The organism is Paenibacillus provencensis (assembly GCF_042678545.1).
Classification (GTDB): domain Bacteria; phylum Bacillota; class Bacilli; order Paenibacillales; family Paenibacillaceae; genus Paenibacillus; species Paenibacillus provencensis.
In genome coordinates, this window is sequence record NZ_JBHTKX010000002.1 from 346030 (window position 1) to 403700 (window position 57671).

Annotated in this window: 52 protein-coding genes, 1 pseudogene and 1 riboswitch (2 of these 54 only partly in view); of the genes and pseudogenes, 35 read left to right on the forward strand and 18 right to left on the reverse strand. The window is 48.2% G+C overall.

The annotated features are described in order from the left end of the window. The 8 genes from ACFQ3J_RS17775 to ACFQ3J_RS17810 form a co-directional block, all read left to right on the forward strand. Positions 1–938 carry the 3' portion of a hemolysin family protein gene (locus ACFQ3J_RS17775; protein WP_091160899.1) on the forward strand. The gene continues 394 nt to the left of window position 1, outside the view, so 938 of the gene's 1332 nt are visible here — the last part of the coding sequence; its start codon lies beyond the left edge, outside the window; the stop codon is at positions 936–938. Between the two features lie 193 nt (positions 939–1131). Then, a complete protein-coding gene (locus ACFQ3J_RS17780; RefSeq protein ID WP_091160898.1) occupies positions 1132–1776 on the forward strand; it encodes a ThuA domain-containing protein in 645 nt (214 codons plus the stop codon). A gap of 53 nt (positions 1777–1829) precedes the next feature. Beyond that, the gene (locus tag ACFQ3J_RS17785) at positions 1830–2231 is read left to right on the forward strand and encodes a phasin family protein (RefSeq protein ID WP_091160896.1); all 402 of its coding nucleotides are present in this window, start codon (positions 1830–1832) and stop codon (positions 2229–2231) included. Beyond that, positions 2231–3895, forward strand: a complete 1665-nt coding sequence (locus ACFQ3J_RS17790; protein ID WP_251582911.1) for an ABC1 kinase family protein — start codon at positions 2231–2233, stop codon at positions 3893–3895. The genes ACFQ3J_RS17785 and ACFQ3J_RS17790 overlap by 1 nt, the downstream gene beginning before the upstream one ends. 20 nt (positions 3896–3915) lie before the next feature. Continuing rightward, entirely contained in the window at positions 3916–5286 is a 1371-nt protein-coding gene (locus tag ACFQ3J_RS17795) for an aldehyde dehydrogenase (RefSeq protein ID WP_251582909.1), read from the forward strand. A gap of 32 nt (positions 5287–5318) precedes the next feature. Next, the gene (locus ACFQ3J_RS17800) at positions 5319–6905 is read left to right on the forward strand and encodes a DEAD/DEAH box helicase (protein WP_091160956.1); all 1587 of its coding nucleotides are present in this window, start codon (positions 5319–5321) and stop codon (positions 6903–6905) included. A 321-nt stretch (positions 6906–7226) separates the two neighbouring features. Continuing rightward, positions 7227–8081, forward strand: a complete 855-nt coding sequence (locus tag ACFQ3J_RS17805) for an ABC transporter ATP-binding protein (RefSeq protein ID WP_251582907.1) — start codon at positions 7227–7229, stop codon at positions 8079–8081. Positions 8082–8235: 154 nt separating this feature from the next. Further along, positions 8236–8712 (forward strand): glutathione peroxidase, encoded by a 477-nt coding sequence (locus tag ACFQ3J_RS17810; RefSeq protein ID WP_251582905.1) that lies wholly within the window; start codon positions 8236–8238, stop codon positions 8710–8712. A gap of 155 nt (positions 8713–8867) precedes the next feature. Here the strand turns inward: ACFQ3J_RS17810 and ACFQ3J_RS17815 are convergent, their stop codons facing one another. From ACFQ3J_RS17815 to ACFQ3J_RS17830, 4 genes are all read right to left on the reverse strand, one after another. After that, entirely contained in the window at positions 8868–9260 is a 393-nt protein-coding gene (locus ACFQ3J_RS17815; RefSeq protein ID WP_251582904.1) for a VOC family protein, read from the reverse strand. A gap of 53 nt (positions 9261–9313) precedes the next feature. Next, positions 9314–9781, reverse strand: coding sequence for an SRPBCC family protein (locus tag ACFQ3J_RS17820; RefSeq protein ID WP_251583180.1), 468 nt, complete (start codon positions 9779–9781; stop codon positions 9314–9316). 35 nt (positions 9782–9816) lie between these two features. Next, positions 9817–10161, reverse strand: coding sequence for an ArsR/SmtB family transcription factor (locus tag ACFQ3J_RS17825; protein ID WP_251582903.1), 345 nt, complete (start codon positions 10159–10161; stop codon positions 9817–9819). Between the two features lie 193 nt (positions 10162–10354). Then, entirely contained in the window at positions 10355–11590 is a 1236-nt protein-coding gene (locus ACFQ3J_RS17830) for an MFS transporter (protein ID WP_091160884.1), read from the reverse strand. Between the two features lie 441 nt (positions 11591–12031). Between ACFQ3J_RS17830 and ACFQ3J_RS17835 the strand changes: the two genes are divergently transcribed. From ACFQ3J_RS17835 to ACFQ3J_RS17875, 9 genes and pseudogenes are all read left to right on the forward strand, one after another. Beyond that, positions 12032–13408 (forward strand): FAD-dependent oxidoreductase, encoded by a 1377-nt coding sequence (locus tag ACFQ3J_RS17835; RefSeq protein WP_251582902.1) that lies wholly within the window; start codon positions 12032–12034, stop codon positions 13406–13408. 246 nt (positions 13409–13654) lie between these two features. Next, a pseudogene (locus ACFQ3J_RS17840) lies at positions 13655–14284 on the forward strand (formate/nitrite transporter family protein); the annotation flags it as partial. Between the two features lie 377 nt (positions 14285–14661). Beyond that, positions 14662–16731: a molybdopterin-containing oxidoreductase family protein gene (locus ACFQ3J_RS17845; protein ID WP_091160880.1), complete on the forward strand. Its 2070-nt coding sequence runs from the start codon at positions 14662–14664 to the stop codon at positions 16729–16731. Positions 16732–16767: 36 nt separating this feature from the next. Further along, on the forward strand, positions 16768–18003 hold the full coding sequence (locus tag ACFQ3J_RS17850; protein ID WP_091160879.1) for an MFS transporter: 1236 nt from the start codon (positions 16768–16770) through the stop codon (positions 18001–18003). A 373-nt stretch (positions 18004–18376) separates the two neighbouring features. Continuing rightward, the gene (locus tag ACFQ3J_RS17855; protein WP_091160952.1) at positions 18377–19927 is read left to right on the forward strand and encodes a carbohydrate-binding protein; all 1551 of its coding nucleotides are present in this window, start codon (positions 18377–18379) and stop codon (positions 19925–19927) included. Then, positions 19927–22032: a glycosyl hydrolase family 18 protein gene (locus ACFQ3J_RS17860; RefSeq protein ID WP_091160877.1), complete on the forward strand. Its 2106-nt coding sequence runs from the start codon at positions 19927–19929 to the stop codon at positions 22030–22032. The genes ACFQ3J_RS17855 and ACFQ3J_RS17860 overlap by 1 nt, the downstream gene beginning before the upstream one ends. A 199-nt stretch (positions 22033–22231) precedes the next feature. Further along, positions 22232–22729, forward strand: coding sequence for a GNAT family N-acetyltransferase (locus ACFQ3J_RS17865; protein ID WP_244533600.1), 498 nt, complete (start codon positions 22232–22234; stop codon positions 22727–22729). 172 nt (positions 22730–22901) lie between these two features. Further along, positions 22902–23444: an RNA polymerase sigma factor gene (locus tag ACFQ3J_RS17870; RefSeq protein ID WP_379293549.1), complete on the forward strand. Its 543-nt coding sequence runs from the start codon at positions 22902–22904 to the stop codon at positions 23442–23444. Continuing rightward, positions 23431–25077 (forward strand): DUF4179 domain-containing protein, encoded by a 1647-nt coding sequence (locus tag ACFQ3J_RS17875; protein WP_091160874.1) that lies wholly within the window; start codon positions 23431–23433, stop codon positions 25075–25077. Before ACFQ3J_RS17870 ends, ACFQ3J_RS17875 begins: the two co-directional genes overlap by 14 nt. A gap of 121 nt (positions 25078–25198) precedes the next feature. On the opposite strand, the gene ACFQ3J_RS17880 is transcribed toward ACFQ3J_RS17875, so the two are convergent. From ACFQ3J_RS17880 to ACFQ3J_RS17890, 3 genes are all read right to left on the reverse strand, one after another. After that, positions 25199–25414, reverse strand: coding sequence for a hypothetical protein (locus ACFQ3J_RS17880; RefSeq protein WP_091160872.1), 216 nt, complete (start codon positions 25412–25414; stop codon positions 25199–25201). A 164-nt stretch (positions 25415–25578) separates the two neighbouring features. Further along, positions 25579–26127: a GNAT family N-acetyltransferase gene (locus ACFQ3J_RS17885; protein WP_091160871.1), complete on the reverse strand. Its 549-nt coding sequence runs from the start codon at positions 26125–26127 to the stop codon at positions 25579–25581. Between the two features lie 76 nt (positions 26128–26203). After that, positions 26204–26458, reverse strand: a complete 255-nt coding sequence (locus ACFQ3J_RS17890; protein WP_091160870.1) for a DUF2164 domain-containing protein — start codon at positions 26456–26458, stop codon at positions 26204–26206. 116 nt (positions 26459–26574) lie between these two features. Between ACFQ3J_RS17890 and ACFQ3J_RS17895 the strand changes: the two genes are divergently transcribed. Together ACFQ3J_RS17895 and ACFQ3J_RS17900 are read left to right on the forward strand one after the other, a co-directional pair. Then, complete coding sequence (locus tag ACFQ3J_RS17895; protein WP_091160868.1) at positions 26575–26868, forward strand: hypothetical protein; 294 nt, start codon at positions 26575–26577, stop codon at positions 26866–26868. A 131-nt stretch (positions 26869–26999) separates the two neighbouring features. Beyond that, positions 27000–28703, forward strand: coding sequence for a glutamine--tRNA ligase/YqeY domain fusion protein (locus ACFQ3J_RS17900; RefSeq protein ID WP_091160866.1), 1704 nt, complete (start codon positions 27000–27002; stop codon positions 28701–28703). Positions 28704–28931: 228 nt separating this feature from the next. On the opposite strand, the gene ACFQ3J_RS17905 is transcribed toward ACFQ3J_RS17900, so the two are convergent. Then, positions 28932–30125, reverse strand: coding sequence for an MFS transporter (locus ACFQ3J_RS17905; protein WP_244533599.1), 1194 nt, complete (start codon positions 30123–30125; stop codon positions 28932–28934). Between the two features lie 128 nt (positions 30126–30253). Between ACFQ3J_RS17905 and mobA the strand changes: the two genes are divergently transcribed. Further along, positions 30254–30913, forward strand: a complete 660-nt coding sequence (gene mobA, locus ACFQ3J_RS17910; RefSeq protein WP_139237025.1) for a molybdenum cofactor guanylyltransferase — start codon at positions 30254–30256, stop codon at positions 30911–30913. 304 nt (positions 30914–31217) lie between these two features. Here the strand turns inward: mobA and ACFQ3J_RS17915 are convergent, their stop codons facing one another. After that, on the reverse strand, positions 31218–32051 hold the full coding sequence (locus ACFQ3J_RS17915; RefSeq protein ID WP_091160861.1) for an aldo/keto reductase: 834 nt from the start codon (positions 32049–32051) through the stop codon (positions 31218–31220). A 200-nt stretch (positions 32052–32251) separates the two neighbouring features. After that, positions 32252–33712, reverse strand: a complete 1461-nt coding sequence (locus ACFQ3J_RS17920) for an aminotransferase-like domain-containing protein (RefSeq protein WP_091160859.1) — start codon at positions 33710–33712, stop codon at positions 32252–32254. Positions 33713–33862: 150 nt separating this feature from the next. Between ACFQ3J_RS17920 and ACFQ3J_RS17925 the strand changes: the two genes are divergently transcribed. Continuing rightward, complete coding sequence (locus ACFQ3J_RS17925; protein WP_091160949.1) at positions 33863–34468, forward strand: LysE/ArgO family amino acid transporter; 606 nt, start codon at positions 33863–33865, stop codon at positions 34466–34468. A gap of 126 nt (positions 34469–34594) precedes the next feature. On the opposite strand, the gene moaA is transcribed toward ACFQ3J_RS17925, so the two are convergent. Then, positions 34595–35596 (reverse strand): GTP 3',8-cyclase MoaA, encoded by a 1002-nt coding sequence (gene moaA, locus ACFQ3J_RS17930; protein ID WP_091160857.1) that lies wholly within the window; start codon positions 35594–35596, stop codon positions 34595–34597. 128 nt (positions 35597–35724) lie between these two features. Between moaA and ACFQ3J_RS17935 the strand changes: the two genes are divergently transcribed. Further along, positions 35725–36354: a DJ-1/PfpI family protein gene (locus ACFQ3J_RS17935; protein WP_091160855.1), complete on the forward strand. Its 630-nt coding sequence runs from the start codon at positions 35725–35727 to the stop codon at positions 36352–36354. 322 nt (positions 36355–36676) lie between these two features. Here ACFQ3J_RS17935 and ACFQ3J_RS17940 read toward each other — a convergent pair whose 3' ends face one another. The 7 genes from ACFQ3J_RS17940 to ACFQ3J_RS17970 form a co-directional block, all read right to left on the reverse strand. Further along, positions 36677–36829 carry a hypothetical protein gene (locus tag ACFQ3J_RS17940; RefSeq protein WP_170862561.1) on the reverse strand — a complete coding sequence of 51 codons (153 nt, stop codon included), beginning with the start codon at positions 36827–36829 and terminating at the stop codon, positions 36677–36679. A gap of 133 nt (positions 36830–36962) precedes the next feature. Continuing rightward, positions 36963–40205: an efflux RND transporter permease subunit gene (locus tag ACFQ3J_RS17945; RefSeq protein ID WP_091160852.1), complete on the reverse strand. Its 3243-nt coding sequence runs from the start codon at positions 40203–40205 to the stop codon at positions 36963–36965. A gap of 49 nt (positions 40206–40254) precedes the next feature. After that, positions 40255–41172: a TetR/AcrR family transcriptional regulator gene (locus ACFQ3J_RS17950; RefSeq protein WP_170862560.1), complete on the reverse strand. Its 918-nt coding sequence runs from the start codon at positions 41170–41172 to the stop codon at positions 40255–40257. A gap of 190 nt (positions 41173–41362) precedes the next feature. Beyond that, positions 41363–41677, reverse strand: a complete 315-nt coding sequence (locus tag ACFQ3J_RS17955; protein ID WP_091160848.1) for a DMT family transporter — start codon at positions 41675–41677, stop codon at positions 41363–41365. After that, the gene (locus tag ACFQ3J_RS17960; protein WP_091160847.1) at positions 41678–42028 is read right to left on the reverse strand and encodes a DMT family transporter; all 351 of its coding nucleotides are present in this window, start codon (positions 42026–42028) and stop codon (positions 41678–41680) included. Then, positions 42025–42618, reverse strand: a complete 594-nt coding sequence (locus ACFQ3J_RS17965) for a TetR/AcrR family transcriptional regulator (RefSeq protein WP_091160845.1) — start codon at positions 42616–42618, stop codon at positions 42025–42027. The genes ACFQ3J_RS17960 and ACFQ3J_RS17965 overlap by 4 nt, the downstream gene beginning before the upstream one ends. A gap of 214 nt (positions 42619–42832) precedes the next feature. After that, entirely contained in the window at positions 42833–44335 is a 1503-nt protein-coding gene (locus ACFQ3J_RS17970; protein WP_244533598.1) for a phospholipase D family protein, read from the reverse strand. 573 nt (positions 44336–44908) lie between these two features. Here ACFQ3J_RS17970 and ACFQ3J_RS17975 point away from each other — a divergent pair. The 13 genes from ACFQ3J_RS17975 to glyA form a co-directional block, all read left to right on the forward strand. Beyond that, positions 44909–45139 (forward strand): hypothetical protein, encoded by a 231-nt coding sequence (locus ACFQ3J_RS17975; protein ID WP_091160844.1) that lies wholly within the window; start codon positions 44909–44911, stop codon positions 45137–45139. 369 nt (positions 45140–45508) lie between these two features. Beyond that, on the forward strand, positions 45509–46600 hold the full coding sequence (gene fni, locus ACFQ3J_RS17980) for a type 2 isopentenyl-diphosphate Delta-isomerase (RefSeq protein WP_091160946.1): 1092 nt from the start codon (positions 45509–45511) through the stop codon (positions 46598–46600). Next, positions 46597–47073 carry a GNAT family N-acetyltransferase gene (locus ACFQ3J_RS17985; RefSeq protein WP_244533596.1) on the forward strand — a complete coding sequence of 159 codons (477 nt, stop codon included), beginning with the start codon at positions 46597–46599 and terminating at the stop codon, positions 47071–47073. Before fni ends, ACFQ3J_RS17985 begins: the two co-directional genes overlap by 4 nt. Before the next feature lie 234 nt (positions 47074–47307). After that, positions 47308–48408 (forward strand): redox-regulated ATPase YchF, encoded by a 1101-nt coding sequence (gene ychF, locus ACFQ3J_RS17990; RefSeq protein WP_251582900.1) that lies wholly within the window; start codon positions 47308–47310, stop codon positions 48406–48408. A 352-nt stretch (positions 48409–48760) separates the two neighbouring features. Next, complete coding sequence (gene prfA / locus ACFQ3J_RS17995) at positions 48761–49828, forward strand: peptide chain release factor 1 (RefSeq protein ID WP_091160840.1); 1068 nt, start codon at positions 48761–48763, stop codon at positions 49826–49828. 7 nt (positions 49829–49835) lie between these two features. Further along, positions 49836–50723 (forward strand): peptide chain release factor N(5)-glutamine methyltransferase, encoded by an 888-nt coding sequence (gene prmC / locus ACFQ3J_RS18000; RefSeq protein ID WP_251583179.1) that lies wholly within the window; start codon positions 49836–49838, stop codon positions 50721–50723. A gap of 191 nt (positions 50724–50914) precedes the next feature. After that, positions 50915–52117 carry an FtsW/RodA/SpoVE family cell cycle protein gene (locus ACFQ3J_RS18005; RefSeq protein ID WP_091160837.1) on the forward strand — a complete coding sequence of 401 codons (1203 nt, stop codon included), beginning with the start codon at positions 50915–50917 and terminating at the stop codon, positions 52115–52117. A gap of 247 nt (positions 52118–52364) precedes the next feature. Then, entirely contained in the window at positions 52365–53033 is a 669-nt protein-coding gene (spoIIR, locus tag ACFQ3J_RS18010; protein WP_091160835.1) for a stage II sporulation protein R, read from the forward strand. Between the two features lie 135 nt (positions 53034–53168). Next, entirely contained in the window at positions 53169–54293 is a 1125-nt protein-coding gene (locus ACFQ3J_RS18015) for an L-threonylcarbamoyladenylate synthase (protein WP_091160834.1), read from the forward strand. 79 nt (positions 54294–54372) lie between these two features. Continuing rightward, positions 54373–54933: a manganese efflux pump MntP gene (locus tag ACFQ3J_RS18020; RefSeq protein WP_251582899.1), complete on the forward strand. Its 561-nt coding sequence runs from the start codon at positions 54373–54375 to the stop codon at positions 54931–54933. A gap of 116 nt (positions 54934–55049) precedes the next feature. Then, positions 55050–55622, forward strand: coding sequence for a low molecular weight protein arginine phosphatase (locus ACFQ3J_RS18025; RefSeq protein WP_091160831.1), 573 nt, complete (start codon positions 55050–55052; stop codon positions 55620–55622). A 71-nt stretch (positions 55623–55693) separates the two neighbouring features. Further along, positions 55694–55776: riboswitch (ZMP/ZTP riboswitch) on the forward strand. Between the two features lie 191 nt (positions 55777–55967). After that, positions 55968–56564, forward strand: coding sequence for a TIGR01440 family protein (locus ACFQ3J_RS18030; protein WP_251582897.1), 597 nt, complete (start codon positions 55968–55970; stop codon positions 56562–56564). Between the two features lie 40 nt (positions 56565–56604). Continuing rightward, on the forward strand, positions 56605–57671 hold the 5' portion of the coding sequence (gene glyA / locus ACFQ3J_RS18035) for a serine hydroxymethyltransferase (protein WP_251582895.1). It continues 181 nt past the right edge of the window; only the first 1067 of its 1248 coding nucleotides appear in the window; its start codon is at positions 56605–56607; its stop codon lies beyond the right edge, outside the window.

The following is a 57671-nucleotide window of genomic DNA, read 5'->3' on the forward strand; positions in this document are numbered from 1 at the left end:
CGGAGTCGATCGCGCTTGCCGTCGTTGGACCACTTAGTATGCTGTCGAAGATCGTGGCTCCATTCGTCAAGCTGCTCACTGCATCAACGAACGTAACCGTACGCTTGTTCGGAATTGATCCGAATTCGGAGGAGGAGGAAGCTTCTGAGGAAGAAATTCGGATGCTGGTGGATACCGGTCTTGAACGAGGCACAATTCAGCAAAGTGAGAAAATGATCATTCACAATATTTTTGATTTTGATAATAAAACGGTATCCGATATGATGACACACCGTACAGACATGGTTTCCATTTCCGTTGATACGCCTTTTGATGATGTGCTGGATATGGTTCAATCTGAGCAGTATACACGCTTCCCGGTATTTGAGGAACGCATTGATAATGTAATCGGGATCTTGCATGTGAAGGACCTGATTATGCAGTTCAAGAAGGATAATACGAATCCAAGACAGCTTAAGGATATCATTCGGCCGGCTTACTTTGTGTCAGAAACCAAAAAGGGTGATGATCTGCTTGAAGAGCTTCAGCAGAATCATGTGCATATGGCCATCGTGGTTGACGAATACGGAGGTACTGCCGGTATCATTACCATTGAAGACCTCATCGAAGAGATTGTGGGCTTGATATACGATGAATATGATGAGGATGAATCTATTTATGAAGCCATAGATGAGGTGACCTACTCGTTTAACGGAACAGCCCGTCTGGATGAAGTGGCTGATATCGTTAGAGCCAGCTTGCCTGAGGATGAGTACGAGACCCTTAGCGGCTTCATGATTGGAACGCTCGGAAGAATTCCAACCAAGCAGGAGCATCCAGAGTTCGATTATCGCGGATTCCGTTATAAGGTCGAGGAAGTGGGCAAGCAGCGAATCCGCAAAATTCTCGTCAAGAAGCTTCCCGATGGTGATGTGGAGAATGAACTCATAGAAGCTTGATGAATTCATAGATATTAAAGGAATAAGGGATTCATTCGCGAAATTAGATACGAACCGGCTAAGGTATAAGCCCAGCTTGGTTCGTATTTTTCATGTGAATCAGCCGAATACAAATGGTGGATTTAGCTTATCGATTGAGGCTATACTAGGCTCTATGGGCTCACGGCTAAGAAAGAGCAAGGAGGAATGAAGAATGGAACGAAAGAAAGCATTGCTGTTAGGAGATTACACACACCCGATGTATCATCCATTGCAAGGCGTGGACGCAGAAATTAGTCATATTTTGCAGGAAGTGATGACGGTTCAGTGCAGTGAGAATCGGAACTTATTGCTCGCCGAGCACTTATCGGGCTACGACCTGCTAATTTCATATCTGGATGATTGGAAGGGAGCCATTGCACCACAACAGACGGCGGGTCTGCTCAGCTATGTAAGCGGAGGAGGGGCACTGCTTGTGCTGCACAACGGAATCTCCATGCACAATCGGTATGAGGCGGCTCAGCTGCTCGGGGGAAGATTTACAGGACACCCGGCACCACGGAAGCTTGAATTTAAAGTGGCCGCAGAGGGTCACTCCATCGTTGAGGGGGTAAATAGTTTTACAATGGAGGAAGAACCGTATCGATTCGAATTTGATCCATTCTCGGAGAAGACGGTCTTACTTGAATATACAGATGGTGAAGGAACATGGCCTTGTGCCTGGGCCCATGTTTATGGGATGGGCAGAGTCGTATACCTCATGCCAGGGCATGACGTGCCTTCCTTCTCCGCCCAGCCCTTCCGCAAGCTGATTGTTCAGTCCGCGATGTGGGCAACACGTACAAAGATAAGAGTATAGGATGGCAAAAGCAGATATAATAAGAGAGGAAAATAAAGGAGGTCATCGTAATCATGAGCGACTTGTTCAAGAAGGCAGTATCCCTTGGCGTAGGATTTACCCTTTACAGTAAGGAGAAAATTGAAGGTGCTGTAAATGAGCTTGTTAAACGCGGAGAACTTGCTCCGTCCCAATCCAAGGCAGTCATTGATAAGCTGATGGAACGTGGAGCCGAGGAATCGGCCGGGATCAGGAAGGCTATATCGGATCAAGTGGAGAAGGTGCTTGTAGATCTTGGTGTGCCGACAAGAGCGGATGTAGCGAGACTTGAGAAGCGTATCGCTGAGCTTGAAGCTCAGGTTGCACAGCAGAAGCCGGCCGCAGATCCGGATTTGCCGAATAAGCCCCTGCCGGAAACGCCGATGCTTGAAGAAACAACGCCTGACATGCAGCCTCCTACCAAAGAGATCGAATAATGGCTGTTCGCGTGCAAAATGCAGGACGGTACAGAGATATTGCCATGGCGCTGATGCGTCATGGCTTCGGCTATATGGTGGAGGAAATGGGCTTCTTTCAAGCGTTGTCACTGCCTAGACGATGGATTATGCGGGAGGGCATTCCTGAATCGAAATCGCTGGGCGAACGAATACGCCATGTACTGGAGGATCTGGGTCCTACCTTTGTGAAGCTGGGCCAGCTAGCAAGCACTCGCTCTGATCTGCTTCCTCCGGGTATTGTACAGGAGCTGACCAAATTACAGGACCAGGTCCCTCCCTTCTCCTCCGAGATGGCGAAGGGGATTCTGGAGCAGGAGCTGTCTGTACCCCTGGAGCAGGTGCTCAGCCATTTTGATGACGCGCCTCTAGCCGCAGCCAGCATAGGACAAGTCCACGTTGGCAAGCTGGTGACAGGAGAGAAGGTAGCGATCAAGATACAGAGACCGGGCATTTCGCCGATTATAAGGCGAGATCTTGATATACTGAGGGACTTTGTTGCGCTTGCCGAGCGCAGGTGGGAGTGGGTGATCAGGTATCAGCTTCGGGAGATGGTCGAAGAATTCGCGGATTCTCTGCTCGCCGAGCTCGATTACAGCAATGAAGGAAGGAATACAGAAAAAGTAGGACAACAATTTACCGATAATCCGCATATACATATCCCCAAAATATATTGGGACTACACCAGTGCCAAGGTGCTGACGATGGAATATATGGACGGAATTATGCTGAATCAGCGCGAGGTGCTGCTTAGCCGGGGATATGAGCTGAAAGGAATAGCCCAGAAACTGGTTGACTCCATGCTGAACCAAATTTTTATTGAAGGCTTCTTTCATGCCGATCCGCATCCCGGAAATCTCATGATTATGAAGGATGAGACGCTGGCGTATCTCGATTTTGGCATGGTAGGGCGCCTCCATGGCGATATGAAGGAGCACCTGGCATCGCTGATCATAGCCTTGATGCGCAAGAACACAGACAGCATGGTACGAGCCATAGATAAGCTCGGCATGATTCCGGAAGGAATCAATATGAGTGTGCTGCACGGTGATCTGGATCGGCTGCGTGATGAATACTATGACATTCCCTTCTCCAGAATCAGCATAGGCAAGGCACTGAGTGATCTTTTTGGTGTGGCGCAGCGTCATCAAATTACACTTCCTCCGGATATTATCCTGCTGGGCAAGGCGCTGGTCACATTGGAAGGGGTTATCGAGCATCTGGACCCGAACATCAGCATTATTGATATGGCGGAGCCTTTCGGACGCAAGCTGGTGCGTGAGAAGCTCAATACTAGGCGCCTGCGTGGGAAACTGTCCAGCGGTGTGAGCCATCTTGTTGAGTCCATTATTGAATTGCCGGGGCAAGCCCGGCTTCTGACCTCGATAATAAACAAAGGAAAATTAAAATTAGAGGTGAGCGTTCCAGAGGTCGATCAGGTGATGAAGAAGCTTGACCAGATCAGCAATCGGCTGTCCTTCAGTATTGTACTGCTTGCGTTCAGTATTTTGATGGTCGGGCTTATCGTCGGGGCTGCCTTAAGTGATCAGAAGTGGAATATTCCGATTGTGGAGATTGGGCTCGTGGTCGCGGGTCTTATGGTGGTATGGTTCATCATCCATATTATCCGTTCAGGAAGATTTTAAAGTAAGGGTGGGTATCACGAATGAACGGGATTAATGAAATTGTACAGAGACAAAAAGATTATTATAGCAGCGGAGCCACTCGCAGACTGGAATTCAGACTGGAGCAGCTGAGACTGCTTAGAGAAGGCATTGTACGGCGCAAATCCGAGATTCTGGAGGCTGTTAGAATCGATCTCAACAAGAGTGAACAAGAAGCGATCATGACCGAATATGGCATATTGCTGGAGGAGATTGATTTTATCAAGAAAAGGCTTAAGGGCTGGATGAAACGAAAGAGAGTAAAAACAAGCCTGAAGACGCACATTGGAAGCAAGGGATATATTGTGGCCGAGCCTTATGGCACAACTCTGATTATCGCCCCGTGGAATTACCCGTTCCAACTGGCATTGTCTCCGCTGCTTGGGGCTATAGCTGCCGGTAATACAGCGGTAATCAAGCCATCAGAGCTGACACCGCACGTTTCCGCTGTCCTTAATTCCTTGATTGGGGAGCTCTATGATCCGGCATACATTACAGTTGTTGAAGGCGCAGTGGAGACCAGTCAAGAGCTGCTGCGCCAGCCTTTTGACAAGATCTTCTTCACCGGCAGTGTAGCGGTGGGCAAGGTCGTCATGAAGGCTGCAGCTGAGCAGCTGACTCCACTCACGCTGGAGCTGGGCGGCAAGAGCCCCTGCATCATTCATCAGGACGCCCATGTGAAGCTCGCGGCCAAGCGGGTTGCCTTCGGCAAGGTAACGAATGCCGGTCAGACCTGTATTGCTCCAGACTATCTGCTTGTGCATGAAAGTGTCAGGGATGCCTTTGTAGAAGAGTATGCGAAGGCGATCAAGTCTTTTTACGGCAAGGACCCGGTGGAGCATACGGATTACGGAAGAATCGTATCTCCCAAGCATTTTGAGCGGCTGAAAGGATTTCTACAGACAGGCTCTATTGTGCTGGGCGGGGAAGTGAACGAAGAATCACTGAAGATTGCACCTACTATCCTGGAAGGGATCAGCTGGGAGGACCCGGTCATGCAGGAGGAGATCTTTGGACCGATTCTTCCCATGATGACATATCAGCACCTGGATGAGGTGGTGCATAGGGTCAATGCGCGTCCTAAACCGCTCGCCTTGTATCTATTTACGGAGAATAAAATGGTGCAGGAACGCATTATCGAACAAATTTCTTTTGGCGGAGGGTGTATTAATGATACACTGATGCATGTTGCCACACCGCATCTTCCTTTTGGCGGAGTCGGAGAGAGCGGGATGGGCAGCTATCATGGGGAATCGAGCTTTGCCGCTTTTTCCCACATGAAGAGTGTGCTTAAGCAGACGAATAAATTCGATATAAAGATGAAATATCCGTCAAAAAACAATTTGAAAATCATACGCAAAGTGATGAAGTAAAGCTTTGAGCGAATGGATATCATGAGGTGACTATTTTGAGTTTTGAACAATTAGGAATTTTGCCGGAATGGAGCGAGGTTCTGCGTCAGCAGGGAATTGCGAAGCCAACGCCGGTACAGGAGAAGTCGATTCCACTGGCCCTTGCGGGCTCGGATGTGATTGCAGAAGCACAGACAGGAACAGGCAAGACCTTTGCATTTATGCTGCCTATTCTGCAGCGTATCCATGCGGAGGATCGCGCCCCGCAGGCGCTCATCGTTGCACCGACCCGAGAGCTGGCACTGCAGATTACGACCGAAGCGAAGAAGCTGACGGAAGCGAACGAAGCGATTCGAGTGCTTGCCGTGTATGGCGGCCAGGACGTAGAGAAGCAGCTGCACAAGCTGAAGGGTGGAGCCCAAATTATTATCGGTACGCCAGGCAGGCTGATTGATCATCTGGGCAGAGGAACCCTTGTACTGGACAAAGTCAAGATTCTCGTTCTGGATGAGGCAGATCAAATGCTCCATATGGGATTCTTGAACGAGGTGGAGACGTTGATCAAGGCATTGCCTTACAAGCGTCAGACGATGCTCTTCTCTGCGACCATGCCGACAGGCATTCGCAGACTTGGCCGCACCTACATGAAGGAGCCAATTGACGTTAAAGTCAAATCCGATTCGGTTATTCCCATTAAGCAGATTCGTCAGCTGGTCGTAGAATGTACAGATCGTACGAAGCAGGAGGCGCTCATTGGAGCGATTGAGCAGTATCGCCCATATCTGGGCATTATTTTCTGCCGTACCAAGCGTCGTGCTTCTGCGCTGAATTCAGCGCTTCAGGACTTGGGATATGCGAGTGATGAGCTTCATGGCGATCTCTCTCAAGCGAAGCGCGAGACGGTGATGAAGGCGTTCAGAAACGCCAAGCTGCAATTGCTCGTTGCTACAGATGTAGCAGCCAGAGGACTGGATGTGGAGGGTGTAACCCATGTGTTTAACTATGACATTCCACATGACCCGGAGAGCTACATTCACCGGATTGGCCGAACAGGACGAGCGGGCGGCAAAGGTCTTGCTCTTACCTTTGCAGCACCGAAGGACAAGCCGGAGCTGGCACGCATTGAGCAGGGAACTGATCAGCGTCTGGACCGTGTGGGTTGGCAGAGCGGTTATGCCGGCGAGCCGGGCTCGCTCCAGAAGTTCAGCGGCGGAGGTACCACCATTGATACGCGGAAGGTTCGTTCGGATGCGAAGCGTGAGGGTGGCCGCTCCGGCGGGCAGGGCAGCGCTCGCAGATCAAGGGACGATGGCGGTGAACGTGGTCGCAAAGATGCAGGCGGGCATTCAGGCGAACGCCAAGATAAATCCCGGGGGTCACGCAGAGATAGCGGAGCCGGCGGCCGTGAAGGACAGAAGCGTGCGGATAAGGATCGTCCATGGCGCGCAGATAGCAAGCCTAGCTCTAGCAGAGGCACTGGCGGTTCTACTGGACGAAATGGAAGAGATGGACGAGGCGGACAGCCTTCATCCGGCCGCTCCGGCAAGCAGGCAGGTGGCCGCTCGGGGCAGCCATCAGCCAGAGGCGGCTCTGCTGCAGGACGTGACAGCCGCAGGGACGGCGGACGTAGAGGCAGGTAATGCCCTATTTAGATGAGATAACGGTGTAATATGACTGACACACCTTCTAATTCCAGGCTTAAGATGAACTCTTTAGCTCACATTAGAAGGTGTTTTTTGTGTGGGTTCCTATTGCAGCACTTGACAAATGATAATGATTATCAGTATCTTTAAATAGAGTTTTAATTTACATCGATTGAATCAATTACATATCTCAAGGTATTATGAAATTGATTCGTTATCATTAATAATTCATCTTATCTTCATAAGAACTTCATTTCATTTACATACATCCAGGATTTAAGCTTCTGATGACCAACCATTCTAAGGAGATGATCGCTCATGTTTCGTTTAGAAACGACCGGACTGTCCATAGCCTACGAGGATAGACTTATAGTTGAGGATTTGAATATCCAGATTCCGCAGGGGAGAATAACAGCCCTTGTGGGAGCCAATGGATCGGGGAAATCTACGATTCTCAAAACGATGGCACGTTTAATGCAGCCGAAGGCGGGTCATGTATTATTGGACGGCAAATCCATCCATAAGCAATCGACGCGTGAAGTGGCGAAGCAGCTGGCTATTCTGCCACAGAATCCAACGGCCCCGGAAGGTCTGACGGTAACTGAGCTTGTATCCTATGGTCGTTTTCCTTATCAGAAGGGCTTTGGTTCACTCAAGGAGGAAGACAAGAAGATGATAGAGTGGGCGATTGATGCGACAGGATTAAATGAGTTCCATGACCGTCCCATTGATCAGTTGTCCGGTGGTCAGCGGCAGCGTGCATGGATTGCGATGGCACTCGCTCAGGATACAGATATCCTGTTCCTGGATGAGCCGACAACATTCCTGGACATGGCGCATCAGCTTGAGGTGCTTCAGCTGCTGGAGGAGCTTAATATCAGCTCGCAGCGGACCATAGTCATGGTTGTGCATGATCTTAATCATGCTACACGTTATGCGCATCATATGATTGCGATCAAACAGGGTAAGGCAGCGGCGATTGGATCTCCGCAAGAGGTCATGACGACAGAAGTGATGCGTGAAGTGTTTGGGATCGAGGCGGATATTATTACAGATCCTCGTACAGGTGTTCCGCTCTGTCTGCCGTATGCACTTGCAGGTAAAGACAATGCGGGTCTTGTGGGGGCAACCAACTCGATTCATACACAGATTCGTCAAGTGGCGGGTGTGTAATCAAGGCACAGTTCATTCGCATGGGATAAATATTTAATAAGGCTTTCTTGCCAATGCAGGGAGCTTTTTTTATTTATTGGAATTGTTTTGATATGATTAGAGCTGTAAGACGCACAGGTAATTTGTATTGAGAATAAGAAGGAGGAGTTAGGATATGTCAGTATATGATTACACGGCAGTCACGACCGCCAATCAGGAGGTCCCTCTTGATATGTACACCGGGAAAGTGCTGATAATCGCGAATACAGCGAGCAAATGCGGGCTAACGCCACAATATGGTGAGCTTCAGCAGCTCTATGATCATTACAAGGATCAAGGTCTTGTTGTACTTGCATTTCCTTGTAATCAGTTTGGCGGACAGGAGCCGGGAACCAGTGGGGAAGCTGAGGAGTTCTGTCAGATCAATTATGGTGTGAACTTTCCGGTCTTTGCAAAAGTAGAGGTGAATGGAGAGAACGCACATCCATTGTTCCAATACCTCAAAGAGCAGAAGCCTGGTCCTAACGAGACCAGTGATATCCAGTGGAACTTCACGAAGTTTGTCATTGACCGGGATGGACAGGTGGCTGAGCGCTTCGAGCCGAAGCAATCTCCGGAGGAGATGACCCAGCTGATCGAGAAGCTGCTCTAAGATGGTTTAATACGAAGGTGAAAAAGAGGCAATCCCACTGTTAATAGGCTCCTGGGAAACCAGATTCAGTGGGACAGCCTCTTTTTAGTATGATTCGTTTGTATTATTCCCAGTTGAACTGCTCATGCTTACAAGTTCCTGCTCAATATGCGCTTTTAAAGCAAGGTGAGCTGCCAGGATACGCCGAACTGATCGACAAGCCAGCCGAATTTGCGGCTGAACCCGTAGTTACCTAGGGGCATGAGATCAGCACCACCTTCACGAAGCTTAGCATGCAGAACATCGATTTCCTCTTCTGTATCACAAGTGATGTATATAGAGAAAGCAGGGGTAAATGTGAATTCATGCTTGATATTGCTGTCGATACACATGAATTGTTGTCCTTTGAGCGAGAATGAAGCATGCATTACCGTTCCTTCTTGTCCAGGCTCATTGGGACCGTATCGGGTTAAGCTCTCAATTCTAGAATCTTCAATAATCGACGTATAATAATTCATTGCCTTCTCAGCCGTACAATCTTGGAACATTAGCAAGGGCGTTACCTTCATTCTGCAATCCTCCAGTAATCGTTATTTAGGGAATCCACGCGGGTAACCGTATCTTATCCTTTGTAAGAGATAAATCCTTCTTCAAGCAGCTGTTTCAGGCCCATGAACATAAGGTTCCAGCCCTGCTCTGTGCCGTCATGGTATTCGCCAAGTGCCGCAGCAAGATCAGATTCATTCCACTGCTCTTCATGAGGCACCACAATATTTTGAGTAAAACGCATCTCACAGCTCTGGCCCATCGGCTCGATCTCTACAGTGATCGTATCAACCGTGTCGCTGAACTGCGGCATTTCGAAGGTGAAGGCAATCTTGGTCGGGGGTTCAATCTCCAGGTATTCTCCAATAGCCCGGTAGTCTTGCCCACCTCTGTGATCCACGATCTCCCAGCTTCCTCCCACTCGAGGGTCATTCGTACACACCTTGTTCGTTCCTTCCAAAGTAAAAAACCATTTTCTCATCATTTCGGGATTCAGCCATGCATCAAATACGCGTTCGGCAGGAACCTCGAATTGACGGGTCATTTGAAGTGTCGTTATTGAAGATTCTTTTTTCAAAATTAATGCTCCTCCTTCTTTGCCTTCATCAGCTCTGTTTCCAGAAGATCGAACCGTTTATTCCAGAATTGTTCGTACACCCTGAGCCAAGAGGTCGCCTTGGATAAGGCCTGTCCATCCAGATGACAGATGTGGGTTCTCCCTTGAACCTTCCTATTAAGCAAGTGTGCCTGTTCGAGGACCTTTATATGCTTGGAGATAGCGGCTAGCGACATATCAAAGGGCTCAGCAAGCTCGCTTACGGTTCGTTCTTTGTCAGCCATCATCCTTATCATCTTTCTGCGTGTTGGATCAGCCAAAGCATGGAAGATCTGATCCAGTTCGTTTGTATGTTCATTGTTAACCATGTAGTTAAATATACACAACCGTTTGATAATATTCAACCTTTTGGTTTAATATCTTGCAGATCAACAGATTCATAATAAAAAAGCCCGACAACCATGAATCGATAATGATGATTCACTGGCGATGACGGGCTGTCTAAATAGAGATATGGGTTTCCATATATCGTGTTGAATTGAAACGGCTGATTTGTAAATGCTAATACCGATCCACCTGTTTAAATACGGGTGAAGAAGATTTGGATAGGGCATAATTATTGCTTCTCCTGCTGCGTATGATCATCCAGGCAGCGATGAGAAGCACAAGTCCGTTGAGGACGAAGATCCAGCGGATCGGCATCAGGCTTCCGAGCAGACCGCCGATAATGGGACCTGCCATTGTCGCGAGCTGTGACGCGGATTGGTTAAGGCTGAAGGCCCTTCCTCTAAATGCGGAATCCGTCGTTTCAACGATAAGGGCATTAATGGTTGGATACACAGCGGCAAAAAATAATCCGTAGCCAAAGCGAAGCAGGCCGAAGCCGATATAATCGCTTACAAGAATCTGAAGCATATTACCGATACCGCCGCCGACAAGCCCAATTATGAGTATTTTGGAGTAGCCGATTCGCTGTCCAATCTTGGCCCACCTTGGAGCCATGATGATGGTGGCGATACCGACGGAAGAGAAAATAATTCCGGAAGTAAGGGAGGCTTCGTCTACAGATACACCCATCTCCATGACGTATACGGTGAGAAGCGGCTCCAGAATCATGACAGAAAAAGTCGTCACTGCCATAATGGCGAGCAGCGCCATAAATGGTTTATTGGCGGATGCCTGCTTAATATCATCCCGTACTCTTGAACGGGTGGCAGAACGATTGAAATTATGCTCTTTGACAAAAAACGTAGCGATGAGTGCAGAGACCAACACGATCAGGGCAGAGAATAAAAAAGCGTTGCGGTTACCATAGTAATGGCTGACAACACCGCCTATTAAGGGTCCGATGATGCTGCCTGTAGCTCCGGCTGTCGACATGACCCCGAGAGCATACCCGGTTTTGGCTTCTGGCGTGTTCGTGGCCACGAGCGCAATGGAAGCCGGCACGAAGCCAGCGAGCAGACCCTGAAAGATGCGGACTGCAATGAAGACATAAGGATCGTGCACGAAGTAGCTGATCAAATAAAGGAAGGCGAGTGCAAATCCTGATCGGATCAGCATCGGCTTTCGTCCGTATTTATCAGCAAGAGAGCCCCAGTAAGGGGATATCAGTGCACTGGCGAGAAAGGTAATTCCAAAAGCAACACCTGCCCACAGTTCGATATAGTCTTCTCCGACATTCAGCTCGGTATTCATAAAAATGGGCAAAAAAGGGATGGAGATGGAATAAGCTGTGCTGCAAAAAAATACGCCGACCCATAGCACAAACAAATTCCGTTTCCAAGAGAACTTCATAGCATACAACTCCTTTCATAAGAAAATAAACCGTATTTCGCGGCCGATCCGCTAACAGGTCTCATTCTACTCCTAAAATTTGTAATAGCCAATGGACGCAGAGTGAATGTAGATATGTTCAAGAAAGGAATCACTCTAAACGATCCCTTTGTAATCAAGGTTTTTTGGCTCATTTGTTTTCTTTATCATCGTTATAAACAAAATTTTTTGTGAAAATTTAAACTTAGGCTTGAATTGTGAAATTAGTCACATTATAATAAAGACATAAGACATAGTGAAATTAATCACAAAACAATATGCAGAAATGCTTCAGGGCAGGAATTCTACAGTTAGCACTTTAGCTTGACGAAATGAGAGCCCTGCATTTTTAGCAATATAGTAGTGAATCATTTCACAGCATAGCCATTCCGCTTTTTTCTATCCTTAAGGAGGTATTTTAGAATGAAAGTAGCCGTTATTGGATGTACACACGCTGGGACAGCAGCCATTATTAATACAGCAAAGCTTTATCCGGATGCCGAAATTACAGTTTATGAACGCAATGACAATGTTTCCTTCTTATCCTGTGGAATTGCACTATACGTTGGCGGGGTCGTTAAGGATCCTCATGGATTGTTCTATTCTTCACCTGCACAGCTGCAGGGGCTGGGCGTCAAGATGCATATGCTCCATGAAGTAACCGAAGTGGATACCAAGGCAAAATCGCTCAAAGTGCGCAGCTTAAACACAGGTGAGGAGCTCGTGGACACTTATGATAAGCTGATTGTGACCACAGGATCGTGGCCGATTATTCCGAATCTTGATGGGATCGATCTGAACAACGTGCTTCTGTGCAAGAACTATGAGCACTCCAACACGATTATCGCCAAATCCCAAGACGCACGTCATGTGACCGTTGTAGGAGCAGGCTATATCGGTATCGAGCTGGTAGAAGCTTTTCAGATGAATGGTAAAGAGGTAACGCTGATTGATGCTGAGGACCGTATCCTAAGCAAATACCTCGATGCTGACTTTACCGACCGTATCCAGTCTGACCTCACAGACAAAGGCATTCAGCTTGTGCTTGGTGAGAAGGTGAGTCGCTTTGAAGGGGAAGAGGGAAGTGTCCGCAAAGTCGTTACTGATAAAGGCACTTATGAAACAGATCTGGTCATTCTGTGCATTGGCTTCCGTCCTAACACCGAGCTCTTGAAGGGGCAGGTTGACATGATGCCGAACGGAGCGATTCTGGTGGACCGTTACATGCGCACGAGCAATCCCGATGTCTTTGCAGCTGGAGACAGCAGCGCAATCTATTACAATCCAACTCGACAAGTGTCCTATATTCCCCTTGCGACCAATGCTGTACGGATGGGTACTCTTGTTGCCCGCAACCTAAAGGCTCCTGTGACACGTTATATGGGAACCCAAGGTACATCAGGTATTAAGATTTATGAGCAAAACATTGCGGGAACAGGGCTGACGGAAGCGGGCGCAGCGGCAGCAGGTCTTAAGGTTGAGAGCGTCACTCTGGAGGACAGCTATCGTCCAGAGTTCATGCCTACGGCGGAGAAGGTTCTGATTAAAGTGATATTCGAGCAGGAATCCCGCCGGATCGTCGGCGCACAGCTGATGAGTGAAGCTGAGCTCACGCAATCCATTAACACCTTGTCCGTATGCATCCAGAATGAGATGACTGTAGATGAGCTGGCGTTTATCGACTTCTTCTTCCAGCCGCACTACAACAAGCCGTGGAACTTCCTGAACAGTGTAGGACAGAAAGCGCTGAAGCCGGTTGATGCTAAGGCTCAAGAGGAGAAGGAAGAGGTCCTTGTTTAGAAAAGGGAATATTCTCTTGCTCTTTAAAAAAGGGTAAGCTGATCATGACGGACCGTCAGAGCATAATGCTCTGGCGGTTTTTTTTCATACACGTCAAATATTTGTGACTTTATTGTAAGTCTCCTGATCGTCACATCTGTAAGTAAAGAATAGTCTTCCAGCACAAGCACATCTGCATTGTGAATTTATTAACAATCGATAATATGAAAAAGCATTACAATGGAGGTAGTATTACCAATCTGATTCGGGGCGCTTGTTTTCCCTATTGGCCTGGTGCTGGTATTGATCGCCGGAGGAGAGCTTCTGACAGGCAATATGATGGCTGTATCTCTGGCACGATTGCGAGGGAGAATCTCTACGCTTCTTCTTATCCGAAATATGGTGCTCGTCACGTTGACTAATTTTGCGGGAGCTCTTTTTGTTGTTTACTTTTTCGGACATGTGCTGGGACTCACAGGTGAAGGCATCTATCTGGATCAAGTGGTGGATATGGCGGGACATAAGCTGGAGGACAGCTTCCTGCAGGCCTTTATTTCGGCAATAGGCTGTAACTGGCTTGTCGCCCTAGCGGTATGGCTGTCTTATGCGGCAGATACGATGAGTGGAAAATTGCTGGGGATATGGATTCCGACAGCAGCGTTTGTCGCGATTGGGTTTCAGCACGTTGTCGCCAACATGTTTCTCATACCCGCTGCGATATTTGAAGGACATTATTCTTGGAGCATGTACCTGGCTAATTATATTCCGGTTTGGCTGGGCACAGGTGGAGCCGTGTTTGTAGCAGGTGCCTACTATTTGGCGTACCTCCATGAACAGCCGCAAGGTAGGAGTCTTGCTGAGGGAGCCAAAGATCATACTAAAATTCGCCATGTCTAGGTTCGGGGGAACGAAACCTTTACATGACGAATTTTCGGGAGTGGTCTATGATACGGCACTTGGAGGAGGGGTCTTCCTAACTCCTAACTGCCTTGATTTTTATTACCCTTGCCTATAGATGATGAAACAAGCGTAAAAAAATATTTCGATTGAAATGTAACGACTTAGAATGAATTCAGCAGGATACGGTGTAAGTGCGCGAGAGGTCGTATTTATACTTGTAAGCAGCTCATGTTTAGCGGTTACCGCCAGTGACGGGAGCTGCTTTTATTTTTTGTCACACTTTGACGATTCTGGAATCCGGAATTATGATAAAGGAACTGGTTTGAGCGAACTTGAAACATAAGAAGTGGCATGGGAAAGGAGAGTAAGACGTGATGAATGAACAGAATGGAATATTTCCTGCCGTCTGTCCGCTGGATTGTCCGGACACCTGCGGTCTGCTCTTGCATAAGAAGGAAGGCAAAATCGTGAAGGTAACAGGCAACCCGGATCATCCGATTACGAAGGGCGCCATTTGTAACAAGGTCCGAAACATGACAGAACGCATCTATGATGAGAAGCGTCTGCGGTATCCTCTGCGGAGAACGGGTCTCAAGGGCGAGGGCAAATTTGAGCGGATTACCTGGGAGGAAGCGATCAGCGAGATTACAGGACGTTTGAAGGCTATATCGCTGGAGTACGGAGCAGAGGCTATTTTGCCTTACAGCTTCTATGGAAATATGGGAATTCTCGGCGTGGACGGGATGGATCGGCGCTTCTTTAATGCGCTTGGTGCAAGTCGGCTGGAACAGACCATATGTAATGCAGCTGGCACCACTGGATGGAAATATACAATGGGTGCGAACCGAGGGACGGTGCCGGAAGAAACAGAGTATGCTGATGTTATTATCGTGTGGGGCGGAAATATTATCAGCACGAACATGCATCAAGTAGTACTTGCAGAGAAAGCGCGTAAAGCAGGCGCCAAGGTCATTGTGATTGATGTCCACCGCAACCGCACGGCACAGTGGGCGGATTGGTTCATCCCGCTGTATCCCGGGACCGATGCTGCACTTGCGCTCGGGATGATGAACGTGCTGTTCGGGAAGGGGCTCGTGGACGAGGCATTCTTGCAGCAATACACGGTAGGTCACGAAGAGCTTCGCGAGCATGTCAAGGCCTATACACCAGAGCGGGTATCTGTTATTACCGGTGTTCCGGTTGAGGATATTGTGAAGCTGGCAGAGACATATGGTCAGGCCAAAGCGGGCTATATCCATATTGGCAACGGTCTTCAGCATCATGATAATGGGGGGATGAATGTACGGGCTGTTGCATGTCTCCCTGCACTAACAGGAGCTTGGGCGAAGCTTGGGGGCGGAGCGTCGAGATCGAACAGTGGGTATGCCAGCTTAAACAGCGACCTACTAGAGCGCCCTGATCTCAGAGAGAACCCGGATGCACGAAGCATTAATATGAACCAGATCGGTGCAGCCCTTCACGATGAAGAGCGGCCGATTAAAGGGATGTTTGTATACTGCTCCAATCCGCTCGTGGTCGCTCCGGATACGAAGCGGGTAGAGCAGGGCTTTGCACGGGAGGATCTGTTTACAGTGGTTCATGATCTCTTCATGACAGACACGGCCAAATATGCGGATATTGTGCTTCCGGCCACCTCTAATTTCGAGAACACCGATTTGTACAGCTCGCCGTGGCACCAATATGTGCATATCCAGGAGCCGGTCATTGCGCCGCTTGGCGAAGCCAAGAGCAATGTGGAGCTGTTCTCGCTGCTTGGACGAGCTATGGGGTTTGATGAAGCAGCCTTCAGTGAAACGGAGCTGTCTATGATCGAGGGAGCGCTGGGTTACCCGGACAATCCGTACTTGAATGGGGTAACGGTGACTAAGCTTATGGAGCAGCGCTTCGTGAAGCTGGACATGTCAGAGTATGAACATTTTCTTGAACACCTGCCTACTCCCTCCGGCAAAATTGAGCTGTATTCCGAGGTGATGCTCGAGGCCGGTTTGTCACCCATGCCTGTCTATGCGCCGCTTCATGAGGGATATGACGGCGAGCATCCGGCAGGAAGGGAAGACAAGTATCCACTTATGTTTCTTTCGCCGCCGAATCATAACTTCTTGAATTCGACGTTTGCCAATGTAGAAAAGCATCAGAAGATGGAGAAGCATCCGATGCTGCATATCCATCCGCGAGATGCAGAGGAGAGAGGCATTGAGGAGGGAGATCAGGTCGTTGTATATAATGACCGGGGAACCTATCAGTTAACAGCCAAGGTAGGTGAAACCATGCTTCCCGGGACGGTCATCAGCCAAGGTCTCTGGTGGGAAGGAGCGGGAGGCAGGCAGCGTGCTAATATGCTAACGCCGGACCGATTGTCGGACATGGGCAGAGGGGCTACCTTCTTCTCAACAACGGTTCAAGTCATCAAGCAAGATAAGTAATCATTCGAAGTTAATGACAACGCGGGAGAACAGAACATGAAATGGCTTGAACAATATCCGAAGGAAGTAAAAATATTTTTGATCGCTAGCCTCGTAAATGCTACCGGCAGTTCACTAATGTGGCCGCTCACCACGATGTATGTATTTGATGAGCTGGGCCGGAGCATGTCACACGCTGGCTTTGTTATATTGATTCAATCGCTGGGCGGCATCTTCGGCCAGCTTCTCGGCGGAGGCTTATATCATAGAGTAGGTGTGAAGAAGCTGATCGTCGGCTCGCTGCTGCTGAATGCCATCGGGCTGTTCACTCTGCCATGGATCAGTGAGGTATGGTGGCTGTTTGTGGTCATGATGGGCTTGATCGGGCTGTTCAATTCCTTGTCCCTGCCTGCCATTCAAGCCTTTGTCGGCTTTCGCTTTGCTGATCGCAGAGGCGAGCTGTTCAACGTCATCTATGTCGCTCAAAATATCGGTGTTGCGCTTGGAACAGCACTCAGCGGATTCCTCGCCGATATATCCTATCATTTAAGCTTTATTATGAACGGTGTCACTTCAGCTATATTTGGCGGCTACTTCTTTATGTATTTGAGCAGGGTTGACCGGGAGCAGGGAACGACATTTGTCCCGACACAGCAGAAGCAGTTGAAGCCGCAGGAGGATAGAACCTGGTATCTGCTTCGCAACGTTCGGTTGTACCTTTTTATCAGTGTGGGTTCCCTATTCATCCTACTCGGTAACTCCATATGGAACACGGGGGTATCGCCCTTCATTATTGAAGAGGGGATGGAGAAGAAGGCGTACAGCCTGCTATGGACGCTTAACGGTATCCTTATTTTTGTGGCTCAACCGGTTACCTCACTTATCAAAAGATGGTTTGCGCAGACTTCGTCTGCCCAGCTGATCGTAAGCGCCGTATTCTACACGGCAGGCTTTGCTGTTATTGCGCTGTTTCAGCATTATCCCGGCATGATTCTGGCGATGATTCTCATTACGCTTGGTGAGATGCTGATCTCGCCTGCTACACCAGCGTTTATCTCTGAGCATGGAGGAAAGGCAGCTCCATTTTACTTAGGTGTATCAGGGGGCATTGCTGCCATTGGACGGGTTGCGGGTCCTTACGCAATGGGAGTCATGTATGATGCAGGAGGACTATCTCCCGTTGCCTGGTTCGCTGCGATTACAGCAGGAATCAGCATTGTCGCTTTTGTCATTCATGCCAAAGTGAATGCTTCAAGTAGACATGCTCTCCAAGAGGAATCAGCAGTTCTATAAAACTCTTGAGCTATATATCATTTGTATCCATCGAATCAGACTGTTTCTGACGAGTCCACCGGACTTCACGAAACAGTCTTTTTTATGCGGGGAATCACACATTTTTCACCCTCTATAGCAATAATTTATCCCTTATCTTCCCTATTGTTTGCTGTTTAAATACTAGGTGAGGATTTGTAAATTCCCTGTAAACTCTGGATGAAGGACCGTCTTAGAATGGAGCGTCCAAGGGAAGGGTCCGATTAATTAATGAAAGGAGTGACGATGTAAGGCCGCATGAGCACGAATAGAGCCCCTATCTTTGCTCGAAAGATTAATAGAATTAGTACAGGAGGGATTTTGCTTGAATCAGGCTGTTCAATTCCGCCGTGTGATGACAATCGCTATGGTCATTCTTCTCATTCTTCCGTGGCTTGCACCAAGAGCTGACGCTGCTGCAGAGTGGCAGGCAGGGATCGCATACAAGAAAGGAGATATTGTCACATATCAGAACAAGAATTATGAATGTATTCAGGCTCATACAGCCCTAACCGGGTGGGAGCCGCCGAATGTGCCGGCGCTGTGGAAGTATATCGGCGATGGATCGGGAGAGAACCCGACCCCGGCTCCGGATACGACACCGCCTTCAGTTCCAACCGGACTCGCTTCAACACTCGTTACGGAGACATCCGTTCAGCTGATCTGGAACGCTTCGACAGACAATGTGGGCGTAACCGGGTATGAAGTGTACCGAAATGGCAGTCTGACCGCCAGTACGACATCGGCCTCAGCCGCAATCAGTGGATTAACCGCCGGTACGACGTATAATTTCACTGTGAAATCCAAAGATGCGGCAGGCAATCTGTCCGCTGCAAGCAGTCCTCTCAGTGTAACCACCTCTACAGGATCTACAAATCCGGGTCCTGCGCCAACCGGCAGCAAATGGCTGATCGGATACTGGCATAACTTCGATAACGGATCTACTAACATTCGACTTCGCGACGTTTCACCAGCCTATGACATCATCAATGTTTCTTTTGCTGAACCTGTCTCCCATGGCAGCGGAACGCTCGCTTTTACACCGTACAACTCCACCATAGAACAATTCAAATCCGATGTTGCTTATCTCCAAAGTCAAGGCAAGAAAGTCCTTCTCTCCATGGGAGGCGCAAACGGGACCATCGAGCTCACCGACGCGACCAAGCGTCAGCAGTTTGAAGAATCACTCAAATCGATTATTTCCACTTATGGCTTTGACGGTCTTGATATTGATCTCGAAGGAAGCTCGTTATCTCTTAATGCCGGAGATACAGACTTCCGCAATCCAACAACCCCTAAGATCGTGAATCTAATCAACGGAGTCAAGGCAGTTAAAGCCCATTTTGGCACTGAGTTTATTCTGACCGCTGCACCTGAAACAGCTTACGTACAAGGCGGATATTTGAGTTATGGCGGTCCATGGGGCGCATACCTTCCAGTAATACATGCCTTGCGTAATGATCTGACCCTCCTGCATGTACAGCATTACAACAGCGGCTCGATGGTGGGCCTGGATGGACGCTCCTACTCTCAAGGAACAGCCGATTTCCACGTCGCCATGGCTGAAATGCTGCTGCAAGGATTTAATGTAGGCGGAAGCGGGGGGCCCTTCTTCAGTCCGCTGCGTCCAGATCAGATTGCCATTGGTGTCCCTGCTTCTCAGCAAGCGGCAGGAGGGGGCTATACTGCACCAGCCGAGCTGCAAAAAGCAATGAATTATTTGGTTAAGGGTGTATCCTACGGCGGTTCATACACGCTCCGTCAACCTGCAGGGTATGCAGGAATTAAAGGCATTATGACCTGGTCTATTAACTGGGATGCCTATACGAACAACCAGTTCTCCAATGCACATCGTCCGTTCTTAAACGGACTTAGCACGCAAACAACGAAGGAGGTCGTATACTAATGCCGAAGTTTCGTAACCGTAACGCATTTGCCAGAGCCGCCAAGCTATTTCTTGGCCTGTCTATGATCTTATCTATTATTGTTCCTTCTCTTGCGTTAACTACAGATAAAGCGGAAGCTGCTGATAATTATAAGATTGTCGGATATTATCCTTCCTGGGCAGCCTATGGCAGAACTTATAACGTATCGGATATTGATCCAACCAAAGTAACACATATCAATTATGCATTTGCTGATATTTGCTGGAACGGTATTCATGGTAACCCGGACCCGACGGGTCCGAATCCGACAACCTGGAGCTGTCAGGATGAGAACAGTCAGACGATCAATGTTCCGAACGGAACGATTGTGCTGGGCGATCCTTGGATTGATACAGGCAAACGGTTTCCAGGTGATGTCTGGGATCAGCCTTATGCAGGCAATATCAATCAGCTGAACAAGCTGAAGCAGATTAATCCGAATCTGAAGACGATTATCTCTGTCGGCGGCTGGACGTGGTCTAACCGTTTCTCCGATGTCGCGGCAACTGCGGCCACAAGAGAGACTTTTGCCAATTCGGCAGTAGATTTCCTGCGCAAGTATAACTTTGACGGTGTGGATCTGGACTGGGAGTACCCGGTATCAGGAGGTCTGGACGGCAACAGCAAGCGCCCTCAGGACAAACAGAACTACACCCTGCTGCTTAGCAAGATCCGCGAGAAGCTGAATGCAGCGGAAGCCGTGGATGGCAAAGACTATTTGCTAACGATCGCAAGTGGAGCTTCTCCGACTTATGCTGCCAATACGGAGCTGGCAAATATCGCATCGATTGTGGACTGGATCAACATCATGACTTACGACTTTAATGGCGGGTGGCAAAAAATTTCTGCACATAATGCACCTCTGTACAATGACCCGGCAGCAGCTTCCGCAGGCGTACCAGACGCTAGCACGTTTAACGTGGCAGCAGGAGCGCAGGGACATTTGGATGCAGGTGTGCCTGCAAGCAAGCTTGTACTTGGTGTACCTTTCTATGGCCGCGGCTGGGATGGATGTACTCAGTCGAATAATGGGCAGTATCAGGCATGCTCAGGCGGTTCATCTGTAGGAACATGGGAGGCAGGCTCCTTTGATTTCTACGATCTGGAAGCAAACTACATTAACAAGAATGGATATACACGTTATTGGAACGATACAGCGAAGGTTCCTTATCTGTACAATGCAACCAATAAGCGATTCATCAGCTATGATGATGTGGAGTCCATCGGACACAAGACAGCTTATATCAAGAGCAAAGGGCTTGGTGGAGCGATGTTCTGGGAGCTGAGCGGTGATCGTAACAAGACACTTCAGAACAAGCTGAAAGCCGATCTGTCTACCGGAGGCACAACACCACCTCCTGTGGATACGACTGCGCCAAGCGCTCCATCGAATGCTCGTTCTACCGCGGTAACGGCAAGCTCTGTAACGCTTGCATGGAATGCTTCGACAGATAATGTAGGTGTTACTGGATATAACGTTTATAACGGTGCTAGCCTGGCAGCAACGGTGACAGGTACCACTGCTAGTGTGAGCGGTCTTGCGGCGAACACTTCTTACACCTTTACAGTGAAAGCGAAGGACGCTGCCGGCAACTTATCTGCAGCCAGCAATGCGGTAACTGCGAAGACTTCCGGCACGACACCGCCTCCCGATACGACAGCTCCAACAGTACCAGCTAATCTGTCATCCACAGCCCAAACGACCTCCAGTATCTCACTGAGCTGGACGGCTTCAACAGACAATGTAGGTGTAACAGGATATGAGGTATACAACGGAGGGGCTTTGGCAGCGTCAGTGACCGGAACTACAGCGACAATCAGCGGCCTTGCGGCAAACACCACGTATACTTTTACAGTGAAGGCGAAGGACGCTGCCGGTAATCTATCTGCGGCAAGCAGTGCGCTTAGTGTGAAGACGAAGGCGGAAACAGGAAATCCAGGCGCAACGCCTTGGCAAGCGAATGTAGCTTATACGACGGGACAGCTGGTGACCTATAATGGCAGCACGTATAAATGCCTGCAAGCCCATACTTCCTTGCCGGGCTGGGAGCCTGCGAACGTACCGGCCTTGTGGCAGCTCCAGTAGCGGCGTAATCATAACCATTAGAGATACTCCCGGATCTTTCTTCGGGGGTATCTCTTTTTCATGCGTGTTAATATAAGGCGTTATCTGTCATTTCATCTGTAAATCTGTCAAAAGCCTGTGATAGAATAAGAAAAAACGCTTATGCTAGTGGCGTGGTTCATTCGAGCTGAAAGAGCGTGAATAGAAGGGTTGGATTCATGTGATCATTATCCAGGAGGCAATAGAGGTCCGGCTTTCGCATCTAAGAGATGCAAGACAGCTTATGGATCTGGATGCGCTTGTATGGGACGAGCATACCGCACCTGGACCGGTTCATTGGGAATCCAGGGAGCAGTATTTGCATGCTTGCCCGCCAGGGAGCCAGATTATTGCGGTTATGGACACTCGTGTTGTCGGCTATGTTGGATTCAGATCACCGACTGGACTGAGGAGCAACTCGCATGTATTGGAGATTCATATCGCCGTCCATCCCGCTTACCAGATGCGGGGAATTGGGAGCATGCTCATGGATTCGGTGAAAGAGCTAGCGAAAGAACAACAAGTGAAGAAGCTCCGTTTAAGAGTGCTGTCCCATAATAAGAGAGCACTTGCTTTCTATCAGAAATGCGGCTTCATTGAAGAAGGCCGGCTGATGAATGAATTCTGTATCGGCGGCAAATACATAGATGATATATTTATGCGCTATTTGTTGAACTAATGGATGGACTGTATTCTTTAATTGGCGTAAAACATTAGGCAACCGTCTGATTCTTTTTGTAAGAAGCAGGCGGTTTTTTGCTGCGGTGAGAAGAAACAGGAGTTTAGGAATAGTTGAAAAATGAACCGATTTTTGCCCTCGATTGTCTATAAAGCATCAGGTGAAGAGAGGAGTGCAGTCATTGACCGAACGAGAGCTGTTTGATTCGTACCATAAAGATGTGTACAGAACATGCTACTACATGCTTCAGCATGCACAGGATGCCGAAGATGCATGCCACGATATTTTTATAATGGTATTTCGTCAGCAATGGAGCAGCGTAGAGCATATCAAGGCATGGCTCATGCGGATCACGATGAATCATTGTCTAAATGTACTGAAGAAAAAGAAGACGAAAAGAGACAAGCAGAAGCTGGTGCAAATCCAGCATGACCAGTCAGCCGGACTAACCAAGACCCCGGATGACATCGTAATAGAGCGGGCGGAGGCAGAGGAATATGCCACGCTGCTTCACCAGCTTCCAGACAAGCTAAGGGCTGTCGTTACGCTTCGCTACAGCAGTGATATGTCTACAGCGGAGATTGCGGAGACGCTCCATATTCCTGCAGGTACAGTCAAGTCCCGGCTTCACAAGGCGCTGAAGCTGCTCCGAAGGGACATGGAAACGAATGATAGGCTTCATATGAAAGGAGAGAAGACACTTGGAATCCATTGAGAAAAAGCTGAAAGATGAAGTGCAGCGTACCCCCGTTTCTTATCCTGATTTTGATCAAATGTTTGAGAGTATTCAGCGTGGAGAGCTTCGTGATAAGGATACAACGCTGGAAGGCACTAGAAGCAGGAGGAAGCGTAAAGCAGCCATAGCGGTGAGCATTGCTGTAGCTCTGACGGCTGCGCCTGTCTACGCTGCAATCAACTATGATTGGACGGATGTTCTCTCTACACGAACGGGTATACAGACAGCGCTGGAACAGGGACTCGGTCAAAGTATAGAGCAGTCGGTGACTAAGAACGGAATAACCTTGACGGTCCATACCGCTTTTACAGATGAGAACCGCACCGTTCTCCTATACAGTCTCAACCCGGGTCAGGGGAACAGCCAGCATATTTACTATGAATCCATGCAACTGGTAGATAGTAAGGGAACGCCAATTGAGGGGAATTACGTACAGCGCTGGAACGAAGAGCTGGGTATGTATCAAGGGTATTTTGAAACAGATTGGGTCATGAGCACGCAGAATACCGAGATGGATTTTGAGCTGAAAAATATCCGCTGGACAGAGGACACATCGTATCCCATCGCTTTTGATCCCAAGCAGCAGAGTAATCAAACCTTCTGGGTACAAAAGGACGGCATTGACACCCTCAGCATCAATGCGTTCGAGCAATCCGAGGATAAGCTGCTAGTGAAATCCTCTGTATCTCTAATCGACCCATCTGACAAAGACTGGTCCTGGTATCGCTTGGAAGCAAGGAAGGGGAGCGGAGAGGTCATTGCAGAAGCAGAGCCATCTGTATTCGGAACGCCGGGTCTAAAGCAGGAATACACGACACAGCAAATTTATAACACGACCGAAGTAAATGAAGAGGGCACTGAGTTTAGACTTGTCTATGACCGAGAGGTCAATAGATCGGATGGAGAATGGACTCTTCATTTCTCTTTGTCCAAGAAACAAATGGAGAGCGGCACAGTGAAGAAGCAGCTGGATATTCCCATTGAAGAGATACCGGGAGGCAGTAAAATTACGGAGATGATTGTCACTCCGACCCAAATTCGTATTGTGCTGCAGCATGAAGAGGAGTACACGAGGGTGCCTTACCTGAATTATCATCTCGATATAGGTGGGAAGCGAATCACGGGCTTTGATGCTTATCAGGAGGACAAATACAAATCGGAGCTTCGGTTTGAATTATCACCTGATATCGAGCTCTCCTCTATTGGAGCAAGTCCGATAACTCTAATCGCGGCACATCGAGCTGACGAGCTTAAGGGAAGCGAGGAGCCGGTGCTGTTAACTGGAATTTCAGAGGAGAAGCAGAGCTTTACACAAGATTATGAAGGTTATCCGGTCACCTGGACTTACTATACGAAGGATAATAATCTATATATCGAATCAGAAAGCAGTGACCTCAAGTTTGGCGGCATTAACCAGACCTATTACGGTCAAGGAAAGGACAAAGTGTATGGGGTCCCTTCCATCCAAGACTTTGCTGGTAATGGGAAGAACAAAAGTATCGATGTATACGAGAATTATACAGGAGCGAGTGAGCTCGAGATTTATGCATTTATGTACCGAACTGAACAGCCTGAAGCTGAGCTCCGCGTCACGCTCACTGACGGAATGTAAATATATTACTTCATAGCTATTTCAGGACGCAACAATAGGGGAAGCAATTCTAATTCAACATGAAGCGAGGCTGTCCACAAGCAGGACAGCCTCATTGTTTATGTCTTATTTTAAGTGTTGCTTATCCCGATATCTTGTTTCGTGCATTGTCTGTAGCAGCCTGCTGAGGTCCGAACTCCACCTTGGCGGAGATCCTTTTGTTTGATGCCTGTGTTTTCTCCGTGTCTGAGTTTAGCTGCGCTTGATTGCTGTATGGACTTGCATTCAGCGCCATTCCCATCGTTAAAGTCATCGCAAGTGAGCTGGACATCACCCATTGCGACATGGTCTTATTCATGTGTTCATACCTTCCCTTCCTAATGTGGGGACATCTATACCTTAACCAAACGGGATGAAGTCAGGATGAAGGGAAGCTTAAGTTCACATTAAAAATATAAGACCTGTGCGGATGTCTGCACAGGCCTTATCATGTTCATTATGTAGTATAGATAGTATAGCTAGCTAACGGAGCAGCTTCCATTCACTTTGCAGCATGCCATAAACGGCATGGTTTACATAACCATGAGGCAGTCTTTCCGCCTCCCGGACAATACCCTCCAGGACAAATCCGAGTCTTTCCGGAATTCCACGGCTCTTGTGATTACCGGTAGCGCAGCGGATCTCCACCCGGTTCAAATCAAGCTTAATGAGCGCATAATCAACAAGTGCGCGGCAGGCCGAGCTCATCAGGCCCTGACCTTCATGATTCTTGCCAAGCCAGTAGCCTATGCTCACAGATCTGTTATTCCAGTCGATCTCATGAAAGCCGATGACGCCGGCAAGCTCGTCTTTGACCCAGATGCCGGCGGTAAATCCACCGTTGTCCGACCCTTGCTTGAGCGCATTTTTGATAAAATTAACGGAATGCTGTTCTTCTACAATCTGATCTACCCATGGCAGCCATTCACGCAGCCGCTCTCTGGATCGATCTGTAAGATTGAATAATGCGCCGGCGTGCTCGAGTGACAGCGGTCTTAATTCAATATCTTCATCGACCTTGTATGCAAACATCATCAAACCTTCTTTCATCCATAGAGTAAAATAGATAGATCATAAATGCAGCGTTAAAATGTTTATAAGATTAGATTCATCTTGATAACGGGATTTTTTTCTCCAGTGCATATATATCGTCTTCCATGGATACCATCCGCTGATTGACGAGTGTGCGGCAGTCGCTGAGCGCCTGATTATATATATAGGGAGAGAGTGATGTCAGGAAGAAATCAAGCATGCTGTCTGCTGCCAGATCACCGATGGTTTCTCCCCGCTCGGCTTCAAAATGCTGCTGGATTAGACGAATCATCTGCTCTTTCTGCTCTTTGGGCAATTTGGTAGCTTTCATCTGATATACTCCTTTTACACCTCATTTTCCTTCATGCTACCTTATATTAGGCGAACCGTCAAAATGACATTTACCGATAATTAAGATGAATATAATTCTGAGAGGAAGTGCCGGATATGCCTATGCGAGCCTCTACGAAAGTACTGCTCTGGCTGTCGATGATTAGTATGCTGGTCACTTTGGTTATGCTGTGGATGACAAGAGGAAATATATTAGTAGTCATATTCATTCCTATGATTGTGGCAGCTCTTTACGCTCCGAACGGCATGCTCAGCAGTATGCTGTCCTGGGTGATTCTTGTATCAGGGTATCTGCTGCTGTTGGCAGTTCTCATACTGGACATGTACCTTATTCGTTGTATCGCCCGTGTGGTGCAAGGGATAATGAGAGGGGGGAATTCCCGCCTATAAAGAAGTGCTGAGTATGTGAGAATCATTGCGGAGCGCTGGAGTTACAGGTATATTTAATAGATCAGGATTATGCATCATTCGATTACTAAGATATAGTCGATTGAATTTACGACAGAGAAAGGTTGATAATTGTGGAGAAGCCTTTAACACCCTCCAATTTTATAAAAAACGTGATCTCCGAGGATCTTCGTGCAGGCAAAGTGAAGGAAGTGGTCACTCGGTTCCCGCCGGAGCCGAATGGATATCTACATATCGGACATGCCAAAGCGATCTGGATTAATTTTGCGCTTGCCGAAGAATTTGGTGGCAGCACTAACCTGCGCTTCGATGATACGAATCCGGCGAAGGAAGACGAAGAGTATGTGAAATCCATTCAGGAAGATGTGAAATGGCTCGGCTATGAATGGAAGGAAAAACGGTTTGCATCGGATTATTTCGAACAAATGTATAATGCCGCCGTTATCTTGATTAAGGAAGGCCTTGCTTACGTCGATGATCTGAGTGCTGACCAAATTCGCGAGCTGCGCGGAACATTGACCGAGCCAGGCAAGAACAGTCCATACCGTGATCGCAGCATCGAAGAAAATCTGGAGCTGTTCACACGGATGCGTAATGGCGAATTCAAGGATGGCGAGCGCGTGCTGCGTGCCAAGATTGACATGGCTTCCCCAAACATTAACCTACGGGACCCTGTAATATACCGAATTGCTCATGTGACTCATCACAATACCGGAGACAAGTGGTGCATTTATCCGATGTATGCTTTTGCTCATCCGCTGGAAGATGCGATCGAGAATGTGACCCACTCCCTCTGTTCCTTGGAGTTCGAGGATCAGCGTCCATTCTACGATTGGGTTATTGAGCACTGCGAAATGAATGCAGAGCCTCATCAATATGAGTTCGGCCGTCTCAATCTGGCCCAAACCGTAACGAGTAAACGTAAATTAAAGCTGCTCGTGGACGAAGGGCATGTCGATGGCTGGGATGATCCGCGGATGCCGACGATCTCCGGACTTCGCCGCAGAGGCTATACACCGGAAGCACTTCGGGAGTTCGTGTATGAAACAGGGATCTCCAAGAGCCAGGGTCTCGTCGATCTGCAAATGCTGGAGCACTTTATCCGTGAGGACTTGAAGCTGAAGGCGCCTCGTACGATGGCTGTGCTTGATCCAATCAAGGTGGTCATTACGAATTATCCAGAAGGCCAGTCCGAAATGCTGGAGGCAGAGAATAACCAAGAGAATGAGGAGATGGGCACTCGCCAAATTCCGTTCTCCCGCGAAATCTACATTGAGCGCGAGGACTTTATGGAGGACCCGCCGAGTAAATATTTCCGCTTGTTCCCTGGCAACGAGGTTCGTTTGAAGCATGCCTACTTCATTAAATGTAATGATGTTATCAAGGACGAAGAGGGCAACATTGTCGAGATCCACTGCACTTATGACCCTGAAACGAAGAGCGGCTCCGGCTTTACCGGCCGTAAGGTGAAGGGTACGATCCACTGGGTGGAAGCAAGCCAAGCAATTCCTGCGGAATTCCGTTTGTTCGAGCCGCTGATCAACAAGGAAGAGCCCGAAAGCGATACCGAGCTTGAGGAGGAAAAAGAAGCTGCAATGGCAGCACCTAAGTCATTCCTTGATGAGCTGAACCCGAATTCACTGACCATCATTCATGGCTATGTCGAGCCGAATATGGTGAATGCCAAGCCGCAGGACAAGTTCCAGTTCTTCCGTCATGGCTACTTTAATGTAGATTCCAAATATTCGGAGCCAGGCAAGCCTGTATTTAACCGGGTTGTGTCGCTGAAGAGCTCCTTCCATTTGCCGAAGGCGTAAAATGGAAGGAGTGAAGTAAATGATTTGCAACAGCAAATGAAAGCTTCAACCGCAGATTGTCCCTAAGGTCACTGTTGCTTTTTGAATTTATGGATTGGACTAAACATGAAGCGGGATAAATTCAAAAGCAAAGGAAACGCCGTTCTCTAACGTACAGAGAACGGCGTTTTTTTGTTAGTGAAGTTGGTTCACCCTAAGCTATGGCATGAGGGTGCTGTAAACAATTATTTAGTTTCCGACCTTATAGTTGGAAGGCAGAGGAGGCTGGTATCCGTATTTTTTCACGATATAAAACATGATGCCAAACCCAATGATTCCGATGACGGACAGGATGACTCCGTATTGATACATAACGGATGCGCCGAAATTCTGGAACATGAATCCCCCGAAGATTCCTGCAATAACGCCGGATACTCCTCCCCAGGAGAGTGTATAGAGCGCTTGCCCGGATGAGCGGTAGGGTCTCGGGATGAAGAGCATCGTTAGCTGGGTGCCTACGTAGAAATATCCCCCGAACGTTACAGAGTGAAGCAGCTGAATTAATGCGATCTGCAGCGGATCTGTGGCCAGCGCCATCAGCTCCCAGCGCACCGCGAAGAGGATGCTGACCACGGTCAGACAGCCCAGCATAACGGTCATCTTCCGCTTGAGAAGCCGATCAAATAAGAGGAACACCGCCACTTCCAATATGGACGACATAAATACGGCAAGTCCAACCATCTGCTTGCTTCCTCCAAGCTCAGTAATGTACAGCGAGACGAAAGCACTGTTCATTGCATTAGGAACGGAGACCAGAACGCCGAGAATAATAAAAGTCATGAAATAAGGATTAAGCGCCACTTGACCGAATCCACGCATACTGACCACCGGGCCGTCGGAGGTTCTCTGCAGCTGAGGCAGAAAAGCAGCAAAGAGGATGGCCGTCAGCAGCAGCACACTGAATACGATGGATATGCCGCGATCACCGAGCCGATCCATCACAGGACCAGCGGCAACCGCGGTCAACGCCCAGCCAAGAGAGCCCCATAGGCGGAACGAGCCAAATTTATGGTTAGTCCCATCGATGTATACCAGGATCATGCTGTTAGTTTGTGCGAATAAGGGACTCTGGAAAAAGTAGAAAAAGATCATCGCTGCGAAAATAAGGCTATACGTCGGAGCAAGGAATACAGCTTGTACGAATAACAAAGTCCCTGTTAACATGAGAAGAACCGTCTTGCGGATATTTTGCGAGCGGTCGCTCATGAAGCCCCAAAAGGGGTTGGCGAAGAGTGACACGAAAGGGCCGATCGCCAGGAGTGTTCCGATCTGAAGCTTGGTTAACCCAATATTCTGGAGATAAATTGAGAAAAAGCTGGTGAACACGGCGACAGCACCGTACACGAAGAAGTTATACAGCTTCAGCTGCGATAATGTATGCAAAGGGATGCCATTCCTTTCATTTCAGGTGGACCTAGACATTTTTATTACACTTTAGCATGTACTTGTAAGGGGATACAATCATTTTGTTGATCAATTGCAATTATTTTCATGAGAAGCAGGTGAGAAGGATGAGGGTTTCAGGAATTATTTTGGCAGGCGGGCTCTCCAGCAGAATGGGGACTGACAAGGCACTGCTTCCACTGGGAGAAGGAAATGTCATTCAGGTGATCGTCTCTGAATTATCTAAAGCCGTTGATGTTGTGAGTATTGCTGTCGGCAAAGGATATAGGGAAGAATTTGCAGAGCTTGGTCATGTGCAGGCGGTTGATCTATACCCGGAATGCGGCCCGCTTGCAGGATTGCATGCAGGCCTGACAGCAAACCGGGGCGCCCGCCCCTCTGGGGCCGGAGGCTGGAGCTTGTCTGTTCCATGTGATACTCCGCTTGTCCGCTCAGAGCTGTTCAAGGCATTAATCAAATATGCAGAGCAGCAGGAGAACTCCTGCTGTCAGGCCATCGTCCCTGTAATTGAAGGGCAGACCCATCCCTTGATTGCAATGTACCAGGATAGCGTCATTCCTATACTTGAGCAGCAGCTTGAGGCGGGTAAGAGAAGGGTCATGGATATTCTCTCTCAGATCAGCGTTAGATACATTACAGAGCATGAGCTGTCAGTAAACGCTGGACTTCCATGGACGGCGCCTAGGGTATCTGAGATGTTTGTAAATATGAATCAGAAGGAGGATTATGAGCGAATCAAGAAGCGCTATGGTCTGAAGGGAATTTAGTAGACAATTCAGCCTTAATTTGCTCTAGAATCTGCTCCTTTTGATCTTCTGCGACAAGGTCGAAATTTAGTGCATACAGATCTCGCAGGACAGCCGCGTGTCCCCGTTACTCAGCTTCTGCTTCACCGTCTGGCATATCAATGATTAAAGCTGTCTTGAACGGGATGCGCATAAATGATCAGATGCTTTATGGTTCGACCTCCTCCTATTATTTTTGAAATAATTAAGGTATAGCGAGAAGAGAAGGGAGATTCGTGATGGAATCCCCCTTCTCTTATTGTTCATATTAGAATCTTCTTACGCTTTAGAAATTGAAGTTGTCTGGATCGGAACCAAAACGTTCATTTTTGTTAAGTCCGTTAATCGTGTCCATATCCATGACAGACAGCTCGAAATCGAAAATATCCGCATTCTCTTCGATCCTGCTTGGAGTAACGGATTTAGGAATCGTGATGGCGTCATTTTGAATATGCCAGCGCAGAATGACCTGAGCTACCGATTTATTATATTTATCAGCGATGACTTTGATCGTAGTGTTATCCAGCAGCTTACCGTTGCCAAGCGGAGACCATCCCTCAAACAGAATGCCCTGTGCTTTGCAGAATGCACGCAGCGGCTCTTGGGAGAGCTGTGGATGAAATTCAACCTGATTGACCGCTGGAACAACAGTGGCATCCGCGAGCAGGTCCTCCAGATGGTGGATATGGAAGTTGCAGACGCCGATGGCACGCACTTTGCCATCCGCATAGAGCTTCTCCAGCGCCTTCCATGTATCTTTATATTTGCCAGCTACCGGCCAGTGAATGAGGTAAAGATCAAGGTAATCAAGTCCGAGCTTCGCGAGGCTCTCATCGAACGCACGCAGCGTGGATTCGTAGCCTTGGTCGCTGTTCCATACTTTAGTTGTAATAAACAACTCTTCACGAGGAACGCCTGAATCCTTGATGGCTTGGCCAACGCTTTCCTCGTTCTTGTAAGCTGCAGCGGTATCAATGGCACGGTAACCGTGTGTAATCGCATGCTTAACCGCATTATAGGCTTCATCGCCTTCCTTTACCTTCCATACACCCAATCCAAACTGCGGCATGTTAACTCCATTATTAAGTGTGACGGTATCTTGTAGATGTGCAATAGTCATTGTTAATCCCTCCGCTTTGTATTTTTGCTTGGAATTCAGCCAGATTGCTCAGCTTATGAGACGAGCACCATAATTCATATTACACTGAGTCAATTTCATAAAACCAGTTAATGGAATTGATTCACCTTATTTTAAGATTTTTAACGAGGAATAGCAAGCAGCTACATTTTCGAAAGCCATCAGAATCGCATGATCATTCATCAGGATACAGCAAGCTCTCGCATAATTCGGGCCAGCGTTACGATTCCTGTTTGAATTTCGGAGAGCGATGCAAAAGCGTAGGACAAGCGGATATAATCCTGCTCCATTCGGTCATATATATTTCCGGGATTGATAAGAATCCTCTCAGCGAGCGCTCTTCGGAACAGTTTGTCTGAACGGATACCACTGCTGAGTCTAATCCACATATAAAATCCCCCTTGGGGGACATTCCATTCTGCCAAGCCTGCAAAATGCAGCTGCAATAGCTCTAGAACATAGTCTCGCCTGTGCCTAAGCCCCATTCGAATTCGATGTAAATGGACATCATGATATCCTTCTCTAAGCCACAGTTCGGCAGCATCCTGTGCGAGGCTGCTTGCACCATAGTCGGTTTGCATTTTTAGATCAGCCAAACGTTTAATAACCGGCAAGGGGCCCGTAACCCATCCGATTCGCAGACCTGGGCTCACGGTCTTAGACAATGTTCCCATATGAAGGACATAACCGCCAGGATCGAGTGCTTTGAGCGAATGGGGAGGCGCTGTATCAAACCATAGCTCGCTATAGGCGCTATCCTCCAATATAGGGAGCCCTGTATTCTGAACTATATTCATTAATTGGCTGCGTCTAGCCGCGCTCATCACCGTTCCTGTCGGGTTTTGAAAGGAAGGTATCGTATAGAGCAGGGAAGGGTGATATTGCTGCACATAATGCTGTACACGATCTGCTCTCAAGCCTTCATGGTCCATCGGCATGCCAATCATGCGTACACCTGCAGACTGAAAAGGATGGATCGAGTACAGATAGGAGGGCTTCTCAACCAGTATTGAAGCACTCCTTGGCAGAAGCCCGATCGCAATGAGCTGCATCGCTTGAATGGAGCCGGACACGACGAGAATGGAGTCAGGGGAAGCCGAGATGCCTTGTGCCGCCAAATGGGAGGATATCGCCTCACGGAGCCCTGGGGAGCCTAGCGGCTCAAGATATCCCAAATGATGAGCCGGTCGTCTGGCCAGCTCTGCGTAGATTTTACTGAATTCGGCGTGCGGAAGAAGTTCGGATGACAATTCCCCTGTGCCGAGTCGATTTATACGGGTACTAAATTCAGTATCATTGATCTCCTGTACTTCAGGAAGGTTAGGATAATGTGTGCCGCTCTCTGCGTAATCCTCCCAATCTGGAATCGTCACAGGCATCCCATTCCAGCCTGCCCGTGATACGAACGTCCCTCCGCCGTAATTTCCTTCGATGAAACCGCTGGCCCGAAGCTCATCCAGTGCAGCGATAATGGTGCTCCGGTTGACCTTGAAGGATACGGCCAGTGCCCTTTGAGAGGGCAGCCGAATGCCCTTTGTCCACTCACCCTGCATGATCTTTTCTTTGATATATTGTTCAATCTGCTGATACAGCGGGATGGGTAGCTCGGGGTCGGGCTGCCAATGGATATCCTGTAATCTCATAAGGGAGCAGGCTCCTTTCGTCATATATGATGTGTAACTATATCATTTGGCTGGGTATAGCATCAACCAAATGGCTGGGTACAATTCAGCAGTGGTGCTGTAGGATGAATGAGAATCAGACAAGAGAAGGGCAGGAGAACAATTGAAATGATGCAGGAAGTCATTATCCATGCGGTGTTATTGGCATTTGGGCTCATATTACCGCTGGGAGCTCAGAATTTATTCATCTTTAACCAGGGAGCAACCCAGCCGAAATGGATCTACGCATTGCCTTCGGTCATCACTGCAGCGCTGTGTGATACCATCCTTATTATTCTTTCGGTTGGAGGCTTGTCCGTCATCTTGGCGGGTCGAGAGGGGCTCACCGAGTTCATTTATATTGGGGGCTGCATGTTTCTATTATACATGGCCTGGACGCTATGGCGGGCAGACAGCAGGCAGGGGGCCGAGAGAAGAGCTTTGTCGTTTCGCAGACAAATCCTGTTTGCGCTGTCCGTATCTATTCTTAATCCGCATGCCATTATCGATATTCTGGGAGTAATCGGCACGAATTCTCTGGAGTATGAGGGGACTGAGCGAATGACGTTTACGATTGTGACGATTCTTGTTTCGTGGATGTGGTTCATTCTGCTGTCTGCAGCAGGGAGACTCATAGGCAGATGGGATGAGAGAGGTAAACTATCATTTTATATGAATAAAGCCTCTTCACTAACCATGGCATTGCTGGCGTTGTATATGCTGTACAAGATTGTCTAGAGGCTCCAACAAATTACAACTTCAGCCGAATCCATTTCATATCTGCTCGATAAGTTATGAAATGGATTCAATGTTAATTAAGATGATCAAAAAAAGGATGGTCGATAAGACCATCCCTTGCTCTATTTATCCGCCAATTTGGGACATTCGTCGAACTGTCGGTGTATGGCTCTGTGCCTGCTGCTCCAGGGCGAGCGCCATCTCGTGGTTCTTCGGCTTGTTGCCGAGTGCCTTCAGAAATAACGCAGCCGTCGCCTCTTGATCTCCGGCCACTTTACGGACATTATATTCATCAGACCAGTAGAGACAGGCTTTGATATGACCATCTGCTGTTATACGCAGCCGGTTGCAGTTATCACAGAAGTGATCGCTGATGGGGTGGATCAGGCCAAAGGTGCCCTGGGCTCCCCGAAGCTTGCGATATTCGGAAGGGCCATTACCGTTCGGACCCGATGTATCCTCTACTTCCCAGCCCTCTTCCGTACAGGCATTCAGTACCGTAGACAGCGGCAAGTAGGATTTGCGCCATGAATCATTGGCATGTCCAATCGGCATATATTCGATAAATCTGACATGAAGCGGAGCATCCTTGGTCAGCGCAATGAAATCCTTGATCTCGTCGTCATTGATACCCTTCATCAGTACGACGTTCAGCTTGATGGGATCAAGCCCAGCCGCTTGGGCAGCTTCAATGCCTCGTAGCACTTTGTTCACGTCACCGCCGCGTGTAATCATGGAGAAACGGTCCTTGCGCAAGGAATCGAGACTAATATTAATTCGGGTCAGACCGGCGTCCTTCAGCAGCTGAGCTTTTTTCTCAAGAAAAATAGCGTTCGTTGTCAGGGCGATATCCTCGATCCCGTCGATTACGGATATCATGGCGACCAGTTTATGCAGATCTTTGCGTACCATGGGTTCACCGCCAGTCAATCGGACTTTACGAAGTCCCATGGGTGCAAGCACCTTAAGAATTTGCGTAATCTCTTCAAAAGTCATAATGTCCTCATGAGGCGCGAATTCCATGCCTTCCTCAGGCATGCAATAAACACAGCGTAAATTACAGCGGTCCGTAACCGAAATTCGTATATAATCGTGAATCCGGCCAAAAGGATCTTGCAGCAGTTCCATCCCAGATCCACCTTCCTTAACGAATATTATTATACGCTTTGTTAAAATCAATCTATAATATTACCATAGCATACAATGCCCCTTCATTTATAGACAAGGATTTTCATTTATGAGGAGTGGGAGAGATAGTGGAACCGATACAAGTAGGCATTTTGATATTTGATGATGTAGAGCTGCTCGATTTCGCAGGGCCGCTTGAGGTGTTCTCTCTGGTCGCTACGACGAAGGCGAGCGGACAAGATTACTTGTTGGAGCCTTTTCATGTGACGACAATCTCACAATACGGGGGACAGGTCACAACTCGAAATGGTCTCAAGGTCCTGGCAGATTATAGACTTGAGGCAGCACCTCAATATGATATCTTGATTGTACCGGGAGGGTATGGCACGCGCAAGCTGGCACAGAATGACAAGGTTCTTGAATGGATTCGCCAGCAAGCCTTTAAGGCGTGCTGGGTGGCTTCCGTATGTACGGGGGCCTTTGTTCTTGCCGAAGCCGGTCTCCTGGATGGTAAACGTGCGACCACAGCTCGAGCGAGCTTGGAGCGGATGCGCATGACCTACCAGGACAGAGATATCCGTATTGAAGATAGCGTTAAATATGTGGAAGATGGAAACATCATCACCTCAGGCGGTATCTCGACCGGCATCCCGATGGCCTTATATCTCGTTGAGAAGGTGCTTAGCATCGAGGCAGCCCTTACTGTCGCAAAGGATATGGAATTCGACCTTACTATATTTGAAGATAGAAGGATATAAAGAACGCAACCAAAGGTATGATGAAAAATGATCCATGCGAGCTTAGAACATCCCTTTACATAAGCTGAACCTTAATCTGCCGCTTAAGCAGCTCCACATCTGCGAGTGTTACGATGCCCGCCTCCTTATGAAGTGCAGCTCATCTTCGGCGATGCAGGGGCCCGCCTCGATGAGCTCGGTCTGGGTGCTCGCCATAGGGTCGAGCACCGTGATGGCAAGCCGCGTTTCTCCAATCGCGGCTGCCACGTGGTCTGCTGCAATCCCTTCGGCCTGCAGCAGATCCAGCAGTTGCCGGCCCGTGTGTCCGGCAACAAATCCGGCCCTAGCGCACCGGAACGGAGAGCGCGCGCAGTACCCGGGCGGCATTGATGCCCTTGCCGCCCGGTACGGTGACCGCGCTGCCGATGCGGTGCACGCGGTCAAGGGCATAATGCGGCACGGTGGTTACCACGCCGTTTCGATAGCTATTCTTCATGTCTCATATAAAAAAGCTCCAAGAAACAGAGGAGACCCTGTTTCTTGGAGCTTATACCAACAGATTGAAATTTCATAAGGATGCGCATGGGCTTGTTCCAGAATGGAATGATAAGATCAATCCAATCTGCCCATTAATCTTCAATCCGTTTTTTCTTGAACTTGGAGATAATTTCATACACAATCGGCACGATGACAAGTGTCAGCAATGTGGAGCTGATCAGACCGCCGATTACTGTAACACCAAGTCCTTTAGAGATAATACCTGCGCTGTTTTCCCAGCCAAAGACGAGCGGCAGAAGCGCACCGATGGTCGCAAGTGCAGTCATCAGGATTGGACGAAGACGAGTTGTTCCCGCTTCAAGCAAGGCATCTCTTGTAGACATTCCTTCATTTTCTTTATGAATAACACGGTCGATCAAGACAATCGCGTTCGTTACAACGATACCAATCAGCATGAGTCCGCCCATGAGGGACGATACATTGAGTGTCTCTCCGGTAATGAGCAATCCAACAAGCGCACCGATAACGGTGAACGGCAGGGAGAATAGAATTGCAAATGGAGCAAGACCTCCGCCGAAGGTAACGACGAGAACGAAATAGACAATGGCAATCGCTGCCAGCATGGCAAGGCCAAGCTGTGAGAAGGTCTCATTAATCTGCTCAGTTACACCGCCGAATTCGACATGAACGCCTTCAGGCAGTTCCATGTTGTTAACGGCTTCTTCTACTGTACCTGAAGCAGCACCGACGTCAGCGGTCAGGATGTTTGCTGTTACCTGTACCACTGTTTCACCATCAATTTGCATAATGGATGCTGGGGCTGTTCCTTCTTCTACAGTAGCCACTTCACCGATTGGAACCTCAATTCCCAGTGGGGAAGTAAGTGTTTCTTCTTCAATTTCAGTAATGCTTGCGTATTGTTTCTCTTCTGTTTCGATATACACATTATAGTTCTTGCCATCAACTTCAATTTCAGTCAAGACAGGACGCTCATTTTGCGGAGCAAGCGCCATTGCCAGCTGACCTGCTGTCAGTCCAAGAGAGCTCAGTTTTTGTTGATCCGCTACAAGTGTATATTGGTCATATCCTTCTTCAAGCGTGGATTCCGCTTTTTCGAAGTTCACGGTATCTGCTTTTACGACTTCGAGAATGTCGTCAGACACAGGCTTGATCTGTTCCACATCGTCACCGAATATGCTGACGGTCAGTGTGTTGCCACCCATGCCGGCTGCCATATCCAGAGTGGACCATTCACCTTCTGGCACACGCTCTTGAAGTCCTTCGATAATAGGTTCTGTCGCTTCAGATACGCTTACGCCATCTTCAAAGATCAGGTAGAAGAGACCGGAGTTGGACGATCCGCCCATAGCTGCCATTGGGTTACCGCCGCCTACGGAGTACTGCATGCTCTCCACGCCTTCAGAATTCAGAATGAATTCTTCGACTGCAAGCGTACGTTCTTCAACCGTTTCTTGTGTTGCACCTGGCTCTGGGCTGTAGGTTACCAGTGTATAGTTCGTGCCTTGTTCAGGGATGAAGCTGGTACCAATGAAGCGGGTCAGGAACAAGCTGCCCACGAGCAGAAGTACAGCTGCAATGATGGTAATGGACTTATGGTTCAGTGTCCAATTCAGAATTTTCTTATATCCGCCAGCCATTTTGCCTGGCTTCTCATCATGATTGACTTTGTTCTTAAGTCCGCCTCTGAAAAGGGAATGAGCCATTGCCGGAACGATCGTAATCGCCACGACCAAGGAAGCCAGCAATGCAAATACCATAGTCAGTGCAAACGGCATAAACAATTCACCAACCATACCGCTGACAAGTGCAAGCGGAAGGAACACGGCAATCGTAACAATCGTTGAAGACATAATCGGCACGAACATTTCACGAGTCGCGGAGAGGATCAATTCACGACCCTTCAGCTTCTCACCGGAAAGCGTAAGCCGTCTATATATATTCTCAATGACGACAATGGAGTCATCGACAACCCGGCCGATCGCTACGGTCATCGCACCCAGGGTCATGACATTAAGCGTGATATCCATCATGTTCAGTACTGTAAGTGCAATAAGCAGGGACAGTGGGATAGAAATGACGGAGATCAGCGTGGAACGCCAGTCGCGCAGGAAGATCAGAATAATGATGATTGCGAAGAGTGCGCCGTATAATGCTTTGGAGAGCATGGTATGAACGGAATCCTCAATCGGTTGACCTTGGTCAAGCAGAACATCCAGGTTAATGTTATCGTACAGGCCTTCAAGATCAGCAGAAGCATCCTTAACGCCATTGACAACATCAACGGTATTGGCATCGTTCGCTTTCACAATGGAGAAACCAAGAGATTCTGCTCCGTTGGTACGAGAGATCGACTCGGCCTGGCCAACAACTTCAATTTCAGCAATTTCACTAAGCTTAACAGTTGGTATTCCGGCTGCAGCGCCAGCACCCGCACCTGAGCCAGCACCCGCACCTGAGTCAGTACCTGCACCTGCGCCAGCACCCGCATCAGTACCTGCGCCCGCACCAGCACCTGCGTCAGAACCTGCACCTGCGCCAGCACCTGCGTCAGTACCTGCACCTGCGCCAGCACCTGCGTCAGTACCCGCATCTGCACCAGCACCACCAGGAACAGCTGGAATTTCAATGTTCTCCAAATCTTCAATACTAATGATGTTGCCGTCTACAACGACTGCTTTCTCGGCATCATCCAGGTTAAAGAGTCCGAGAGGAGCGCGCATAGAGGAAGCTTGAACGATATTTTGCACCGTTTCTTGTGTAAGTCCAAGCTCTGCCATCTTGGCATCATCGAAATTCAGTGTTACTTCTCTGGTATATTGACCGGAAATTTGCACGGAAGCAACGCCATCCACGTCCTCAAAGGCAGGGGCGACGTCATTCTCGGCAATACGGGTCAAGTCCTCCAATGATTCTCCATTCTTACCAGATAAGCTGATGGAAGCAACAGGGAAGGAGTTGATACTGAATTTGGAAATACTTGGCTTCTGCACATCGTCTGGAATCTGAACATCATTCAGCACCTCGCGGACGGCAGCAGTCGCATTGTCCAGATTGGTTCCATAATCAAACTCAATATTAACAGAAGCAACATTCTCCATAGAGGTTGATGTTATATTCTTGATCCCCTCAACATTACGGAGTGTTTCTTCAAGCGGCTTGGTAACTTCTTCGACCACAGCCTCAGGGGCTGCACCCGGATATACGGCATTGACGCTCAGGAAGGGTACGTTGATATTCGGCATCGTTTCCTGCTTCATCGTGAGACCGCTGTACAAGCCGGTTAAGATCAGGATGATCGTCAGAATCCAAATCGCTAATTTGTTTTTTAGCGAGAAATTTATAATTCCTTTCATTCTTTAGTTTCTTCTCCTCTCTCTTTAGCAAAAAGTTGTAAGCATGTTTCTATTCTCTCCACTTCAAATACATATCGAACACTTGATGGAGCTCCTGGACAAGCTCTTGGATGCCCGCCACCTGCTTCAAATTGGCAATCATACCAAGAATGATGGCACGTCTGGGCTTGAGCTCGAAGAACTCGTCTTCCAGTATAGAAAGCGAATCATGCGTGTCCTCACGGAGGCGTTCCTCCAATTCTTCGCTGCTCCGAACCGCATGTCGGATTTCCTTGATGAGGAACAGAGGGTGTTTTCGGGAGTCATGCTTGTGAAGATTTTCTTCCACCCACGGAAGCCATAAGTCTTTTGGAATAAAAGGCTCACGCTGATCGCGAATTTTGGCCTCGGCAATAATATCCAGCGTTTCTACCAAATACTCGGCCATCCGATGAAGATGAATGGACAACAGCTCCGTAACAATCAGCTTCAAGTAAGATCCCATCATACTGTGAAGCTGGAGCGCAAGATCAACCGAGTAAGGAAGCACTTCTGGGCCGTATATATCCACCATCTTCTGGCTGAACAGCTTCATGGCGTGGGCGAGCATACCCTCGGGCCATTTTTCCAGAGGAAATCCCTTATCCCCCCGGTTCGCCATATCCAGCATCTGAGCAATGAAGAACTCTCTCAATTCCAGGAAATTCTCCAGCAGGATCTCAATCTGTCTACGCAGCTTGTCACGCGGGGGCAGCTCGCGTTCCCGTTCCACAATGGCAATCTTGTCGTAGATCGTTTGAATGCAGTAGCTGACCACACTTTCCTGAAGCTCTTCCTTGGATTTGTAGTGGAGATACAGTGTCCCTTTGGATATGCCACACAACTCAGCAATCTCCTGCATGGACGTAGCAGCAGGGCCTTTCGTAGAAAAGAGCTGCAGAGCGGCGATTAAAATATGCTTTTTCTTATCCGTGGTTGAGTTCGACAATAGTTGGATCACCTCTTTTAAGAACTCCACGGTTCTTAATCTGACTAATGGGTCAGGAAAATTATATCTTAAAAACCCAGGAGAAACAACTTTGAATACGTATCGGCCCCCATCAGCAAATAATCAAAAAAAAAGACAAGGGTGCATGCAGGAGAATTCTCCTGTAACGCCCTTGTCATATGGCTGATTCTTAACCGATCAGCTTTAGTCCGACAGCGGAGCACAAGATCATTGCAATAAACAATACGCGCTTCGCTTCTTTTGGTTCCCCAAAAATCAACATTCCAACTATTGTACTTCCGACGGTGCCGATACCAGTCCATACAGCATATGCCGTACCCATTGATAAAGACTGCATCGCATAGGAGAGGAGGGAGAAGCTTAGCAGGAAGCTTACACCCATCAGCAGGAAGTATTTTTTTCCTTTGCCGGATGACATCCCTTTGATCCCGATGACACCCAGTATTTCACTGAGCCCGGCAAAAATAACAGCTGCCCATGCCATTTAGGTCAGGCCTCCTTTCGATTCTTGCTTCGACGTTTGGTCTGTTACGAGCTTGAGTCCGACTACACCGGCTAGCAATAGTGCGATTAAGAGTACTTTGGACAGGCGGAAGGGCTCTCCGAATAAGAGCATTTCCACAATGACTGTACCTGCGGTACCCAGTCCTGTAAATACGGCATAGACCGTGCCGACAGGCAGCCGCTTGGCAGCCTGAATTATAAGCCAGAAGCTCACAGCAATGGCTACAACAGTAGCGATCCACTCCAGCGGTGTTTCTGCATGCTTCAGGCCTGAGACCCAAATGACCTCAATGACTCCTCCGAGGATGACATATAACCAGTTGCGGTTCATGAAGATGACTCCTTTGTATTAAAAAGTTGAAGCCCATGCCAAAACACGGGCCAGGCGGCTTTGACTCGCTTCTGATAACGCTCCATGCCCCCGTACAGCAATTCAACGGTTGTGCCGTCAACCAGTGTCATATAGCTGATTGCGATCTGAGCTGCGTGACTGTGTTCATAAGATTGACGAACCAGGAATTTGGCGAGAGCACTCTCCAGACCATCCAGAAACGGATACACCATATGGGTAACTTCATTATTCAAAGATGGCGGTGGAAAATAGCTGACCCGCATAAGCAGCTTGGCAGCGTCCTGAGACTCGAATTCTTTTCCAAACCAATCAAAAAATCCATGAAGGCATTCTTCAAGCGTACTGTTCTTATTGAATTGCTCCTGAAAATAAGTCAGTATGCGTCTGCGTTCCAACTGGAACACATATTCCACGACATGGATGAACAGGTCGTCCTTATTCTTATAGTGAGCGTAGATTGACGGCTTCTTGATTCCGACTTCATCTGCAATTTTGCGGAGGGAAGCTCCTTCATAGCCTTCGAGCGCAAACTGACTTAGCGCGGCTTCTTTTATCCTATCTGAGCTCATAATCATTCACCTACCTAACGATCGTTAGTCTAATGCAATTTACGTTCCATGTCAACTATTTCAGATGAAAATATATGGAGGATAAGAATTTGAAAAAACCGCCGAATGTTCGTTCAGCGGCTATTCATTGCTCCTGATAAGTGGTCACATGAACGGATGACGTTGTTTCTTCGAAGTCAATGTAGCTGGATAAAGTCGTTATGTCTATTTTTTATCAGAAAGTAGTAAAGCCGAGGGCATACTGGATTTTGTACAGAATGCCGGTCCAGAACGTAGTAGAGTCCTCATAGGCCGACAGATGAAGGGTGAATTCGCCGTCCTGATTGCTCCACAAACGATTAAAATATTGAGATACATCAACGGCGATTTTACTGTCTGAAGGAGCCTCGACCCATAGATTGTTTTCTAGATTGTAGTTATTCAAATTACGGGGAGTGAAGTTGGTTGATCCCCCTAGCATCATATGGTCTCCAGAATGACGCTCCAGATACAGGAGCTTGGTATGATATTGTTCCTTGGTCGTGTTATACCATCTGATGTTGATGCTGCCCTTGGACTTCTCCGTCAGCTCTTCGGCAACCGGGCGGTTAGGAATACCGATCTTCTTCTGTCCAAATGCATTCTCGTTCGGATCAAGTATGATCCTTACCTCAACTCCCCGCTCCGATGCTTCCAGCAGGACATTCTTCACCGCTTTGTCCGCCAAATAAAACATCCCCATCCATAGTGTATCTCCTGACTGAGACTGCTCTATTAAGGATATCGCATGCTTCGCAATTTTCCCTTCGGTCAGATAACGCACACGAATAGGTCCTGACTCGGGGCTCTCTGGTGCGGTATACTCGGGAAGCTTGCCAGCTGAGGATAAATCCATGGCAGCCTGTTCGGTCTTAAGAATATCTCCGATGATCGCACCTGAGACTTCAAAGGCGATGTTGGAGTGATAGACGCTCGCGTCGTGAACATTGGCGGAAGCAACAATGGCTGTCTGTTCGCTGGCTACAAGCTTGCGATGATTGGCCTTCACATTAAGCAGCTTGAGATAGGTGCGTAATGTAACATCCGGACCATCTGTAGCCATGAGGTTCGGCAGCCAGCCGGTTCCCTGTTCACCAAACCATTGTAAATAAGTACGCCATACAGCCGAATAGAAGGGGATCGAATCCCTGAGGGGATCAACATTCGTGACCACGACACGGATTCCACTGGCTTTCATTTGCTCCAGCAAGGCGTTGGGATGAGAGTTATAATTGGTGTTGATTTCATCCGTAATGAATACGATATTTATGTCGGGATTCGCTTGCTTTTTCTTGATCAGCAGATTGGCGAAACGCTTGCTCACTTGGGGAAACGTCTGGTTTGCATGCTCATAATGGTTGAACAGAAACATATCGATGACAAGAAACTGCTCTGCTTCTTGAATAATTTGCTCCATCCGCTTAATAATTTGCTGTTCATGCCGCTCGGTCCCCTCGGATGCTTCCGGATCGGGATACGTCAGATCAGCAAGAAACTCAACATGTTCTACATGATGGACAGGTCCCTCGAAGGATACGCCTTGAGGCAGAGGTTTATTCATTTGGTATACCATGACGCCGCAAAGCCACAGCACGTTAAGAATAACAAACCAAAGCATGAACTTTTTTAGAGAGAATTTTTTCTTGGGAACAGCTGAGCTTGACGCCTGCGAATGATGAGGATGCTGTGGATTGGTCATTTATGAGGACTTCCCTTCATGTGTATAAGATGAGATGATGAGTGACGAATCAGGATTTCTATATCCTGCACATTATTAACACTAACATACGAGGGATGAAGCAAATCAGCAGGCTTACTTGTGGTAGATACATCGACAAGGGTGTTTGGTTTGTGTATAATAACGGTACTTTATCTTCATTTAATGCAAATCAATAATTAACCTACCGGTGTAAATAATTTGGTTATATATCTTTAGAGAGTATATTTTGGAAAGTCTATGAATATTGTCTAGCATAACCGCCAATCTTAATAAATACATAAAAAGGTGTGCCTAATACGATGCCTGTACATAAGAACAAGCAAGCCAGTGTTATTGAAGCAGGGCCCGGCGGTTTGGCAGCAACGATGCTGTTATCAGGGCAAGGCTATGAAGTGGATGTAGTATGAGAAGCAGTCTGTAATCGGGGGGCGTTCTGCAAGACGATCCCTCGGGGATTATAAGTTTGATCAAGGTGCTACTTTCTTGGATGATGCCTCATTTAATTGAAGAGATGTTCACACAGGCGGACGTTCGCTCAAGGGTTATGTAGATATGCAGCAGCTCGACCCGCTCTATACTCTTGGCAAGCTGACAGATTATCTTAAATCAGGTGCAGTCAAAGCTCTGCCTTATTTGCATTTGAACGATACCGTGTACGGAAGATTATCCCGTTACTTCAACGATGAACGTCTTTTCTGGGGCTTCACTTTTCAGGCGAAATATCTAGGTATGTCTGCTTGGGATTGCCCGGGTACCTTTACAATTCTCTCCTATATAGTATAGATACGAGAAAATTCGAAACAAGAAGTATTCTTGTTTCAGGCGCTATGCTCTGAATAAAAAGATTGATCTGGCTCATCATTCTGTTCATTTTGCAGCGGATTATCGGAAGAATGTTGATGAGATGACCGTACACTAAACGCTGTTAACAGATCCTTCTATCTATATACATAACCCTTCTGTGCTGGACCTGACACGGGCTCCTCCGGGAAAATCTTCGCTGTAGGTCATATCGATAAGATGTACTCATTTCGTTATAATAGATCAGGATAATATAGAATGTGAATTAATCTCACAACTCTTTGAAACGATGAGAGGGGAAGAGAGAGAATGCAGAAAAGACCCGATCAGGATCATGATGATAAGAAGAACATGAATGAATTTCGGGTTAGCGAGCATCTGCTGCCTGAGATTCCAACCGGGGAACGGAAAATGGAGCATGTCAGGTTATGCCTGAATGAGGATGTGAACGGTCAGGGAATATCCACCGGATTAGAGAATTATCGATTCCGTCATTTGGCGCTGCCCGAGCTTAACTTCTCAGATATCAGTCTGGCTGCCACCTTTCTAGGAGAAGAGCTGCGTACGCCGCTGCTGATCAGCTCCATGACCGGTGGAAGCAAGACAACAGGCTTAATAAATGAACGTCTTGCTGCAGCAGCAGAAGCCAGAGGCTGGTCACTCGGTGTCGGTTCTATACGTGCAGCAGTTGAGAAGCCAGAGCTTAGTGATACCTTTGCTGTACGAAGATTTGCGCCTACTATACCTGTCATTGCGAATCTGGGAGCTGTGCAGCTGAATTACGGCTTTGGCGCAGAGGCCTGTCAGCGGGCAGTAGACATCGCAGGTGCATCCATGCTGGTGCTTCATCTGAACAGTCTGCAGGAGGTATTTCAGCCGGAAGGAAACACTGATTTTAGCAGCCTGCTGCAGCGAATTGAAGCTCTATGCAAGAAGCTTGAGGTTCCGGTCGGCGTTAAGGAAGTGGGCTGGGGAATTGATGGTAGTACTGCAGCCCGGCTATATTCGGCCGGGGTTTCATTTATTGATGTTGCCGGAGCAGGAGGGACAAGCTGGATTCAGGTGGAGAAGTACCGCAATCAGGATCCGATGCGCCGAGCCGCAGCAGAAGCTTTTGCCGATTGGGGAATTCCTACCAGTGATTGCATCCTGGAGGTTCGAGAGTACAATCCGGCCAAGGCGTTAATTGGGAGTGGCGGGCTGACTAATGGAGTAGATGCTGCCAAAGCGCTTGGACTAGGTGCAGACCTGGCGGGGTTCGGGAGATCCTTGCTTGAATCCGCAGTCCATTCAGAGGAGGCGCTTCATCAGAGGCTGGCACAGGTCGAATTCGAGCTGCGTGCTGCCATGTTTGGTATAGGCGCAAGAACTATTGCAGAACTTCAGGGTACATCAAGACTCATTAAAACATTGAATCAGTCAGGAAGGTGGATTGGATCGTGATTGAGCTTAATGCAATGAATGAATTGGAGTACGAGAAGTTTATGTCCTTTACATTGAAAGAATATGCTCATGAGAAGATTATTGCCGGGACCTGGCTGCCTGAGAATGCCGAGAGCCGGGCATTCGAGGACATGCACCGGATTCTCCCGGACGGCTATCTTACCCCGGATGCCTATTTCTACAATCTGATTGATTCAAGTGCAGGAGTTGGACAGGTCGTCGGATTTATTTGGTTTAATATCTACTTGCGAAATGGAGTAAGAGAGGCTTTTCTGTATGACATACATATAGCCGAGGAATATCAGGGCAAGGGCTACGGCACACAGACGATGGAGCTGCTGGAGAGGGAAGCTCGCAAATTTCATGCTGAACGGATCGGACTTCATGTATTTGGTCATAATGACCGGGCTAAGAGACTGTATATGAAAATGGGCTATGATACCAAGAGCATCACCATGTATAAGGAATTGTAGGCTGCTTCATACGATCAGGAAATAATGTGGAAGCAGAGGACTTAAGCGCTTCTTGTCTTGATGCCCTTTGGCATCTCATATATAATTAGTGGGATTGTCACGAAAGTTTATACTCGTAAATTGCATTCATTCGAATGAATTTCATGATATCTTCGTTTATATAACATTATGAAATGCGTTCTTTTCAGCGAACACGCTGCAAACAAATATTTATTTGAGGAGTTGTAGGAATACATGGCTTTGAAAGCAGGGATTGTCGGACTTCCAAACGTAGGAAAGTCGACTCTTTTTAATGCGATTACCCAGGCAGGTGCGGAGAGCGCGAACTATCCTTTCTGTACGATTGATCCAAATGTCGGTGTGGTTGAGGTTCCTGATGAGCGTCTGGACAAACTTACAGAGCTGGTACAACCGAACAAGACCGTGCCTACGGCATTTGAATTCGTCGACATTGCAGGGCTTGTTCGCGGTGCGAGTAAGGGTGAAGGGCTCGGCAACAAGTTCCTGGCTCATATTCGCGAAGTAGATGCGATTGTGCATGTTGTACGTTGTTTTGAAGATGAGAATATCACACATGTTGATGGCAAGGTAGATCCGATATCGGATATTCAAACGATCAATCTTGAGCTGATTCTGGCTGATATCGAGAGTGTCGAGAAGCGTATTGATCGTGCCCGCAAGAATATGAAGGGCGGCAACAAGCAGGGCACTCAGGAAGTTGAAGTTCTGGAGAAGCTGAAGGAAGTGCTGTATGAAGACAAACCGGCGCGTAGCCTGGAGCTGACAGAAGACGAGCGTCTCGTTGTTCGCGATCTTCACCTGCTTACAATGAAGCCTGTACTATATGCGGCAAACGTTAGTGAGGGTGAAGTGTCTACTGCGGACGAGAATCCGTATGTGCTGCAAGTGAAGGACTTTGCAGCAGCGGAACATGCTGAAGTTGTACCGATCAGTGCCAAAGTGGAAGCCGAGATTGCCGAGCTTGAAGGGGAAGACAAGGAAATGTTCCTTGAAGAGCTGGGGCTTGAGGAATCCGGTCTTAACCGTCTAATCAAGGCTGCGTATCGCCTCCTCGGTCTGTACACTTACTTCACTGCAGGTGTTCAAGAAGTTCGAGCTTGGACAATCCGCAAAGGAACGAAAGCGCCTGGCGCAGCGGGTGTGATCCACTCTGACTTCGAACGCGGGTTCATCCGCGCCGAGGTTGTATCCTACGATGATCTGATGGCGGCAGGCTCCATGAACGGAGCGAAGGAACGTGGTCAGCTGAGACTGGAAGGTAAAGAATACATCGTGCAGGATGGCGATGTAATGCATTTCCGTTTTAACGTTTAATCATGAAGGGACCCTGTCTTTCCTTATTGGAAAGGCGGGGATTTTTTTATCTGAAACCACAGACAGCAGTATTCCCCCAAACATCCTCACAGCAGTATCTTCTCAAGCGCTTTGCCGTATGATATAATAAAGAGTCGAACAGACTTGTTGTTAATTGATAGATATTTTGCAGCTGCCCGGTGATTGAGCGGTGTCTTGCTGTATATGACGAGTCTGTATGTATAACGTATGATTTTAATAATGACAAAGGATTGATGACGTTGTAGCGATATCCTCATACAACCTTTTGAACCTTATAATATAATGTCGGATACGAACGAATATGAAAGATGCTTAAGAAGAGGTGATTACTATGTTGGATCGTTTACAAGCCCTTGTGGATCGTTATGAGAAGCTTAGTGAGCTGCTCTGCGACCCGGATGTGGCCAGTGACAGCAAGAAGCTGAGAGATTATTCGAAGGAACAATCGGATTTGCAGCCTGCATATGAGGCTTATACAGAATATAAGACCGTCGTTGAAGAGCTGGATGCAGCTAAACAAATGCTGAACGAGAAGCTTGACGATGAGATGCGTGAAATGGTGAAGATGGAGATTGATGAGCTGGCTCCCCGCCAGCAGGAACTTGAGGAGAAGATTCGTATTCTGCTCCTGCCGAAAGATCCGAACGATGACAAGAACGTGATCGTCGAGATCCGTGGTGCGGCAGGCGGAGACGAGGCTGCGCTGTTCGCTGCAGATCTCTACCGGATGTATACGCGCTATGCGGAATCCCAAGGCTGGAGAGTCGAGCTGATGGACGTGAACGAAAGTGATCTTGGCGGATTCAAAGAGGTTATCTTCATGATTAATGGCCGCGGCGCTTACAGCAAAATGAAATACGAGAGCGGTGCTCACCGCGTACAGCGTATTCCTGCGACGGAATCCGGCGGACGGATTCACACCTCCACATCTACAGTAGCAGTTATGCCTGAGGCAGAGGACCTTGACATTGAAATTCATGATAAGGATATTCGCGTCGATACGTTCTGCTCCAGTGGTGCAGGCGGACAGTCCGTCAACACGACAAAATCGGCGGTACGGGTAACGCATGTTCCTACCGGAATTGTAGCTACTTGTCAGGACGGCAAGTCTCAGAACTCGAATAAGGAAAAAGCACTTCAAGTGCTGCGCACACGTATCTTCGATATGATGCGCCAAGAGGAAGAAGCAAAATATGCAGGTGAGCGGAAGAGCAAAGTCGGTACGGGCGATCGCAGTGAACGGATTCGCACATACAACTTCCCGCAGAGCCGTGTAACGGATCATCGGATCGGTCTAACCATGCATAGACTGGATCAAGTGATGAACGGAGAGATTGAAGAAATTCTGTCAGCTCTGACGATCGCAGAGCAGGCAGAACTCATGGAAAAAGGGGAATAAAGCTTTGATGCGGTTGCATTTTGAACTGCCGCAAGGAAGCAGCAATCGGGAAGCCTTTCTTAAGGCTTCCTCTTTTTTAGAAGACTGTGGTGTGCTGGAGCCGCAGAATAATGCACGTTTGCTGCTGGAGTACGTTCTTAAGCTCGAGGGGGCTGCTTATTATATGGCTCTGCCGGAAGCTTTTCCGGTAGAGCAGATTCCGGCATACGAAGAGGCCGTGAATCGTAAGGGCCGGGGGGAACCGGCCCAGTATATTATAGGGCGGCAGGAGTTCTACGGCCTGCCGTTTAGGGTAAGTCCCGCCGTGCTGATTCCGAGGCCTGAGACCGAGCTGCTCGTCGAAGCCGTTATGCTGCACGGCGACAGACTGTGGCCAGGCGGAACACCGCTGGCCGCAGATATTGGCACAGGCAGCGGCGCGATTGCGGTGACGCTGGCGGTGAAGCGGACGGGCTGGCATGTTGAAGCAAGCGACATCAGCCCAGAGGCGCTTGCCGTTGCTGCACAGAATGCAGCGGCGAACGGCGCAGCCGTACGGTTTCGCGAGGGCGATTTGCTCGCGCCCTTCGCGGGGGAGAGGGTCGACATTCTGGTGTCGAACCCTCCCTATATCCCGGCGGATGATATCGCCGGGCTGCAGCGTGAGGTGCGCGAGCATGAGCCGCGCACTGCGCTGGACGGAGGTCCGGATGGGCTCGGCCCGTACCGGACCATGATGGCGCAGCTAGCCTTGCTCGCTGCGCCTCCGCGGCTTATTGGCTTCGAGCTTGGCCAAGGCCAGGCGGAGGATGTAGCCGAGCTGCTGCGCAAGGCCGGCCACTGGGATGAAATCAAGATTGTGCCGGACCTCGCCGGAATTGACCGTCATGTAATAGGGATTCAGAATAAGGGATAGGGATCGATTAAAGGGATTACGAAATTGTAATCCCTCTTGGTTTTCTTTTTCCGAAACTATCCCTTACAATAGATGAAGTGTGTAATATTATGTCGAATTTAATGTTTCAGGTCGGATATTAAAGACAGAATTATTGAATGCGAAAGGTTGTTGAATAGCGCTGATGGGGCGCGTTTTAGGGGGACGGATTCATGCTGCAGAAGTTTAAAAAGATGGATGCTTCCATCCTGGTCATCATCTGCCTGCTTATGGTCATTAGTATCATGAGCTTGTACAGTGCAACGCACGGCACCAATTTAGAAGGTCATCATCTTCGGATGCTGGCTTATTATGTGCTTGGCTTTGCGGCACTGTTTGCAATTACGCTGGTCGATTATCGGCTGTTGGTCAAATATGCTTTGTATATCTATTTCTTCGGACTAGCTACACTGCTTGCAGCGAACTTCTTCGGAAGCAACTTGAATAATGCGACCGGCTGGATTCAGCTCGGACCGTTGTCTATTCAGCCGGCAGAGCTCTTTAAGCTGGTATTGGTTATTTTCCTCGCCTCTGTGCTTATTAAGCGAGACAAGTCGAAGCTGGATTTCTGGAAAGACGTCGTGCCGATCGGCCTTCTGACTTTTTTGCCGTTTGCCCTTGTCATGCTACAGAATGACCTTGGGAACGCGCTGGCCTATGTTGTCATTCTGATTGCCCTATTGTGGATCGGGAATGTTAAAGCGTCTCATGCGCTCATTGGTTTTGTTATTGTAGCAGTTGTTATAGGCGGCGGCATCAAGCTGTATACCGTATATCATGACTCCATCTACGATTACCTGGATAAATTGGGACGTACCCACTGGGCAGAACGTCTTGACCCTTGGCTCGTTCCCGAGAAGGCGACAGCCAAAGCCTCCTGGCACACCGATAATGCCAAGCTCGCCATTGGTTCTGGCGGGATTACGGGTAAAGGTTTCATGGACGGCTCCTCTGTTCAATCCGGACGGGTCCCTTACACCTACTCCGACTCCATATTTGTCCTGATTGCCGAAGAATTCGGGTTTGTGGGTTCCTCGGTACTATTACTGCTGTACTTTATATTGATTCACCGAATGATCTTGATAGCACTGGAGACAAAGGAGAGGACCGGGCCTTACATTATTGTTGGCGTGGTGGCGATGTATTTGTATCAGGTATTTGTCAATATCGGTGCCTTCATTGGGATCATGCCGCTCACTGGAATTACGCTCCCCTTCATCAGCTACGGGGGGACATCGCTCATGATCAATATGGCAAGTATCGGCTTAATCATGAGTATTCGGGTGCACGGACAGGAGATCGATGATGATATACCGTCTCCTTCCAATAACGAGCAGAAGAAACGCTCTTTTAGCCGCAAGGAAGCAAGAGCCTAGGTATGATGACTGCGATTAGAAGCAGAGCGTTACAATATTAAGTATCAATTAGAGAAGTACGGACTGCGGGCGGGAGAATTGCTCTGCACAGGCTGTACTTCTTTTTCTATATTCACAAATGCTCACTTAACCATTCTATGAACTCTATCGATTTAATCTCTTAAAAATTTCAATTGCTAGGTTTAACTCTAGTAAATGGGGACATACTGATAGACATGAAGAACATTGGTTGAGGGGGAGACGGGGCATGCGGAAGAGTATGAAGCAGTTTCTAATGATCGTGGTGGTAATGATGATTGTCATGATGAGCTGGGAAGGTCAAAAGATGGATGCTGCGCTACATCAAACACTCATTCCGCAGGAGTCCATCCGGCTGCGAATACTGGCGAATTCCGATATGCCCGGTGACCAGCTCGTCAAAAGAGAGATTCGGGATGCTGTCGTCATGCAGATGAATGAGTGGGTCCCCGAGCTCGATAATCCAAATAGTCTGAATCAGGCAAGAGCCATGGTTCAAGAGCATATTCCTCAGTTAAAAGAATTGGTAGGCGAGGAGCTTGCAGCTCGCGGACTGAATTATGATTATAATGTAGAGCTGGCGGTCGTTCCTTTTCCGACAAAGATGTACGGCAAGCTGATCTATCCGGCAGGTGATTATGAAGCGGTTCGAATTACGCTCGGTGAAGGCGAAGGACAAAATTGGTGGTGTGTATTGTTTCCTCCTCTATGCTTTGTAGGCGGCAGCAACGGCGATCTTGCGGATAAGGATGCAGCAGATGCAGCAATTTCAACGGATAGAGATGATCAAACCACAGAGGTAGCTGCTGCAGAGGGCTCTTCTGAGCCGCAAGTCCGATTTTTCTTATGGGATTTATTGGTTAAAGTGTGGAACTGGGCAGGCAGCATGTTTGCTTAACTGATAACGATCAACGAGGAATATAGTTCTGGATGGGGTCCGTCAGATGGCATTGGAATGAACAGGAATCTCGACAACCTGTGATATACTATAAACAATTTAACGAATACAAAGAATGAGACTGGATGATTACAAATGACAATGGATTCAAATAAAAAAAAGACCTCTTATTGGCAGGTGTCGCAGCAGAACAGCAGTGACCAGGGCGGTTGGCAGGAACAAAATACGATACAAGCGATGGAACATCTGGAAGAAGCCGCGAAGCTCCTTCGGGACGGTTTCATTGTTGCGTTTCCTACAGAGACGGTGTACGGGCTGGGTGCCGATGCAAGGAATACGACAGCGGTGGAAGCCGTGTTTGAAGCCAAAGGAAGACCTTCGGACAATCCACTGATTGTACATATCGCGAATCGCGAGCAGCTGAGCGAGTTTGTGAGTGAAATAAATGAATTGTCTGAAGCATTAATGAATGCTTATTGGCCGGGACCTTTGACGATTATTTTACCGCTTAAGCCAGAAGTCTTGTCAGCGCGGGTTACTGCCGGGCTAGATACGGTCGGCGTCCGAATGCCGGATCATCCTGTGGCTCTGCAGCTGCTGGCCTTGGCAGGCTGTCCTGTCGCAGCTCCAAGTGCGAATCGCTCGGGAAGACCAAGTCCGACGCTGGCCGAGCATGTTCAAGCTGATCTGGATGGACGTATTGAGGGGATTGTGGACGGCGGGGCTACCGGTGTGGGGGTGGAATCGACGGTTGTACAAGCTGATGCTGATGGAACGGTTACGATTCTGCGTCCTGGTGGAATTACGGAAGAACAGCTAAGGACGGTTGCTTCCGAGGTGCGCATGGACCCGGGTCTTGCAGCGGGTAACAATGAGGGCCTGATTGCTCCGCGTTCACCGGGTATGAAATACACGCACTATGCACCCAAAGGTTCGCTCTGCATCGTCGATGGGGATGCTTCTAAAGTAAAGGATTATATTGCAAGCAGGCTCCATGAAGCCAAGGAACAAGGGGAGATAACTGCAGTTCTGGCCTTTAGTGAGCATATCGATCAGTATCAGGCAGATGGCTTGTTCTCGCTGGGCAGTATGGAGCGGCTGGCTGAGGGAGCTCATCTGCTGTATGCCGCACTGCGAAGCTGTGATGAGATTGGCGCATCCTATATTCTGGCTGAGGCATGTCCTTCAGAAGGACTTGGTGCGGCGATTATGAATCGCCTGTTAAAAGCAGCAGGACATCAGATCATCCATGTGACGTAAGAACCTCATACTTGTCATGTTTTACTTCTTGTCCGCATATCGTGTACAAGACTTAAAGTGAACATGGGGGTATGAATGAATGCTGGTCGCACCTGCTGAACTCGGCCATCTTATCACGATTATGATTATGGCTGTTGCTCTAGGAATGGATGCATTTTCGCTGGGAATCGGAATAGGCATGAAGGGGATTCGGCTTCTGCATGTGCTTCGGCTAAGCTTGTTGATATCACTGTTCCATATTCTCATGCCTTTGATTGGTTTCTACACAGGACAATATGTCAGCTCCTTTCTTGGTCAGATTACTTCATACGCAGCAGGAGGTCTGCTTCTTGCACTCGGTGCGCATATGATATTTAACGCCTTGAGACCTGGAGAGTCAAATTTCATGGACCACCGGACGTTTGCCGGGACGATGATCTTTGCAGTCAGTGTCAGTATTGATTCCTTCTCCGTCGGTGTAACACTCGGTATGTTTAAGAGTGATTTATGGCTGACCATCATTGCCTTCGGCATCTGTGGTTTTGTGATGTCCATGGTGGGTCTATTGATTGGCAGAAGAGTAAGCCGTAACCTGGGTGAATACGGAGAAGCTGTAGGAGGGGCCATATTGCTTGCTTTTGGCATGCTGTTTATCTTTTAGCTTGTTTGTTCTCTTTTGCATATTGAGCCAAAGCATCATACAATAGAAATCATCTCATAGGGAACTAAAGTTACAGCGGGTTTTCATCCAGGTATACAGACGACGGAGGTGATAATATGAAGAATATTCTATTCGTATGTACAGGCAATACTTGCCGCAGCCCGATGGCAGAGGGATTATTTCGCAAAGCAGCCGCTTCAAGAGGTATTCAAGTAGAAGTTCGATCCGCAGGAGTATCAGCGATAGATGGGAGTACGATCTCTCGTCATGCAGCTGCAGTGCTGAAGGATCATGATATTCAAGATGTAATAACTTCATCCTTGATAAATCACGATTTGGTTCAATGGGCAGATCTCATATTAACCTTAACGGGAACACATAAGCAGCATGTCATTCATCATTATCCAGATTGTGCTGACAAAATCTACACGCTGAAGGAATATGCAGAAGATGATCCAATAGTCCTGGCTGATCTTAAGGAGCTGGATCGGTTGTATGCAGAATGGGAAATGAAGCGTGCGCTTGGACAGGAACTGCTCGCTTCGGATCGGCAGCGTATTATTGAAATTCAGCAGCGGATTCCAAGCTTTGATATTTCGGACCCATTTGGCGGCAGCAGAGAAGATTATGATATAACGGCGGCGGAGATCCGTTCTGCTGTTGAACGTGTGCTGGATAAACTCAGCTGATTTTTTTGACAAAGAGCTTTAGAAGTGGTTGATTTCTAACATCTGATGTTCTATGATGAAGAAGATAAATGAGATTCCGGTGTAACTGGCGACAAGTGTGGATTAAACCACGATGGAGCATCGGAGATAACGGCCGGTCGCCTGGGCAAAAGAGCATTTCTTGCACGCAAGGTATACTTGTGTGGGAGACTGCTCTTTTTTCGTATTTCGCTAAATTTTCGGTATAATAAGACTTAAATGATCTTGGCAGATCGCAAAATAGGGCGAATTAGACGATTCTCATGAGTGAACAACTCTTTCTTGCGATCGTTTTATTTGTCACAAACGGAAGGGGTTCATTAGGCTATGGAACAGAACAGCAGTCACCCTGAAGCGGATGATATTACGGCCCAGACAGCTGAAGTGCTGGGAGAGCTTGCGAAAGAAGGGAAGCTTGGGCCAGGTAAAGTTGTAGTCATCGGTACCAGTACAAGTGAGGTGGCAGGTAAGCGTATCGGAACAGCCGGAGCCTTAGAGATTGCACAGGCATTGCTTCAAGGTATTAATGAAGTGAGGGATGCTTACGGTTTCGAGGTTGCTGTTCAGTGCTGCGAGCATTTGAACCGCGCTCTGGTGCTGGAGCGTTCACTGCTTGAACGGCTTGGACTGACGGAAGTGTCTGCCGTACCGGTTCCGAAGGCAGGAGGCTCCATGGCAGCAGCGGCTTATCGCTCCCTGCAAGAACCATGCCTTGCCGAAACGATTGAAGCACATGCGGGTATGGATATCGGTGAGACGCTCATCGGCATGCATATGAGAAGGGTTGCAGTTCCTTACCGTACAGCAAGGCGTTATATTGGAGAAGCACGGGTGACTACCGCATTGTCGAGACCGAAGCTCATTGGTGGAGAACGTGCGGTGTACCAGCTTGATGTTATCAGCAACACTTCAACTTGTGATTGATAATTCTAAAAACAGATATGATATGGGAGGAATTCAAGTTATGGATCAATTGCGCAAAGCAGACCCGGCAGTACTAAATGCGATGGGATTGGAATTGAAACGTCAGCAAAACAATATCGAGCTTATCGCCTCAGAGAATATCGTCTCCGAAGCGGTAATTGAAGCGATGGGTTCTGTACTTACGAATAAATATGCTGAAGGTTACCCTGGCAAACGTTACTACGGCGGCTGTGAGCATGTTGATATCGTCGAAGATATCGCTCGTGAGCGTGCCAAAGAATTGTTTGGTGCAGAACATGTAAACGTTCAGCCGCATTCCGGAGCACAGGCGAACATGGCCGTATACCTTGCTGCACTCAAACCGGGAGACACGGTGCTCGGGATGAATCTTGCGCATGGCGGTCATTTGACTCACGGCAGCCCGGTTAATGCATCCGGTCTTCTATATAACTTTGTTGCCTATGGCGTGCAGGAAGATACATTCCGCATCGACTACAACGAAGTTCGCAAAGCTGCATTTAAGCATCGCCCTCGTCTGATCGTGGCAGGTGCAAGTGCTTATCCGCGCACAATTGATTTTGAAGCACTTGCAAGCATTGCAAACGATGTGGGTGCCTTGTTCATGGTGGATATGGCTCATATTGCGGGTCTTGTGGCGGCAGGTCTGCACCCGAATCCGGTGCCTCATGCTCATTTTGTAACGACGACTACACATAAGACGCTTCGCGGACCACGCGGCGGTATGATTCTTACTCGCAAGCCATGGGCTGCTGCGATCGATAAAGCCGTATTCCCAGGCAGTCAGGGCGGACCTCTGATGCATGTTATTGCTGCCAAAGCTGTTGCCCTCGGCGAAGCACTTCAGCCATCCTTCAAAACGTATGCGCAAAATGTAGTGAAGAATGCTCAAGTTCTTGCTGAAACTTTGATTGCAGAAGGTCTGAACATCGTGTCCGGCGGTACGGACAACCACTTGATGCTGATCGATACCCGAAATATCAACATCACAGGTAAAGATGCCGAGCATGTGCTTGATTCCATCGGTATTACGGTCAACAAAAATGCGATTCCGTTTGATCCTACAAGTCCGTTTGTAACGAGCGGTAT

Excerpts from the sequence above, each read along its gene's own strand:
- ACFQ3J_RS17810 (WP_251582905.1), top strand. The coding sequence starts at position 8,236 with ATGTCAGTATATGATTACACGGCAGTCACGACCGCCAATCAGGAGGTC.
- ACFQ3J_RS17820 (WP_251583180.1), bottom strand. The coding sequence starts at position 9,781 with ATGACCCGTCAATTCGAGGTTCCTGCCGAACGCGTATTTGATGCATGG.
- ACFQ3J_RS17785 (WP_091160896.1), top strand. The coding sequence starts at position 1,830 with ATGAGCGACTTGTTCAAGAAGGCAGTATCCCTTGGCGTAGGATTTACC.
- ACFQ3J_RS17925 (WP_091160949.1), top strand. The coding sequence starts at position 33,863 with ATGCAGGAAGTCATTATCCATGCGGTGTTATTGGCATTTGGGCTCATA.
- ACFQ3J_RS17795 (WP_251582909.1), top strand. The coding sequence starts at position 3,916 with ATGAACGGGATTAATGAAATTGTACAGAGACAAAAAGATTATTATAGC.
- ACFQ3J_RS17975 (WP_091160844.1), top strand. The coding sequence starts at position 44,909 with ATGCAGCAGCTCGACCCGCTCTATACTCTTGGCAAGCTGACAGATTAT.
- prfA (WP_091160840.1), top strand. The coding sequence starts at position 48,761 with ATGTTGGATCGTTTACAAGCCCTTGTGGATCGTTATGAGAAGCTTAGT.
- ACFQ3J_RS17805 (WP_251582907.1), top strand. The coding sequence starts at position 7,227 with ATGTTTCGTTTAGAAACGACCGGACTGTCCATAGCCTACGAGGATAGA.
- ACFQ3J_RS17880 (WP_091160872.1), bottom strand. The coding sequence starts at position 25,414 with ATGAATAAGACCATGTCGCAATGGGTGATGTCCAGCTCACTTGCGATG.
- moaA (WP_091160857.1), bottom strand. The coding sequence starts at position 35,596 with ATGGAACTGCTGCAAGATCCTTTTGGCCGGATTCACGATTATATACGA.
- fni (WP_091160946.1), top strand. The coding sequence starts at position 45,509 with ATGAATGAATTTCGGGTTAGCGAGCATCTGCTGCCTGAGATTCCAACC.
- ACFQ3J_RS17815 (WP_251582904.1), bottom strand. The coding sequence starts at position 9,260 with ATGAAGGTAACGCCCTTGCTAATGTTCCAAGATTGTACGGCTGAGAAG.
- ACFQ3J_RS18015 (WP_091160834.1), top strand. The coding sequence starts at position 53,169 with ATGACAATGGATTCAAATAAAAAAAAGACCTCTTATTGGCAGGTGTCG.
- ACFQ3J_RS17920 (WP_091160859.1), bottom strand. The coding sequence starts at position 33,712 with ATGAGATTACAGGATATCCATTGGCAGCCCGACCCCGAGCTACCCATC.
- ACFQ3J_RS17845 (WP_091160880.1), top strand. The coding sequence starts at position 14,662 with ATGAATGAACAGAATGGAATATTTCCTGCCGTCTGTCCGCTGGATTGT.
- ychF (WP_251582900.1), top strand. The coding sequence starts at position 47,308 with ATGGCTTTGAAAGCAGGGATTGTCGGACTTCCAAACGTAGGAAAGTCG.
- ACFQ3J_RS17940 (WP_170862561.1), bottom strand. The coding sequence starts at position 36,829 with ATGAAGAATAGCTATCGAAACGGCGTGGTAACCACCGTGCCGCATTAT.
- ACFQ3J_RS17970 (WP_244533598.1), bottom strand. The coding sequence starts at position 44,335 with ATGACCAATCCACAGCATCCTCATCATTCGCAGGCGTCAAGCTCAGCT.
- ACFQ3J_RS17855 (WP_091160952.1), top strand. The coding sequence starts at position 18,377 with ATGACAATCGCTATGGTCATTCTTCTCATTCTTCCGTGGCTTGCACCA.
- ACFQ3J_RS17850 (WP_091160879.1), top strand. The coding sequence starts at position 16,768 with ATGAAATGGCTTGAACAATATCCGAAGGAAGTAAAAATATTTTTGATC.
- prmC (WP_251583179.1), top strand. The coding sequence starts at position 49,836 with ATGCGGTTGCATTTTGAACTGCCGCAAGGAAGCAGCAATCGGGAAGCC.
- ACFQ3J_RS17885 (WP_091160871.1), bottom strand. The coding sequence starts at position 26,127 with ATGTTTGCATACAAGGTCGATGAAGATATTGAATTAAGACCGCTGTCA.
- ACFQ3J_RS17895 (WP_091160868.1), top strand. The coding sequence starts at position 26,575 with ATGCCTATGCGAGCCTCTACGAAAGTACTGCTCTGGCTGTCGATGATT.
- ACFQ3J_RS18030 (WP_251582897.1), top strand. The coding sequence starts at position 55,968 with ATGGAACAGAACAGCAGTCACCCTGAAGCGGATGATATTACGGCCCAG.
- ACFQ3J_RS18020 (WP_251582899.1), top strand. The coding sequence starts at position 54,373 with ATGCTGGTCGCACCTGCTGAACTCGGCCATCTTATCACGATTATGATT.
- ACFQ3J_RS18025 (WP_091160831.1), top strand. The coding sequence starts at position 55,050 with ATGAAGAATATTCTATTCGTATGTACAGGCAATACTTGCCGCAGCCCG.
- ACFQ3J_RS17965 (WP_091160845.1), bottom strand. The coding sequence starts at position 42,618 with ATGAGCTCAGATAGGATAAAAGAAGCCGCGCTAAGTCAGTTTGCGCTC.
- ACFQ3J_RS17945 (WP_091160852.1), bottom strand. The coding sequence starts at position 40,205 with ATGAAAGGAATTATAAATTTCTCGCTAAAAAACAAATTAGCGATTTGG.
- ACFQ3J_RS17960 (WP_091160847.1), bottom strand. The coding sequence starts at position 42,028 with ATGAACCGCAACTGGTTATATGTCATCCTCGGAGGAGTCATTGAGGTC.
- ACFQ3J_RS17915 (WP_091160861.1), bottom strand. The coding sequence starts at position 32,051 with ATGACTATTGCACATCTACAAGATACCGTCACACTTAATAATGGAGTT.
- ACFQ3J_RS17890 (WP_091160870.1), bottom strand. The coding sequence starts at position 26,458 with ATGAAAGCTACCAAATTGCCCAAAGAGCAGAAAGAGCAGATGATTCGT.
- ACFQ3J_RS17835 (WP_251582902.1), top strand. The coding sequence starts at position 12,032 with ATGAAAGTAGCCGTTATTGGATGTACACACGCTGGGACAGCAGCCATT.
- ACFQ3J_RS17825 (WP_251582903.1), bottom strand. The coding sequence starts at position 10,161 with ATGGTTAACAATGAACATACAAACGAACTGGATCAGATCTTCCATGCT.
- ACFQ3J_RS17955 (WP_091160848.1), bottom strand. The coding sequence starts at position 41,677 with ATGGCATGGGCAGCTGTTATTTTTGCCGGGCTCAGTGAAATACTGGGT.
- ACFQ3J_RS17790 (WP_251582911.1), top strand. The coding sequence starts at position 2,231 with ATGGCTGTTCGCGTGCAAAATGCAGGACGGTACAGAGATATTGCCATG.
- ACFQ3J_RS17860 (WP_091160877.1), top strand. The coding sequence starts at position 19,927 with ATGCCGAAGTTTCGTAACCGTAACGCATTTGCCAGAGCCGCCAAGCTA.
- spoIIR (WP_091160835.1), top strand. The coding sequence starts at position 52,365 with ATGCGGAAGAGTATGAAGCAGTTTCTAATGATCGTGGTGGTAATGATG.
- mobA (WP_139237025.1), top strand. The coding sequence starts at position 30,254 with ATGAGGGTTTCAGGAATTATTTTGGCAGGCGGGCTCTCCAGCAGAATG.
- ACFQ3J_RS18005 (WP_091160837.1), top strand. The coding sequence starts at position 50,915 with ATGCTGCAGAAGTTTAAAAAGATGGATGCTTCCATCCTGGTCATCATC.
- ACFQ3J_RS17780 (WP_091160898.1), top strand. The coding sequence starts at position 1,132 with ATGGAACGAAAGAAAGCATTGCTGTTAGGAGATTACACACACCCGATG.
- ACFQ3J_RS17830 (WP_091160884.1), bottom strand. The coding sequence starts at position 11,590 with ATGAAGTTCTCTTGGAAACGGAATTTGTTTGTGCTATGGGTCGGCGTA.